Below are 54,352 nucleotides of genomic sequence, written 5' to 3'. Positions count from 1 at the left end.
TTGGTGATTCCACCGGGCACGAGGAGCGTGCCCGGACGACGGATCGGGAGGCCACCGCCGGCGGCGGGGGCGTCCTTGGCGGACTCGGCGACGTCCTCGGCGCGCTGCCAGCCGGCCTCGACCTCGGTCGACTGCCAGCCGGAGCCACCGTCGGAGGTGAGCCAGCTCGAGCGGAGCGACCCGAAGATCGAGCCGCTGTCCTCGGCGTCGTGCTCGACCTGGACGTCACCGTCGAGGGCCGTGCGCGAGCCGTTGCTTGCGGCCGCCGGGACGACGCGCTCCGCACGCAGCGGCTCCTGCGGGCCACCGCCGGACGCCTCGTAGCTGGCGCGGCGGGTGGCCGACGCCGGGCGGAAGCGGGTGAGGGACGACGCGCGTCCCACCTGCGGCCGGGCCGGCTCGGGTGCCGTGCGGGCCACCGGCGCCTCGGCGGGTGCCGGGGTGCCGGCGAGCTCGCGACGCTCGGTGAGCGACGTGACCTCCGCGGGACGGGTGCCGAGGCCACCGTCGCGGAAGGGGCGGTTGGCGTCGTCCTGGTCGGAGAGGGTGCCGCCACGCCGGCGGGTGGGCAGCGTGTCCAGCCCACCGCCCTGCGCGGCCAGGCCGCCGGAGACACCGGCGAGCGTCGCCGGGGCCGTCGGGGCGACGGGCGCCTCGATCGTGGAGTCCCGGAAGGGGCTGGTGGCCTCCTCCTGGTCGGAGAGCGTGCCACCGCGCCGGCGGGTCGGGAGGCCGGTGAGGCCACCCAGAGCGGAGCCCAGACCCGAGCCCAGGCCGCTGCCCTCGCCGTCGACCAGGGCGGCCGGGCTGTCGGGCGTCTCGACCTCGGGGGCCTCGGCTGCGGGAGCCTCGACCTCGGGCGTCTCGACCGCCGCGGGGGCGGTCTGCTCGGGGGCGGCCTGCTCGGAGACTGTCGGCTCCGGAGCGGACCCGCGGAACGGCTGGGTCGCGGCCTGCTGGTCGGAGAGGGTCCCGCCGCGCTGACGCGTGGGAAGTCCACCGGCCAGGCCGCCGGCGATTCCACCGGTCAGGCCACCCGTCAGGGCGGCCGGAGCAACCGTAGCGGCCGGGGCCTCGGAGACCTCGGGGGCCTCCGGGGAGTCCGTGGCCTCAGGGGCCGCGGGGGCCGCGGGAGCCGCGTCGCGGAACGGGCTGGTCGCCGCCTCCTGGTCCGACAGCGTGCCTCCACGCTGACGGGTCGGGAGACCACCGGCCAGTCCACCTGCCAGGCCACCCGCCAGGGCGGCCGGAGCAACCGGAGCAGTCGGGGCCTCGGAGACCTCGGGGGCCTCCGGGGAAGCAGTCGCCTCGGCGGCCGCGGGAGCGACCGGGGCAGCGTCACGGAACGGGCTGGTCGCCGCCTCCTGGTCCGACAGCGTGCCTCCACGCTGACGGGTGGGGAGGCCACCGAGTCCGCCGAGTCCAGCCAGCCCGCTGCGGCCGGCAGACGCAGCCGGGGCCTCGGGTGCCTCGTCGGCCTGCTCGTCGGTCGGCTCCTCGGGGAGCGGGTCGGTCAGCGGGTCGGAGAGCGGGTCGACGCTCCGGGGCCTGACGGGCGCCACGGTCGCGACGGACGGGAGCTCGGGGGCCTCGGCGACCGGCTCCTCGGCGACATCGGCCTCGGCCGTCTCGACCTCGGACGTCTCGGGCTCGGTCGTCTCGACCGCGACCGGCGCGTCGTCGTACGACGTCTCAGCAGCGGTGTCCTCGGCGGTTTCGGAGCTGGTGTCAGAGGTGGTGTCCTCGACCGCGACGTCGTCCGTGGCGGTGTCGGTCGTGGCCTCGTCGGCCGACGACCCCTCGTGGAGCGAGGTGACGGATGCGAGCTCGTCGGGCGTCTCGGCATTCTCGTCGGCGGTGACGTCGCTGAAGGCGGACCCGGCGGCCGGCACGGCCGGCGCCAGGGCGGCGGGGGCGTCGGCGGACGGACCGTCACCCAGCACCGTGCGGCGCGAGCGGAGCGGCATGGCGCCACGCTCGGGCTTGGGAGCGGCGGTGTTGCGGGCCGAGGGCGTGTCGGACGGGACGTCCGCACCGGTGGCCAGGCCACGCTGGGCCAGCGTGCTGCCGGGCTGCCGCGACGGCAGGCCGGTGCTCGCGTCGCCGGACGGGTAGCCGGTGACGGCCTCGCGGTCGCCCATCGACGAGCCGGGCTGGCGGGTCGGGAGACCGATGACGGTGGCCGTCGCGGCGGGCGCGGCGTCGTCCTCGGCCGGCTCGTCCTGGTCAGAGGCCCCGGACGTCTCGTCGGTCACGACCTCGGGCACGAAGGGTGCCTGCTCGGTCTCGACCGTCTCCTCGAGGACCTGCTCGGCGGGTGCGTCCGGCATCGCCGGGGCACCGTCGGGCAGGACCGTCTCGGGCACGAACACGGTGGCGGTGATGCCGGACGCCGGGTTGGTGGCGAGCGAGACCTGGATGCCGTGGCGCTGCGCGAGGCGGCTGACCACGAACAGGCCCATCCGGCGAGCGGTGTCGGGGGTGACGTCGGCACCCGACTCGAGAGTCTCGTTGATCTGGCGCAGCGACTCCTCGGGGATGCCGAGGCCGGAGTCGCTGACGTCGATCGTCAGGCCGCCGGGGGCGGGCGCCGTGGACAGCGTGACGTGCGTCGACGGCGAGGAGTAGGACAGCGCGTTGTCGACGAGCTCGGTCAGCAGGTGGATGAGGTCACCGGCGGCGGCCTCCTCGATCCGGCTGTCGAGGGTCGAGCTGATGCGCACGCGCTGGTAGTCCTGCACACCCGCGGTCGCGGCCTGGGTGGCCTCGGTGACGGTGAGGCTCTCCCAGCCGGCGGACCGGGTGGGGGCGTCGGCGAGGATCAGCAGCGAGTCGGCGGTACGACGCATGCGCGACGCGAGGTGGTCGAGGCGGAAGAGGCTCTCCAGTCGCTTGGGGTCCTCCTCGTCCTTCTCCAGCGCCTCGATGAGGTTGAGCTGCTGGTTGATGAGCGTGGTGTTGCGGCGCGAGAGCGTCACGAACATCTCGCCGACCTGCGTACGCAGCTGGGCCTCACCGGAGGCCAGGGTCACGGCCTGGCGGTGGAGGTCGTCCACGGCGCGGGCCAGCTGGCCGATCTCCTCGTGCGTGTCGACGTCGATCGGCACGAACTCGGCCGGCTCCTTGCCGGAGCGGATCCGCTCGACCGCGTCGGGCAGGTCCTCGTTGGCGACCTGCAGCGCGCCCTCACGGACCCGACGGATCGGGCCCAGGAGCGAGCGGGAGATCACCAGGGCCAGCGCGATGGCGGCGAGCAGGGCGAAGAGCGTGATGGCGGCGTCGAAGAGGGCACGCTCACGGGCGTTGGTCGCCGTGGCGGCGAGGCCCTGGTCGACCTGGAGGAGCAGGGACTCGGCCAGCTTGTCGTACTCGTCGTACGCGTCGGAGCCGCCGAGCACGGTGCTGGTGCCGGTGCGGACCGAGCGGGTCCGGGCACCGTTGTTGGTGCGCAGCGTGCGGACCGCGGCCTCGGCGTCGTCGATGGCGCCGGCGAGACGGTCGATGGCGGCGCTCTCGGCGCCGAGCTCGGAGAACAGGGCCTGCGAGACGCTGCGGCTGCGGTCGACGTCGGAGCCGAGGGCCTGCTGCATCGCGAGGGAGAAGCGGCCACCGAGCGTCTGGGCGAGGAGCTCGAGGCGGGGCTCGGGGGTGTCCTGCGCGCTGGTGATGGTGGTGATCAGCTTGGTGACACCCGACTGCAGCTGGCGCAGCTGGGCGATCCAGGTGTCGGGGCTCAGCGACCCGGTGTTGTCGTCACGGATCGAGCGGCTCAGGTCGAGCAGGCTGGCGACCTGGAGGCGCTGCTCGTAGGTCAGGTCGGCGGTCTCGGCGGTGTCCGTCAGCTCGTCGGCGGCCGCCTTGATGTCCTCGACCGCGTCGTCGAGCTCGGTCTGGCTGGCGCCGGTCGACGACTGGGCGGCGACCATGGCGCGCTCGGCAGACGTCAGGTAGTCCACGGCCGGACGCAGGATGGTGACCTGCGTGGCGCTGGACGAGGCGTTCGACGACTCCTCGAGGTCGGACTGCACGCGCAGTCCCCCGAGCGTCGCGGCGAGCAGCAACGGGATGGCCAGCGCGAGCGCGACCTTGCGACTCAGTGGCCAGCCGGAAATGGCGAGCGCCGAGGCTCGTCCTTCGTCGGACGGGCGCTGGTTGCTCATCGTGCCCCCTACTCGAGGTGTCAGCCGCCCTCGTGGCGACCGGCCCCACAACAGGGGGCGAGGACGAAGATAGGCAGTGACCGGGGCGCTTGTTCGGGTTTCACCAATACTGGGGCAGACAAGTTGAGAAATGCCCGAGTGTCCGCTTCCGCTGGGACGAGAAGTGGGGTAACGACCCCGTCGTCAGGAGGTCCGGCCGGCGGCCGTGAGCTCCCAGATCCCGGGCCGGGACTTGGCCATCAGGCCCTGCTGGATCAGCTGCTGGCGGGCCCGCCGCGCGGCGTACCGCCAGCGCAGCTCGCCCTCGGGCGTGAGCTGCCGGTCGCCCTCGAGGAGCTGATCCCCGATGCGCGACTCGACGGCCTCGAGCACGTCGTCGGCCGGGAGCTCGCCACCGGCCTCGTCGAGCACGGCCACGATCACCGGCGCGATGGCCTCGGGCTGGGTCCACCGGCGCGGGGCACGGCGGACGGGGGCTGCGGGGCTCGCGGCCGCGGACGCACGCGGGGTGCTCGCCTTGCGGACCGTCGCCCGGGTGGGCGCGGGCCGCGCCTCCGGCGGGGGCGCGGGGGGCATCCCGTGGATGCAGTGGGCCTTGGGCAGGTCACACAGGTCGCAGTACTCGTCAGCCATCAGGGACGAGGGTAACGGGCCGTCGCCGCAGACCGTCGCCACGGGCGACGCTCAGGCGCGCTCGACCTCGCTGGCCAGCTTGAGGACGACGGTCCCGTCCTCCTGCTCGATGACGTACGCCGGGTCGTCGGCGCTGCCGTTGCGGGTGACCTGCTGGCCCTTGGTCGTGCGGGTGACCTTGTCGCGGTGCACCTCGGTGACCGTGCCCTCGGCCTCGGAGGTGCCCCAGCTCCACGTCACGACCGTGCCGGTGCGGATGCTCATGTCACCAGCATGCCACCGGGGTTCACGCCCCGAGGCCGTCGAGGTACGCCGCGAAGCCGTGCGGGGCGCGGGCCTCGCGACGCCCGGACGTCACCGCCGCCACCCCGCCGGCGGCGATCCACGACACCCCCGAGGCGCGCAACGCCCGGACCAGCTCGACGTCCTCGTGGACGGGCAGGTGCGGGAACCCGCCGACCCGGCGGTAGGCCGCCAGCGTGAACCCGAGGTTGGCCCCGTGGACGTGCTCGTGCCCGTCACCCAGCACGTGCCGCTCGCGCCACAGCGCGTGCTCGTGGTCGGTGAGGTCCCGCGGGTCAGGCAGCACCGTGCCGACGACGAGGGCGTGGCCGTCGGCCGCGAGGGCGACCTGCGCCGTCAGCCAGTGCGGCGGCACGACGGTGTCGGCGTCGGTGCTGGCGACCCACGTGCGGGACGGATCGACGCCCCGCGCCCACTCGGCGGCAGCCTCGACCCCCGCGGCGCGGGCGGCCCCGACCCGGCCTGCCGCCACCGGCACCGCGGTGACGCCGCGCCGGCCGGCGACGATGTCGGCGGTGCCGTCGACACAGGAGTCGAGGACCACGAAGACGCGGCAGGCGATCGTCGGACGGGCATCGGTGAGTGACTGCACCGCGAACGCCAGGGAGTCGAGGCAGGCGGGCAGCAGCCGCTCCTCGTCACGGGCCGGGACGACGACGGCCAGCGCCGCCACCGAGGTCACGAGGCCCTGCCGAGCACATGGAGGACGAAGTCGGGGTCGTGGTGCTCGGCCAGCAACTGCGCGCCGTTCACGAGAAAGGCATCGTGGACCGCGGGGCCGTCGAGCGGCCAGCCGACCAGGTCGTGGCGCCAGTGGCACAGCAGCAGGTGGCCCTCGGGGGCCAGCGACTCCCACGCCCTCGACACCAGCTCGCCCAGCGCTCGCGGGGAGAGGAAGTAGCCGACCTCCGACACCGACACCAGGTCGAAGCGGCCCTCCGGCCACTGCGCCGGCACCTCGGCGCGGCGTACGACGACGTGGTCAGCGCCGGCCAGCCGGGTGCGGGCGGCCTCCACCGCGGCCTCGCTGGAGTCGAGGGCCAGCAGGTCGTCGCAGCGCGCCGCGAGGTCGACGGCCAGCGCGCCGACCGAGCAGCCGACCTCCAGGACGTGCCCGTAGCGCTCGCGCGGCAGGCTGGCCAGGGTGATCGCGCGCTTGCGCCGCTCGTACCACCCGTCCACGTCCCACGGGTCGTCCCGGTCGCGGTGCACCCGGTCCAGCGCGTCGTCCCCGGCGGGTGCCGCCGACTCGAGGACGAGCTCCACGTCGCGGTCGAAGTGCGCGAGCAGTGACGGCCCGAGCAGCACCTCGTCGCCGGGCTGGTCGGAGAGCGGGGCGACCTGGCTGGCGTGCGCGGCGACGGCCGCCCGCTTGGCCTCCCGTGCTCCTGCGTCGAGCCGCACCCCGCGGGCGTCGGGCCACGGCACGTCCTGCGCGGCGCCCCAGTGCCACATCCAGACGGGGTACTCCACCAGTCGTGCGTCCGTACGCCGCGCGGCGACGGCGGCGGCCCGGCCCACGGCCTCGTGGTCGGGGTGGCCGTCGTGGCGCCAGGGCGCGGCCAGCAGGGTGCGCTCCCCCGCGTCGCCGACGGCGTCGACGATCGCGGCGACCAGCGCCTCCTCGAGGTCGGCCAGCCCGCCGTCGGGGTGCCCGAGGCACACCACCTCGGCACGAGGGGCGAGCAGCGCGGCCGCCTGCTCCAGCTCGCCGCGGCGGCGGGTCGCGAGCGCACCCGGGTCGTGGGTCGGGGAGACGGGGTGGGACCCCTCGCCGGCCGTCGCCGAGACCACGAGCACGTCCCAGCCGACGCGCCCCGCGAGGTGCACCAGGCCCCCGGCGCCGAGCGTCTCGTCGTCGGGGTGGGCACCGACGACCACCAGCCGGCCGAGGCCCGCCGTGTCGAGGTCCGCCAGGTCGAGGTCGGGCATCGCGTGGTCGGCCAGGGCGCGCGACCACGCCGCGGCCGGGGTCCCCTCCTCGTCGTGCCGGAAGTGGGGTCCGGTCGCCGGACCGGTCGCAGGGCCGGTCGCCGGGCCGGTCGCCGGGCCGGTCGCAGCGACGGGGGCGGATGCGGGGTCGGTCACCATGCCGGGTCCGGGCCGTCGAGCAGCAGGCCGCCGAGGGCGGCCTGGTCGCGCTCGGCGTGCCACTGCCGCACGTAGAGCTCGAGGTCGACCACCCGGCGTACGTGCTCCTCCTCGGTGGCCAGCGGCCCCGGACCGAGCCCGTGGGCGGCCCGGGTGAGGACCTCCTCGGCCGCGGTGGCCACGACCTGCCGGACGCGCAGCGCGGCCCGGGCCCCCTCGACCCCGAGCAGTCGCCCGGCGTCGATGGCCGCGGCCGCGTCGGCGAGCGCACAGCGCGCCGCGTACAGCGCGGCGTCGACGGCACCGAGGTGCATGAGGGCGACCTGGTCGGGCGTCCGGCCACCGGTCGCACCCGACACCATCCGGCGCGCGACGCCGACCGCCCCGCCGTACCAGACGGCGGCCACGCCGATCCCGCCCCAGGCGAAGCCGGGCCGCTCGAGGTACCACCCGGCCTCCCCCACCGCGCCGGCCGGCACGGCGTCGAGGTCGACCGGACCGGAGTCGACGTCCGGCAGCCCGCGGGCGACCCAGGTGCCGGGCACGGGGCTCACCCCGGGCGCGCGCAGGTCCACCTCGAAGAGGCGTCGCTCCTCGCCGGCCCACGCGCTGATGAGCGCGCGGTCGACGTGCGCGGCCAGCGAGCACCAGTGCTTGCGGCCGGTCAGCGTCCACGACGCCCCGTCGGAGTGCGCCTGCAGCGGCGTGCCGGGCCCCTCGGCGGCGTACACGCCCCAGGCACCGGGGGCGACCGGGAGCCCGGCCTGGCCGAGGATCGCAAGGGCGTCGAGGTGCGGCTCCAGCACCCGCGCCACGGTGAGGTCGGCGGCGCCGAGGGTGGCGAGGGCCGACCAGACGTGCGCCGTCGACCCGGAGCCGGGCTGCGGCAGCGACGCCCCGGCCTCGGCGGCGAGGGCGATGGCAGCGGGCACGTCGGCGGCCGCGTCCCGCGCGCGTCCGGCGAGCGTCGCCAGCTCGTCGCGCTGGGCGGCGGTCGGCTCGGTCAGCAGGACCGGGCGGGCCGGCTGCTCGGGACGGCGTGGCTCGGCGGCCATGGAGCTCCTCGGGTGGGCGGACGCGCGGGGATACGTCCTGCCCTCGACGCTAGTGATCGTGTCGAGCGTCGGGACCATCCCGACGGGTGCCTGCGGTGTGACCTGTCGTGCACGAGGACGCTGTGGCTTCGCGGGCGTGACAGCATGGCGACGCCGGTCCGAGGGAGCAGCCGGCGCGACGTGAGAGGGAGGCGCGATGCGCATCGAGGCCAGCGGTCCGCGCCCCGCGGACGACGCCTGGGAGCAGTACACCCGCACCTCAGCGTGGCCGGAGTGGGCGCCCCAGATCCGCGGCGTCCGTGGCGTCACCGGGCGCATCGCCCCCGGCGACCGCGGCGTGGTGCACGGCCCGTTCCCCCTGCGCGTGCCTTTCACCATCGTCTCCGTCGACCCGACCGCCCGCCGGTGGACGTGGAAGGTCGGCGTCGGCCCGCTGTCGGTCGTCCTCGACCACGGCATCGACCGGCCCGTCGCCTTCGAGGGCTGCACCGCCTGGGCAGACGTCCACGCGCCCGCGTTGCTCGTCCGCGCCTACGCCCCGCTGGCCCGGCTGGCCCTGCGCCGGCTGGTGTCGGCATGACGGAGTCCGCGCCGGAGGCGGTGTCCGGCGCTGCGCCCGAGCGCAACGTCCTCGGCGGCGCCCTCGAGCCCTGCGGCACCGACCCGATGACCGGCTTCCACCGCGACGGCTCGTGCGTCGTCGGTCCCCGCGACGCGGGGCTGCACGCGGTGTGCGCGGTGATGACCGAGGAGTTCCTCGCCCACCAGAAGGCCGTGGGCAACGACCTCAGCACCCCGCGTCCCGAGTGGGGCTTCCCCGGCCTCGTACCCGGCGACCGCTGGTGCGTCGTCGCCGCGCGCTGGCTCCAGGCGTACGCCGCGGGCGTGCCCGCCCCGGTCGTCCTCGCGTCCACCTCGGAGCGCGCCCTCGAGGTCGTCGAGATCGAGATCCTGCGCGAGCACTCGGTCGACGTGCCTCCCGATCTGAGCGCCTGGGGCTGACCACCTCTTTGCCCGACCGTGTCCGGTTGAGTGGACGATCGTGCCGGGTTTTCCGTAGTCCTCTTTACCGTCGCGCCTGACCCGCTAGATTGACTCGCGTCCCACTGGCGTCGTACTGAAGGCAAGCGCATGTTCTCGGAGGATCGCCGTCAGGCCGTGCGTGACGCACCCCCCGGCGGGGTCGAGCGTCGACGTCGCTCCGATCGGGCCGACCTCCCTGCGGGCGTCGAGCGACGCCGGCAACGCGCGGTCGACAGCCTGGGCCTCAGCGCCCCGGTGCGTCAGCAGCGCGACGACCGGTTCGACCGCATCACCCGGCTCGCCGCCCGGGTGTTCGACGCCTCCTGGTCGTCGATCACCGTGCTCGACGGTGACCAGGCCTGGTTCCCCAGCGCGCAGGGCTTCGACATCCCTTTGATGCCCCGGCAGGACACCTTCTGCTCACGCACCACCCACAACGCCCGCCTGACGGTCGTCCCCGACGCGTCCCTCGACCCCGACTTCGCCGGCCTGCCGGCCGTGGTCAACGACGGGATCCGCTTCTACGCCGGCGTCCCGCTCACCGACCAGCTGGGCAACGTCGTCGGAGTCTTCTGCGTCTACGACCACGCCCCGCGGACCATGCCGGGCACGGACCTCGAGACCCTCGAGGACCTCGCCGCGTGGGCCCAGTCGGAGCTCGTCGGGTCCAGCGAGATGCTCCGCGCCGGCACGGTGCAGAAGGCCATGCTCCCGGCCGCCCCGATCCACCGCGACGACTGGCACGTCGACGGCATCTGCCTGCCCGCCCTCGCGGTCGGCGGGGACCTGTTCGACTTCGCGGTGACCAACGGCGTGGTGCACATCGGCCTCGGTGACGTGATGGGCAAGGGCACCGGAGCCGCGCTCGTCGGCGCCGGGGTGCGCGCCGCCGTGCGCAGCACCCACCCGGAGGTCGTCGGGGGCGCCGACCTCGGCAGCACGACGTACCGCGTCGCCCGCACCCTGCAGGAGGACCTGAACCGCGGCGAGTCCTTCGTGACGCTCTTCCAGTGCGCCATCGACGTCGCCGACGGGACGCTGCGGTACGTCGACGCCGGCGCCGGGCTGTGCGTCGTGGTCCGGACCGACGGCTCCGTCGAGCGGCTGCAGAGCAGCGACCGGCCGATCGGGATCCTGCCCGAGGACACCTGGACCGAGCACCGCGACCACCTCGCACCGGGCGACCGGATGCTCATCTTCAGCGACGGGCTGCTCGACCTCCTCGCGGACCAGGTCGAGTGGTGGCACGAGGTCGGTCGCCTGGTGGCAGCGCACGAGGAGCCGTCCGGCCTGCTGCTCGCCGTGCGCGAGCTGGCCACCGAGCAGGTCAGCCTCGACGACGTCACCGCCGTGGCGGTGTACCGCCGGTCCGAGGGCGACCGGTGAGCGACGCGCGTCGCTTCGTCGTCCGCATCGTCGCGCTCCTCACGGCGATCCTGGGCGTCAACTACGTCGCGTGGCGGTGGCTCTTCTCCGTCAACTGGGACGCCTGGTGGATCGCGGTCCCCCTCGTCCTCGCCGAGACCTACAGCCTCATCGACTCGTTGCTGTTCGGCATGACCGTGTGGAAGCTCAAGGGTCGCGGCGAGCCCCCCGTGCCGGAGCCGGACCTGACCGTCGACGTCTTCATCGCGACGTACAACGAGCCGCTCGAACTCGTCCTCGACACCGCTCGCGCCGCCCAGCGGATCACCTACCCGCACCGGACGTGGATCCTCGACGACGGCAACCGCGCCGAGCTGCGCGCTCGCGCCGAGGCGGAGGGGATCGGCTGGATCACCCGCTCGGCCGACTGGACCGACATGCCGCGGCACGCCAAGGCGGGCAACCTCAACAACGCCCTGCTGGCGACCGAGGGCGAGTTCCTCCTGATCCTCGACGCCGACATGGTCCCCAAGCCCGAGATCCTCGACCGCACCCTCGGCTACTTCCGCGACGAGCGGATGGGGCTCGTCCAGACGCCGCAGTACTTCGTCAACGTCCCCGACCACGACCCGCTCGGCAGCCAGGCCCCGCTGTTCTACGGCCCCATCCAGGAGGGCAAGGACGGCTGGAACGCCGCCTTCTTCTGCGGATCCAACGCCGTCATCCGGCGCGAGGCGCTCATGCAGCTCGGCGTCTCGCGGTACGCCGGGGAGGTCGAGGTCGGCGTGCACCGCGCGCTGCGCACGGCCCGCTCCGTCATCGGCCAGGCGCGCAAGGACCTGGCTCCCGACCAGGTCGAGGTGCGTCAGGCGCTCGACGAGATCGACTACGACATCGCCCGGGCCCGTCGTGACCTCGACCGGGGCGAGGCGCTCTTCGACGTGACCTACCGCTTCCAGAAGCGGGTGGCCGCGACCCGCCGCGAGCTGGTCGGCGCCGACCTGCGCTCCCTGAACGAGGACCTGGCCATCATCGCCGGCCTCGACCGGCTGGCCGACGACCCCGACCTCAGCCTGGCCACGATCGACGAGTCGGCGCTGCTCCAGCTCGCGGACCGCGAGTGGTCGCCCCTCGGGGCCGTCGAGACCGTCGAGGCCCTGGTCCGCTCGATCGACGTCGATCTGGGCGGCGAGGCCCAGCCGGTGATGCCGATGGCGACCATCTCGGTGACCGAGGACATGGCGACCTGCATGCGGCTGCACGGCCTCGGTTGGCGCTCGGCGTACCACGACGAGATCCTCGCCGAGGGGCTCGCGCCCGAGGACCTCCAGACCATGCTCACCCAGCGGCTGCGCTGGGCACAGGGCACGGTCCAGGTGATGTTCCGCGAGAACCCGCTCGTCCAGAAGGGGCTCACGCTGGCCCAGCGGCTCATGTACTTCGCGACCATGTGGACCTACCTCTCCGGCTTCGCCGCGCTCGTCTACATCGCCGCCCCGATCGCCTACCTCACTCTCGGCGTGCTGCCGGTGCAGGCGCTCAGCACCGACTTCTTCGTGCGGCTGGTGCCCTTCCTGCTGGTCAACCAGCTGCTGTTCTTCGTGGTCGCCGACGGGAGACCGACGTGGCGGGGCCAGCAGTACTCCCTGGCCCTCTTCCCCGTCTGGATCCGGTCCTTCACCTCGGCCTTCGGCAACGTCTTCCTCGGCCGCTCGCTGGACTTCGCGGTCACGCCCAAGGAGAAGCGCGAGGACACCGGACTGCGCTGGGACCTGGTCAAGCCGCAGCTGGTCGCGATGGGGCTGCTGGTCCTCGCTCTCGTCATCGGCGGGGTGCGCCTCGCGCTCGGCGAGGCCAGCCCGTTCGGCACGATCTTCAACATGGTGTGGGTCGTCTTCGACCTGGTGGTCTTCTCGGTGATCATCCAGGCCGTGCGCTACCGCGGCTTCGAGCCCGCCGCCTCCACCGGGACCACCTCCACCGGGACCACCTCCACCGGGACCACGACCGACGGGGCCGCGGTGGCCCGCCCGTCCGACGAAGGAGCAGCATGATCGAGTTCGACGTCCGCACCACCGACGACGGGATCGGCGTCGTCGTCCCCCGGGGCCGGCTCAACATGGTCGCGGCCCGCCAGCTGCGCGAGACCCTGACCGGCCTCGTCGAGGGTGGCACCTCCCGGATCGTGGTGGACCTCGCGGAGACCACCTTCCTCGACTCGTCCGCGCTCGGCGCGCTGGTCGCCGGGCTCAAGACCGCCCGGCAGGCGGGCGGGGACCTGCGCATCGCGCGTCCCACCGAGTCGGTGCTGACGGTCTTCAAGCTGACCAACATGGACAAGGTGCTGCGTCCGCGCGACGACGTCGAAGGCGCGTTCCATGGATGAGGCCCGCGAGGCGGTCGAGTCCTTCGAGGCTCCCGTCGAGCCGGAGAGCCTGGACCTCGTCCAGGACCGGCTGGAGACGTTCTGGGCCCACGACGAGTCCGTCTCGGCCGCCGACCGGATCCGCTTCGAGATGGCGCTCGTGGAGATCGTCGGCAACATCGTCGAGCACGCCTTCGAGCTCGACGCCGACGCCCGCGGCCGGCTGCTCACGGTGGCGCTGACGATGGGTCCCGACCGGATCGAGGCGGTGCTCTCCGACAACGGGCTGCCCGCCGCCATCGACCTCGGGGCGGTGACGATGCCCGACGAGGACGCCACGTCCGGGCGCGGGCTCGCGCTGGCGGTCGCCGCGGTCGACGAGGTCGGCTACGAGCGGGTCGAGGGTCGCAACCACTGGAGGCTCATGTGCCACCGGAACGCCGACTGACGGGGGTCGGTCGGCGCGCGCTCGCTGCCCTGCTGGGCACGGTGGTGCTGGGTGGTGCCGTGGTGACGGGTTCGCCCGCGCCTTCGAACGCCGAGGACACCGCCCCCTCCCCTGCCCCGGGTCGGCCGTGGTTCGGCCCCGGGCTGGACTGGGAGGAGGACCTGCCCGACGCGTACGCCGAGCGGCTCGGGGAGACCCCGTCGCTCTACGCCCAGCGGGTCCGCTACCCGCTGACACAGGACGACCGGGGCTACCTGGCCGGGTTCGCCGAGCAGGCCGCGACCCAGGGTGCCGTCGCCGTGCTCACCCTCGAGCCCCAGGTCTCCCTCACGTCCCTGACCCCCCGGGACGCCGAGGTGCTGGCCGAGGAGCTGGCCGACCTGCACCACCACTTCGACACCCACTTCCTGGTCCGCTTCGCGCCCGAGATGAACGGCTCCTGGGTCATCTGGGGCCAGCAGCCCGACCGCTACGTCGCCGCCTTCCGCACGGTCGCCGACGCGGTGCACGGCGCGGCGGACTCGGGCGCGGGCTCGGGCTCGGGCACGACGGGAACGGGACGGGCGGGGCACGCCGAGATGGTGTGGGCCCCGGCCTACGGTGCCGGCTACCCGTTCGGTCGCTCGTACGGCGCGGTCGACGCCGCCGGCCAGCGGATCGGCCAGGTCCTCGACACCGACGGCAACGGGACCGTCGACGACGGCGACGACCCGTACGCCCCCTACTTCCCCGGCGACCGCTACGTCGACTGGGTCGGGCTGTCGCTCTACCACTACGGCGACCGCCAGGACTTCGGCAACAACGCGGCGCCCGCCGCCGGTGAGTTCGAGGCGCGCCTCGACGACCGGTTCGGGTACGGCGTCCAGCAGCAGCGCCGGTCCTTCCACGACCGGTACGCGACACGAACGCGCCCGATGCTGGTCGAGACGTCGGCGCTCTTCAACACGGCGTACGACCGCGGCGACTCGGAGCGCCGGCTCAAGCAGGCGTGGTGGCGCCAGGTCCTGGCCGGTGCCGCCGACCACCCGGCCATCGGGGCGATCAGCTGGCTGGAGCTCGCCAGGCCCGAGGCAGAGATCGATGACGAGGTGGCGGACTGGCGAGCCACCCACACGCCCGGCCTGGCCCGAGCGCTGCGCGCGGATCTCGATGCCTCCGACGTCGCGCTCGGACCCGTGACCCGGGTCGTCGACCCGGGCGCGGGGTCCACCGACGGACCCTCCTCCGCCGCGGCCGGAGCCGATGACTCTGCCTCCGACGAGGACCCGGCCGGGGCCTCGGCGGGCTGGGTCCCGGTCGGACTCGCGCTGCTCGCGGTCGGCTACCTGGGCTACCGGCTCATCATCCGGCGGCGCTCCTCGTCCGAGGCCTGACGCCGCCCGGCCCAGCAGTCTGCGCAGGTGCGCAGCTCCGGGGGCCGCGCTCGCAACCTTCCCTGCGCACCCGCGCGGGAATGGGGACCCGGGTCGCGCTCGTCCCTGCGCACGTGCGCAGGCAAAAGGACCGATCCGCCCGTCGTAGCTGCGCACGTGCGCAGTCAAAGTGCGCAGTCCTCCCCTCAGAGCTGCGCACCCGCGCAGGTGACCGACCCGCCGCGGTCTCCAGAGCTGCGCACCCGCGCAAGCACCAGCACCCGCCCCCTTCTCGGGGTCAGGCCGCTGGCAACCCGCGCACGTACGCCACCTGCCCGAGGTGCTGGAGACAGTCGCCCTGGATGCTCACCAGTCGCACTCCGACGGTGACCGGCGGGTCCCAGTGCCGGTCGACGACCCGGTCCAGCTCGTCCTCGTCGACCCGGACGAGGTAGGCGTTCGTCGCTGCGGCGACGTCGCGGTGGTAGTCGATGAGGAGCGCCGGGTCCGCGATGCGCACCGCGTCGACCTGCGCGCTCGTGTGCCCGTAGCCGATGTCGTCGAGGCCCTGGCTCATCCCGAGGCGCGACTGCCACCGCTCCCAGGCCTGCGGCTCGCCGGACAGCCCGGCCACCTGGTGGTCCTGACCCCGCGCCACGTGCCACAGCAGCCAGCCGACCGAGTTGCCCGTGCCGCCCGGACGGTGGTGCAGGGTCTGGTCGTCGAGCCCGTCGGCGAGGTCGGCGTACAGCTCGGAGATGCGGCCGAAGCCGTCGGTCAGGAGTGCGCGGGCGTCCATGCTCCCGACCGTACGCCGCGCCCGACCGCCGCGGAACAGCCGCGGAACCGCCACCCAGCCCGGCACCAGGCCGACACCGAGCCGACACCAGGCCGGCACCGGGACCAACGGCGACCCCTCCCGTGACCGAGGTCCCTGCCACGGGCCCCGACGCAGCAGCACGATGGGGACGAGGGCACAGCGCGTGCCCCGAGGGAGGGACACGTCATGGCCTCGTCGCAGAGCGCGGTGAGCCGGCCCGGCAGTCCCGTCCGGTCCGTGACCCGCGCCCAGGTCATGCTCGGCGCGAGCTACGTCGTCGCGATCTGCATCCTGGCCGCCTCGGCGTACGGCCTGCTCGCCGACGAGCCCTACCGCGACCTGCCCGAGGCCACCGTCTTCGCCGCCCAGGGGCAGGACGTCGTCAGCCTCCTGGTCGCCGGGGGCCTGGTCTTCCTCGCGCTCCCGGCCCGGTTGACGCCCACGCGCCTCCTGGCCTGGCTGGGACTGCTCGCCTACGTCGTCTACAGCTACGCGATCTACCTCATCGGTGTCCCGATGAACCAGGTCTTCCTCGTCTACGTCGTCCTCGAGTCGGTCGCCGGGGCCGCCCTCCTCGCCGGGCTGTGGCGCCTGGCCTCGATGTGCTGGCCGACCACCGCCTCGACCCGCCTGAGCCGCGGGACGGGCTGGATGCTGATCGTCGTCGCCGTCCTCTTCGCCGGGTTGTGGCTGTCGACGCTGCTGCCGTACGCGTTCGGTGGGAGCCCGCCGGAGCCCGAGGGCGTCGGTGGCGCGCCGTACCCCGTCTTCGTCCTCGACCTCGTCGTCGTGCTCCCCGCCATCGCCGCCGTCGGCGTGATGCTGCTGCGCGGCCACCGGCTCGGGCCGCCGCTGGCCGTGGTCGCGCTCATCAAGATCGTCACGCTGTTCGTCGCGCTGTGGGCCGGGCCGGCGTACGCCCTGGCCACCGACGGCCCCGTCGACCTCGGACCGGACGCCGGTCCCACCCTGCTGCTGCTCGTCGTGAGCAGCTGGCTCGTCACCCGCTGGTGGCGCGCCCTCACGAAGGAGTCCTCATGAACACCCTGGTCGTCTACGAGTCGATGTGGGGCAACACCCGGGTGGTGGCGGAGGCCGTCGCCGAGCGCCTCGGCGAGCAGGTGACGCTGGTCGACGTGGCCGACGCACCCGAGCGGTTGCCCGCCGACCTCGACCTCCTCGTCGTGGGCGGGCCGACGCACGCCTTCTCCATGAGTCGCGCCTCCACCCGGCGCGACGCCGTCGGCAAGGGCGCCGACTCCCACGACGTCGAGCGCGGGATCCGGGAGTGGCTGGGCGACGTCGTGGCGTCCGACCCCGTCGACATCGCCACCTTCGACACCCGCGTCGGTTCGGTCAAGCACCTACCGGGCTCGGCGGCCAAGGCCGCCGGCAGAGACGTACGCCGCCACCACCTCGGGCGCCTGGTCGCGACGGCCAGCTTCTTCGTCGACGACATGGCCGGACCGCTGTCCGACGGCGAGCTCGACCGGGCCCGTGCGTGGGGCGCGTCCCTGGCCGAGTCGACGGCCGCGCACGACTGACCGCGGGCTCCCCGCGGGTGTGGCGGGCCCTCCCGAGCCGTGTGATGCTCGAGGGCGTGACCCACGACGAACCCGCCCCCGAGCACCGCCGCCCCGAGGGCGTCACCGACGCCACCGTCGAGGCCCTCGGCAAGCTGTCCGCCGCCCTCGACCACGTCGAGGACGCCCGCGGTCATCTCTACGCCTTCCACCGCCTGATGGGCAGCGCCGAGAGCACCCTGGAGGAGGCGACCGCGATGGTCCGCGACGCCGGCCACGACGACATCGCCGATGCCCTGGACCGCGGCGTGCTCGGTCGCAACCCGCTGCCGGGCATGTGGTCCTTCCAGATGGTGGAGGCCTTCGACGACGGCTTCTACGCCGAGGCCAAGGGCATCCAGCAGCGCGCCATCGACGAACTGATGGACGGACGGCGCCACGTCTTCGAGGCCGAGATGAAGGAGCTGCGCCGCACCCGCGGACGCGAGGGACACGAGGCGACGCCGGACGACGCCGACGGCACCGTCTGACGCCCTCGCGTCCGGCCCTCAGTGCCCGGCCGGGAGGACGTGCGCGTCGGCGCCCGGGAAGACGAGGCCCTCGTGCCCGTCGCCCCACCGCACGACGTACGGCGGCGCGCCGTCCTCGCCCCGCACCTCGAGGATCTCGCCCTGCCGACGCGGCGCGTCGACCTTGTTGCTCTCGGCGACCAGGCTGTCGCCCACCTGAGCGTGCATCACACCCACCTGCCTCTTGTCTGCCTCGCGGGCAGCCCCGAGCGGGCGTCCGCCTCCTCCCACGATGCTCCGCCGGGGACGCCACCACAAGGGTCCTTCAGCCCGGTTCCGCCAACGCCGCGCGGACGTCCTCCCCCGGGCCTACTCTCAGGCATGGCGTTCAGGCAACGGCGCGACGGACGGTACGTCGACGACCTGCCTGCGCTCCGGCGGATCGTGCCCTACCTGATGCGCACGCGCATCGGGTCACAGGTCTTCTTCCCGCAGCGGATCGAGGTCGACGGGCTGCTCGCGTGGCTCGAGGAGACCAATGCCGGGCGCCCCCACGAGGAGCGGGTCACCCTCTTCCACGTCTTCCTGGCCGCCATCGCCCGGACCCTGCGGCTGCGGCCGGAGATGAACCGCTTCGTCGCCGGCCGGCGCACCTACGAGCACACCGACATCAGCATCTCCTTCGTCGTCAAGCAGGGGATGCGGGACGACGCCCCGGAGTCCGAGGCCCGGCTGGTCTTCACCGGTCGCGAGAGCGTCGACGACGTACGCCGCCTCGTCGACGCCGGTGTGCACGGCAAGCGCGAGCACGAGCGTGGCGGGGACGACCGGCTGGTCGACTTCTTCGCGTCGTGGCCGCGTCCGGTCCTCAACGGCATCGCCGGGTCGATCCGCTGGCTCGACTACCACAACCTGATGCCCGCGGCCCTGACCGGCGCGATCCCGCTCTACACCAGCGTGTACGTCGTCAACACCGGCTCGATCGGGGTGGCTCCGCCCTTCCACCACCTCTACGAGCCCGGCTCGGCGAGCATCTTCGTCGCCATCGGCCGGGTCGCCCCGCAGCCGGTCGTCGACGACGGCGGGCAGGTCGTCGCGCGCACCTGCGTCGACCTCGTCTACACCCTCGACGAGCGGGCCTCGGACGGCTTCTACTTCGCCCGGACGGCCGAGGTGTTCCGCCGGCTCGTCTCGGAGCCTGCACTCCTGGCGGACCCCGACCTCACCGTCGACGACCTCGTCCCGGTATGGCCACCTCCTCGCTGAGTGGACCGTCCTCGCTGCTGCTGACCCGCGGCCCCGGGCTGGTCGGGCTGCTCGTCGAGATCGGCATCGTCGCGGTCGCGCTGGTCGCGAACCTGGCCGTCCGCTGGCTGACCCTCGACGACCTGGCGCTCGCGGTGTCGCACGCCCACGACCTGCTGGCCCTCGAGGAGGCGTGGGGCCTGGACTGGGAGCACGCCGCCCAGGACGCGGTCCGCGCCGTGCCGTGGCTGGGCACGTTCGGCGCGTGGTTCTACGTGTGGGGCTACCTGCCGGTCGTGGCGCTGGCCCTGGTCGTGCTCTACGTCCGGCACCCCCCGGCGTACGCGCGCCTGCGCAACGCCCTGCTCGCCGGCGGGCTGGTCGGGCTCGCCGTCTACCTCCTCTACCCGCTGGCACCGCCGCGGCTGACGGACCTGGGGTACGCCGACCCGATCGCGTCCAGCCTCGTCGAGCCGTCCGCGCGGCCGGTGGGCATCGCCAACGAGATCGCGGCGATGCCGAGCTTCCACGTGGGCTACCTCGTCGTGGTGTCGGTCGTGGTCCTCGGCGTGACCGACTCGGCGCTCGTGCGTGCCTGGTGCGTCCTGCACCCGCTGCTGATGGCCTGGGTCGTGGTCGCCACCGGCAACCACTGGGTGCTCGACCTCCCGGCGGGGGTGGCGGTCGCCGTCCTCGGCCTGTGGGTGGCCGACCGGATCGCACGCACCGGTGACGAACCGCCCGCCGGCCGCTAGCGTGCGAGGCATGCGTCGAGCACTCTTCGTGCGGGTCAACCGGGTTGCCAACTGGGTCGTACGCCGCATCGGCCTGCGTCGCTTCCGCGGCGGCGACCTGCTCTACCTGACGACCACCGGGCGCAAGAGCGGGCAACAGCGGACGACGCCGGCGCTCTACCTGCGCGACGAGGGCCGCTGGATCGTGGTCGCGTCCAACGGCGGCGCCGACTGGGAGCCCGGCTGGTGGCTCAACCTGCGCTCCGGCTCCCCCGCGTCCGTCGAGGTGGACGGGCTGACCACCGCCGTCACCGGCGTCGAGGTGGACGGCCCCGAGCGCGAGCGCCTGTGGGCGCGGCTCAACGAGATGTTCGACTTCGACGCCTACCAGGCCAAGGTCTCGCGGCGGATCGCCGTCGTGGCGCTCACGCCCGCCGACTGACTGGCATCACGGCGCCCGGTTACCTCGCGCGTCCTCCTGCGCGACGAGCTCCTCGAGGTCCTTCAACCGGTCCAGCCCGTTGACCGCCCTCGCCATCCGGTGGTTGCCGGCGAAATCCTCGCGGTGCCGGTCGAGGAACCACCAGTAGCCCGCCGTGAACGGGCAGGCGTCGTCGCCCACCCGCACCTTGGGGTTGAAGCGGCACGACCCGCAGTGGTCGCTCATCGTGTTGATGTAGGCGCCACCGGACGTGTAGGGCTTGGTCGCCATCACCCCGCCGTCCGCGTGCTGCGACATCCCGACCACGTTGGGCACCATCACCCAGTCGTAGCCGTCGACGAACGCCCGGTGGAACCAGTCGGTCACCTGCGTCGGCGCCCACCCGCGCTGGAGGGCGTAGGAGCCGAGCACCATCAGCCGCGGGATGTGGTGGACCCAGCCGTGCTCGGCGACCTGGTCGAGGGTGTGGGACAGGCAGCGGGCGTCGGTCGCCTTGCCATCGAGATCGGCGAACCACTGCGGCATCTTCTGCTGCGCGCGCAGCGCGTTCTGCCGGCGGTAGTCGTCACCCTGGTGCCAGTAGAGGTGCCAGACGTAGTCGCGCCACCCGATGACCTGCCGCACGAAGCCCTCGACGCTCGCGATCGGCGCCGCCCCGCTGCGGTATGCCGCCTCCGCGCGCTCGGCGACCTCGAGCGGGTCGAGGAGCCCGAGGTTCATCGGGGCGCTGACGAGGCTGTGCGCCATCCAGGGGTCGCCCTCGAGGATCGCGTCCTCGTGCGCACCGAAGTCGGGCAACCGGTGCTCGACGAAGTGGTCCAGCGCGGCCAGCGCCTCCCGCCGCGTCGCGGCGAAGCGTCGTACGCCGTCGCGGCCGATGAACGCCACGTCGCCGTCGCGCTCCCACCGGTCCAGGTCCTCGCGCACCTCCGCGTCGATGTCGTCCTCGGTCGGCCACCACGGCTCGGTGACGCCGAGGGTGGTCGCGCCCTTGGGCGGCGGCTGGCGGTTGTCGTGGTCGAAGTTCCACTGGCCGCCGGCCGGCTCGCCGCCGTCCATGAGGACCCCGTGGGCCTGCCGGGCCCGCCGGTAGAAGTCCTCCATGAGCAGCCGCTTGGCCCCCCGGCCGGCGGCCCACCGCTGGAAGTCCGCGCGTGGGGTCGCGAAGCCGCGCGGCTCCAGGACGGTGGCGCCCAGCCGCTCGACCAGGCCCAGCGCGGCGTACGACGTGGGGTGCACGACCTCCACGTCGTCGTGCTGCAGGACCGCCTCGGCGTACGTGTCGGCGCGGACGTAGGTGAGCCGGTCGCCGAAGTCGGCCGCGCGGTGCCGCATCGCGCTGAGCACGAAGTGTGCCTTGGCGCGGTGGAAGCGCCGCCGCTGGAAGACGGCCTTGGACTCCACCATCAGCAGCGGGCCGCGGTGGTCGTCGGTGAAGTGCGGCCCGAGCTGGTCGCCGAAGAGCCACCGCGTCGTCATGGCGCCACCCTAGGCACGCCCTCCTCGACGGCTGAGGTGCGAACGAGGGGCCAGCCTCAGCCGAGGTCCCCCATGTCGAGCGTGAAGCGGTACCGCACGTCCCCCGCTGCGAGCCGAGCAAGAGCCGTGCCGACCTGGGCCGACGGGAGCACCTCGACGGCGGCCACGATCCCGTGCTCGCCGCAGAAGTCGAGCAGCTCCTGCGTCCGCGCGAGGCTTCCGCTGCCGGTCGACGCGAGGCGGCGGCGGGCACGGAGCAGGTCCATAGCGTCGACGCTCGCGGCGCCGAGGTAGCCGAGCGTGACGAGCGTGCCGTCGAGGTCGAGGGTCCTCAGGTAGGGCCCGAGGTCGTGCTGGGCCGGCGCGCAGTCGAGGACCAGGTCGAGGCTGTCGCCCGCCGCGGCCATGTCCGCCTCGTCCTTCGACACGACAACCCGGTGGGCGCCGAGCGCACGGGCGTCGTCCGCCTTGTCGGCGGTCCGCGTGAAGACGGTGACCTCGGCACCGAGCGCGACGGCGAGCTTGACCGCCAGGTGGCCGAGGCCCCCGAGCCCGACCACGCCGACCCGCGTGCCGGCCCCGACGTTCCAGCTCCGCAGCGGCTCCCACACCGTGATGCCGGCGCACATCAGCGGAGCGACGGCGGCGGGGTCGAGCCCGGCCGGGCGGTGGTAGACGAAGCTCTCGCGGACGACGTACGACGACGACCACCCGCCCAGCGTGGGCGTGCCGTCGATCCGGTCACGACCGCCATACGTGAGCGTCGGGAAGTCGACGCACATGTTCTCGTGGCCGGCCAGGCACATGCGGCACTCCCCGCAGGAGTCGACGATGTTGCCGACCGCGACCGGGTCACCGACCACGAAGCGCGTCACGTCCGGGCCGATGGCCGCGACCTCGCCGACGAACTCGTGGCCCGGCACGAGGGGCACGTCTCCGCGACCCTCCGCGGACCCGCCCAGCGCGTGCAGGTCGGTGTGGCAGACGCCGCAGTGCGTGATCCGGACCTCGACGTCGTCGGGTCGCAGCGCGCGGCGCTCGAAGTCGAAGCGCTCGACCTGCCCGGGGGTGGTCGTCGCGCGGTAGCCGGTGGCAAGGGTCATGGCCCCAGACGTACCACCACGTCCGAAACTGCTCTCGCCGATCCGCGCCAGAATCTTGCGGGAACCATTTCGGCCCCCCGGTGCGACAGTCGTGTCATGGAGGCCAACGGGGCACCGGAGGAGCGGGACGACACCGTCCTGCTCGCGATGGTGGCCCAGGGCGACACGGCGGCGCTCGAGGAGCTCTACCGTCGCCACTCGGCGTGGCTCTTCGCGCGACTGATGCGTCGCTGCAACGACTCCGACGTGGTCGTCGACGTCGTGCAGGACACCTTTGTCACCGTCTGGAAGGACGCTCGCCGGTACCGCGGCGCCGGGGAGGTCGCGGCCTGGCTGTGGGGGATCGCGTTCCGCCGGATGGTGTCGAGGCTGCGGTCGCGCAAGGACGTCGTGCTCCTCCCCGAGTGGGACACCTCAGGACTCGGCGGTCGCTCACCCGCTGCCGAGGACGAGGTCCTGCTCGGGGTGGAGTACGGCGACCTGGCCGGGGCCCTGCGCCGGCTCTCGCCCGAGTTCCGCTTGGTCGTCCAGGCGGTCGTCCTGGACGGGTTGACCACCAAGGAGGCCGGCCGGCTGCTCGGCGTCCGCGAGGGCACCGTCAAGACCCGGCTCCACCGGGCCCGCGCACAGCTGCGCGGCGCCCTCACCGACCCGCAGGAGGGATGGCGATGACGACCCACGTGTGGCACGCCGACGGCGACCTGCTCACGGCGTACGTCGACGGCGGCCTGGACGCGATCGAGGGCGCGTCGGTCGAGCAGCACCTCGCGCGGTGCGCCGACTGCCGGACGGCCATCACCCCGCTCGTCGACCCACCCCTGCTGGAGCTCGCCTGGGCGGGGGTCCGCGACGCCGTCGAGAGCCCGCCCCTGCCCCTCCCGATCCGGCTCGCGCGTCGGTGCGGGTTGTCCGAGCCGACGTCCGTCGTCCTCGCGGCGACCGCGTCGCTGCGTACGTCCTGGCTGGTCGGCGCGTTCGTCGCGCTGGCCTTCGCGACCCTCGCGGTCGGCGTCGCCGGCGACAACCTGCTGGCGCCGTTCCTCCTCGTCGCACCACTCGTCCCGGTACTCGGGGTCGCGGCCGCCTACGGCCCGCAGGAGGACCCGCTCGAGACGCTGGTCGTCACCGCGCCCTACGGCCGGACCCGGCTGATCCTCGTCCGCGCGCTCGCCGTGCTGGTCTCGGTGCTGCCGATCGCGGCCCTGTTGGGCCTGCTGCTCCCGGGACCCCCGTGGGTCGCGATCGCGTGGCTCGGTCCCGCGCTCGCGCTCGTGCCGGTCCTGCTCGCCCTCTCGAGCTACACCGGACCGCGCACCGGGGCCGCGCTCGTCACCCTCGCGTGGAGCGGCGTCGTCGTGGCGTCACTGCGGGGGCTCCCGTCAACCTGGCCGGTGGAGGCCACCCAGCAGGTCGTCTACCTCGTCCTGGCGGTCGTCTCGGTCGCCGTCCTCGTCGTCCGGTCGCGCCACGACCGACAGATCGGAGCGGTGCTGTGAACGCCGTCGTGCTCAACAACGTCACCAAGACCTACGGCCGCACCCGCGCGCTGGACGGGGTCGACCTCGCGTTCGGCCGAGGAGTCACGGGGCTCCTCGGTCCGAACGGGGCCGGCAAGACCACCCTGCTGCGGATCGTGGCCACCTCGATCGCCGCCGACAGCGGCGGGGTGCGGCTGGCCGGGCGTGACCCGCACGGCTCCCACCACGAGCTCACCGCGATCCGGCGCGAGCTGGGCTACCTGCCCCAGGAGCTGGGCTATCCCAGCGACATGACGGCCTTCGGCTTCGTGGAGTACGTCGCGGTCCTCAAGGAGTGGAACGACCGCTCGCGCCGGCACACGGAGGTACGTCGAGTGCTCGACCTCGTCGGCCTCGGCGACCTGTCCACCAAGCGGGTCGCCCGGCTCTCCGGCGGACAGCGTCGACGGGTGGCGCTGGCCCAGGCCTTGCTCGGGGAGCCACGGATCCTCGTGCTCGACGAGCCGACCACCGGGCTTGACCCGACCCAGCGTGCCGACCTGCGTCGTACCCTCTCGGTCATCGCCGGCCAGTGCGCCGTGCTGCTCTCCACCCACCAGACCGAGGACGTCGCCGCCCTGTGCGAGCGGGTCGTGGTCCTGGCCGGCGGCACCGTCCGCTTCGACGGGACCGTCACCGACCTGGTCGCCACCGCGGCCGGGCGGGTCTGGCTCTGCGACGGGCCGGGCCCCGACGCTCTGGTCAGCTGGCGCACCGGCACCGGACGCCACCACGTCGTCGGAGGGACGCCGCCGCCCGGCGCGATGCCCACCGAGCCGACCCTCGAGGACGCCTACCTGCTGATGCTCGGCCCGGAAGCGCACTCCGTGCGCGCCCCGGCCTAGGCCGACCCACCACACCCGGGAGCCACCATGATCGACACCGACACCACGCCCGACAGCTCCACCAGCCTCGTCGCCATGGCCGGCATCGAGACGCGCCGACTGGCGCGCAGCCCGATCTTCATCGGTGGCGTCGTCCTCGCCTTCGGCGTGCTGGCCCTGATGGTGGTCCTCAACGAGCACCCGGTCTACACCGACCTGCTGCCCACTCCGCTCATCGCGGCGTTCTTCATCGGGATGAGCAGCCTCATCGCGACGGCCCGGATCGTCCGGTCGACGGAGGCCGCGGTGGAGGCCGTCGGCACGACACCGGGCACCGAGGCCCAGCGCACGGCTGCCGTGGCCCTGGCCTGCCTGCTCCCCTTCACCGCCGGCCTGGTGTTCGTGCTCACCGTGGTCGCCGTCGGCCGCGCCGCCGGGGTCGCTCCGCAGGAGTGGTGGTTCGGCACGTTGCCCGACTGGCAGGTGTGGAGCATCCTGCTCGCGACCGGGCCGGTCGCGTGCCTCGGCGGCGGGTTGCTGGGCGTGCTGACCGGTAGGTGGCTGCACTTCCCGGGCGCCGCGTCCGTGGTCGTGGTCGCGGTGGTCCTGGTGAGCTTCGCCGGCTCGGTGCCGATCGCCCAGGGCGAGCACTCCGAGCTGCGCCTGTGGGTGCCGTGGCCGATGTGGCACTCGGGGACGCTGCTCGACGGGACGCAGTCGCTGTACGCCGGGAACCCGCTCGCCCACCTCGGCTACGCACTCTGCCTGTGCGCCGCCGCAGCGCTGGTCGCGATCTGGCACGACCGGACCGCGCGCACGACCGGCCTGCGGATCGCCATCGGTGCCGTTGTGGTCGTCGGGCTCGCCTGCCTGGTGCTGGGCATGACGACCGGCAACGCCGACAACCTCGTCTCCGACCCGATCCCGTTCCGCATCGGCTGATGGCCGCCCGCTGGTGGTACCTCCGCCGCGGCGTCGCCTGGCCCGCCCTCCTGGGCTGCTGCGCCGTCGCTCTGGTGCTCGCCGGGCTGCTGGGCCGGTGGCCGTCGTCGGTGCTGGTGCTGCTCCCGGCCGTGCTGGCCTGCTGCGCCGCGGCGGCGGGGTTCGTCTTCGACGAGGCGGCCGGCGCGGTCGTCGCGGTCACTCCGCGCGGTGCCGGCTGGCGGCGTACGACGCGGCTCGCGGTCGTGCTCGTCCCGCTGGTGGCATGGGTCGTCGTCGTGGTGGTCCGGCCCGGTGACCTGCCGCTCGACCGCGCCGGGTGGTGGCTGGTCGGGGGTGCGGCCATCGTGCTGAGCTCGGGGGTCGCCGCGTGGGGGTCGCGGCGAGCGGTCGACTCCCCCGGTCCGGCGCTGGCATCGGTGGTCGCGCTGGTCGTCCTGAGCCCCGTCGTGGTGACCGGGTTCGTCGGCTGGGACTCGGTCTACCCGCTGTCCGGGTTCAGCGCCGGGACGTGGGCCTTCTGGTTGGTGGTGGGCTCGGGCGGGATGGTCGCCTGGTGGGCCGCAGCCCGTCCCGGGATCCGGGCCTGAGTCCGATGGTCGGCCGGAATGGGTGGAAGAACCCATCCCCGCGCCGGACGAGATGGGTATCTCGCCCGACGCGGCCAAGGGCCGGCGCGACCTAGCGTCGCCACATGGACACCACGGACCGCACCACGGACATCGACACGGTCGTCATCGGCGCCGGCCAGGCCGGCCTGTCGACCGGTTACCACCTGCAACGGCGCGGGATCCCCTTCGTCATCCTCGACGCGGGCACCCGGGTCGGCGACAACTGGCGCCGGCAGTGGGACAGCCTCAAGCTCTACTCGCCGGCCCACGTCGACGGCCTCCCGGGCCTGCCGTTCCCCGCGCCCCGGTGGACCTTCCCGGGCAAGGATGCCGTGGGCGACTACCTCGAGACCTACGCCCGCACGTTCGACCTTCCGGTGCGGCTCGGGACGCGGGTCTACGCCCTCGACCGCGACGGTGACGGATACCTCGTCACGACCGACCGGGGCCGCTTCACCTGTCGCAACGTCGTCGTCGCGACCGGCACGTTCGGCAGGACCCCGCTCGTCCCGGACGTTGCGACGGAGCTCGACCCGGCCGTCCTGCAGCTGCACTCGAGCGAGTACCGGCGGCCCAGCCAGATCGGCGACGGCCCGGTGCTCGTGGTCGGCGCGAGCCACTCCGGCACCGACATCGCCTACGAGCTGGCGGAGACGCACCCGACGATCCTGGCCGGCCGCGACTGCGGCGAGATCCCTCCCCGGATCGGGTCCCGGCCGTTCCGGGCGGTCTTCCCCGTCCTGCTCTTCGTCTGGAAGCACGTCCTCACCCGACGGAGCCCGATGCGCAACAAGCTGAAGGAAGAGCTGCGCGGCCACGGCGGCCCGATGATCCGCGTCAAGCGACGGGACCTGCTCGCGCGCGGGGTCGAGCGGGTCACCAGCCGGGTCGAGGAGGTCCACGGCGGCCTGCCCGTGGTCGACGGGACCCCACGCGAAGTGAGCACCGTCGTGTGGGCGACCGGCTTCCGCCAGGTCTTCGACTGGATCCACCTGCCGATCCTCGGCGAGGACGGGTACCCGCGGGAGATCCGCGGCGTGGTCGCCGACGCACCCGGGCTGTTCTTCTGCGGCCTGTGCTTCCAGTACGCGTTCAGCTCGATGTTGCTGCCCGGCGCCGGCCGTGACGCCGCGTACGTCGCCGACCGGATCGCCGCCCGCTCCCGCAGGCTGGGGAAGCCCGCCGCGGGCCTGCCCACGGCCGCCTGAACCGCCGTACCCTCGACGTCGTGGATCAGGCCGCTGACCACTTCGCGCGCGGCGACTGGAAGGCCGCGTACGACGCGTGGTCCCGCAGCGGGCTGGACGGCCTCGGCGCCGCCGAGCTCGACCACTTCAGCACGGCCGCCGGACTCGTCGGCCACCACGACGAGCTGGTCCGGGCCCTGCAGCGGGCGTTCCTCGCCTTCCGGGACGAGGGCGACCTCCGCGGGGCGGCCCGGTGCGCCTTCCACCTGTCGATGAACACCGGCGACCACGGTGAGCACGCGCTGGCTGCCGGCTGGGCGGCAAGGGCGGCGGAGCTGGTCGACGAGATCGGCGAGGACTGCGTCGAGCGCGGCTGGATCGCCTTCCTGCGGATGTTCCGCGCCATCGGCGAGGGCGACTTCACGCGGGCGCAGACGCTGGCCGACGAGGCCAACGCCACGGGGCGCCGGTTCCACGACCCCGACCTGGTCGCGATGAGCACGTGCGCGCAGGGGCGCGTGGCCATCTACACGGGGCACTTCACCGAGGGGTTGGGTCACCTCGACGACTCGATGGTCCGGGTGGTCTCCGGCGAGCTCTCGTCCTTCATCGCCGGCCACGTCTACTGCACCGCCATCGAGGGCTGCCAGGAGATCGGCGAGTTCGGCCGCGTCGCCGAGTGGACGGCCGCCCTCGAGCGCTGGTGCGACACCCAGCCGGGGCTGCTCGCCTTCACCGGCCAGTGCGCCGTCCACCGCGGCCAGCTGCTGCGGCTGCGGGGTGCGTGGGACGACGCGCTGCGCGAGTACTCCCTGGCCGCCGAGCGCTACCTCGAGCTCGGCACGACCGGCGCCATCGGCCTCACCGCCGTCGAGACGGGCGACGTGCTCCGACTGCGCGGGGACCTCGACGGCGCCGACGCGGCGTACCAGCGGGCCGCCGACCTCGGTGTCGACCCACAGCCGGGCCTGGCCCTGCTCTGGCTGGCCAGCGGCCGGGGCACCGCCGCGCTCGGGGCAGTCAACCGACTGCTCGCCGAGCCCGGCGGACCGGTCCAGCGGTGCCACCTGCTGCCGGCTGCCGTCGACGTGCTGCTCGACGTCGGTGAGGTCGACCGCGCCCGACCGCTGGCCGTCGAGCTGTCGTCGTTGGCGACCTCGATCGGCTCCCTGACCCTCACCGCGGCCGCCGCGACGGCTCTCGGTGCGGTGGAGCTCGACTCGGGTGACGCCGCCGGCGCCCTCCCCTACCTGCGCCGGGCCCACCAGCAGTGGACGCAGGCGTCCTCGCCGTACGACGCCGCGGTCGCGCGGCTGCTGTCCGGCCGCTGCCTGCTGGCGCTGGCGGACCCGTCCTCGGCCGACCGTGAGCTGACCGCTGCCCGCGCGACCTTCCGCCGACTGGGAGCCGTCCCGATGGCCGAGCTCGCCTCATCCCTCCTCGCCCCCGCGTCACCACCCGGCGGCCTCACCGCCCGCGAGGTCGAGGTGTTGCGGCTCGTGGCGACAGGACGCAGCAACCCCCAGGTCGCGGCGGAGCTGGTGCTGAGCGAGAAGACGGTCGCGCGACACCTGTCCAACATCTTCGGAAAGCTCGACGTCGGATCGCGGACCGCGGCCGCGGCGTACGCCTTCGAGCACGGGTTGGTCTGAGCAGAGCTCTGGCCACCGGGCCGTTACGGGTGTAGGCAGGGACGGTGAGGGCCGCAGCCCCCACGTCCGCCCGTGGAGGAGATGGATCATGGCTGCACTCGAAACCGACCAGCTGCTCAAGGAGCTCGAGCCTGTCGTCGCCGACAACCTCGACCGGCACATGGCCATCGCGGACGAGTGGATGCCACACGAGTACGTGCCGTGGAGCCTCGGGCGGGACTTCGCCGACCTCGGTGGCGACCCGTGGGAGGTCGCGCAGTCGCAGCTCTCCCCCGTCGCCCGGACGGCGCTCGAGGTCAACCTGCTGACCGAGGACAACCTGCCGAGCTACCACCGGGAGATCGACCGGGCCTTCGGCAGTGACAGCGCCTGGGGCACGTGGGTCAACCGGTGGACGGCCGAGGAGGGGCGGCACGCGTTCTGCATCCGCGACTACCTGCTCGTCACGCGCGGTGTCGATCCCGTCGAGCTCGAGCGGGCCCGGATGGAGACGATGGAGACGGGCTACGAGGCGACGGAGAAGTCCGTGCTCAACGTCTGCGCCTACGTGTCGTTCCAGGAGCTGGCCACCCGGGTCTCGCACCGCAACACCGGGCGCTACACCGAGGAGCCGATCGCGGAGAAGCTTCTCGCGCGGGTCGCCAAGGACGAGAACCTGCACATGATCTTCTACCGCAACATCGTCACCGCGGCGCTGGAGATGGCACCCAGCCAGACAATGCGCGCGATCACCGAGGAGGTCGTCGGCTTCGAGATGCCCGGCAGCATCATCCCGGGCTTCTCCCGCAAGGCGGTGGCGATGGCCAAGGCCGGCATATACGACCTGCGCATCCACCACGACGACATCGTGTCCCCGTTGCTGCGGCAGTGGGGCGTCTGGGACATCGAGGGCCTCGACGAGGACGGGGAGAAGGCGCGCGACGAGCTCGCCGCCGCGGTCTCCGCGCTCGACGGGGAGGCCACTCGCTTCGTCGAGCGGCGGGCCGAGGCCGCGGCCAAGAAGGCAGCCCGCCTGGCCTGACCTACCTCGCCGGATCCGCCGGTAGAGCCCTCGGTGGTTGAGGTGTGAGCGAAGCGAGCCTCGAAACCCCACCCCCTCCTTCGTCGCCGTGCGCACCCGAGGACGATGGAGTGAAGCGCGACTGCCGTGGCGCGCACCCGACTCGGAGGAGCCTTCATGGACGGCACGTACGACGCGCAGGCAGGGACCAGGTTCCCGACGACGAAGTGGCGCGAGGGGTACGACGTCGCGTCGGTCGACGAGTTCGTGGCTCGTGCCGAGCGGGCGGTGAGCTTCCGCGACGGGTCGGTGCGCTCCGAGGACGTGGAGCAGGTCCGGTTCGCACCGGTGCGGTGGCGTACGGGTTACGACATGGACGCCGTCGACACCCACCTGGAGCAGCTCGCGAGCCAGCTGAAGGGCATCGAGTCCTAGGTCTGGCCGGGAGCAGGACCTACGTCAGCGAACGCCCTGCGAGCGCCAGTAGGCGTTGAGGGCCCCGTTGGTCTTGACGAACCAGACGATCAGGCCGACGCCGAAGAACCACCCGAGCAGCAGCACCCACAGCCCAGTCGCCCCACTGACAGGTGCGCGCATCCCGCGACGCTCGTAGAGCCCGCCGACCTCGCTCGACGAGATGAACGGCATCACGATGCCGACGAAGATCGCGAGCACCAGGGCGAGCCCGCCGCCCAGTCCGGTGTTGGTGTGGCGCTTCATCTCCTCGTGGGTCTTGAAGTACCAGATCCAGGAGTAGATCCCGAGCGTCACGATCGTGAGGGCGATGCAGGCACCGGTGCTGCGGACCTGTCCGAGCGGGGCACCGTGGATCGGCATGCCGTACGCCGCGGGCGCCTGCGCGCCGTACGGGACCGGGGCCGTGGCCTGGGTCTGGGCCTGCTGCGGGAGCCACTGCTGACCGTCGGCGGTCTCGGTGCGCGGCTCGTTGTTCTCGATCATGGATCCCCCGTGGGTGCGTGACTGGTGGTGATGGCTGGCGCAACGTACCCGCCGTCCACCCGCTGCGTCCCGGGTTCGGTCAGGTCCGCCCTGACGGCCGCACCCGGTTGTCCACAGATCCGGATTGCCGGGTTTCGCAGCCGGCTCCCGACGGGAAGAGTCGACCCCAGTCGTACTCGTCCGGCTGACGCCGGCTCCATCTCGGGAGACACGATGAACATCAGGCTCGACCCTGCCCAGCTGTCGATCGGCGCCGACGCCGTCGAGGCGCGGGCAGCCGACATGGCGACCCGTCGCGCCCGGATCGAGGCCTCGGTCGACGCCCTCCTCGCGTCCTGGCACGGCGACGCCGCCGACCGGTTCGCCGGGCTGTGGGCGGAGTGGCGCACGGGCGCGGACGGCGTGATCGCCGGCCTGGCAGCGAGTGCCGTCGCGTTGCGCGCCGCCCGGGACGACGTCTCGTTGGCGGACGCCTCGTCGTCGGAGACCCACGACCGCCTCGCGGGGAGGCTCGGATGACGGCGTACGACGTGGACGTCGACGAGCTGGCGGCCGTCATCGCTGCGATGGACTCGTGCGGGCGCGAGCTCGCCGACCTGGCGGCGGACGTCGAGTCTGCGCACGTGGGCATGCACGCGGACTGGACGGGCCTGGCCAGCGACTCGCACTCGACCTCTCACGCCTTGTGGCGCACGTCGTTCACCGAGATGGAGACCACGCTCGCGGGCCTCCGCTCGGTGGGAGACACGGCGCGTGCGAACTACTCGGCCGCGGTGGAGGCCAACCTCTCGATGTGGGAGCGGGTCCGATGAGGATCGCCGTCGAAACCGGCGGCTTCACCTCGGCCGCCGACGCGTGTCGCACCGGCAACCAGATCTCCGCGCTGCAGTGCGAGTCGCTGGCCGGCAAGCTCGGCGGGTACGCCGGGATGGCCGGCGACGACGCGACCAGCGCCGACTTCGCGGCGTCGTACGACGAGGGCGCGCGGCAGGCGCTCGACACCCTGGCAGAGCTGACCCACGCCTACATCGGCCTCGGGCGACTGCTGACCGCAACCGGGACGAACCACCGCGACGCCGAGGCCGCCTCCGCGGCGGTGTCCGCCTACAGCGGCGGCTCGCTCGACGAGGACGACTACGTCCGCGTCTCCCCCGCCTCGCCGCCGTCGTGCCTCGGTGCCAATCCGGTGTCCCTCGGCACCGTCGAGACGTTCATCCTCGACCACATCGAGGGCTTCGTCTGGCCGGGAGCCGACACAGACCTCCTGCTCGACGCGGCCGCCACGTGGCGACGGGCCGGCGCGGGCGTGGCCGACCTCGAGTCGCACTGCGACATCGCTGCCGGGTTCCTCGAGCACCAGGTCTCCCCCGAGATCCCCCTCGCCCTCTCCGCGCTCGCCGAGCTGCGGTCGCTGATCGGCGACACCGCCGACGCACTGGTCTCCGTGGGCACGTCCTGCGAGGAGTACGCCGATGCAGTGCGCGACACGCACGACCGCACCCGTGCGCTGCTCACCGAGATCGGCCAGATGGTCGTCGAAGGAGCCGTCATCTCCGCCATCGTCGGCGGGATCACCGGCGGCCTCGGCGCCGGCGCCGCCGGGTCGGCGGCACTGGCGAGGATCGGTGCCCAGGCGCCGCGGTTCCACGCGCTGCTCGTCGGGCTGCGGGCCACCGGCACCGCCACGGCCGGGCGGCTGCGGACCGCTGGTGACGGGCTGCGGACCGTCCGGACTCGGGTGGAGAAGTTCGCGCGCGTGCCCGCGCGTGGCGAGCGCGGGTCCATGAAGGTGCCGGGCGGTTGGGGTGGCGCTCGAGGCATTCCTGCTCGCCCCCGACCAGACGTGACAGACGAGAAGTTGAACAACTACGTCAGCAACCTGTTCAAGGGGACCAAGAACGACAGCCGCGTCGGTGACGGGACCACCATGGACGCGATACGCGCTGAGTCAGCAACCGGCGAAGCCACGCACGGTCGGATGCACGCGATCAAAGGACGCGAGACCTTGCGAGGATTGGAACGCTGGCTACGTCAGAATCCCGATGCATCCGGGCCCGACCGACAGGTGGCCGAGTCGCTCATCAACGAACTCAAGGACGTGTTGACCCCATGACCCCCTCTGAATCGCTCATGCACGATCTCGTGTCCGCCTTTCCTGAGCTCCGCCCACTGCTCGTTGAGCACTTGGAGGAGCAGGAGGACGAGCTACTGCCCTACCTGCTCATGGCTGACATCGAGAGGTGGGCTGAGGGTGAGTCGAAGACGGACCCGGAACACGTGGCAAAACTGACGACCTGGCTTGAGGCACGGTTCAACTCCGGTGACGACACCCTCAAGGACCTGATCGGCGTCGGCTTCGTGGAAATGGTTCCGCACACACCGACCGGAGATCCCATCTTGGGTCGACTGGGCCCCTCCCTTCGCCAGGTCGCGAATGACATGGGCCTGTTCCAACCCGCAAGCGAAGTTTGACCGCGCCTCGACGCGTCGTGATGACTTCAGGAGAAGGACCCGTTGGGCCTGTGGCAGATATGGACAACCTCAAGCACCTCATCAGCGCCTACTTCTACGAGCTCTGGAACGAGCACGAGTACTCGTCCTGGCAAGACGCGGTTGACGACTTCGTCCGACGCTCTCCGGAACGAGCAGCGATCGTCCCCAGCGAGATAACGAACTTCCTGGCTGGAGACCGCAGCGACGAAGACCTCGCAGAGCAGCTCGCCCGATGGGGTTTAGACGCTCAGACACCGGACGGCGAACGCGCATGGCTGTCAGGCGTGCGCGACCGCATCACCAGTGACCTGGCGTCGGAGCCGGCTTAGAGCCCCAACCGCCGCGCCACGTCGTCGCCACCGACCCGGCGCACGGTGTCCGGGTCACCCACGACCACGAGCACGTCCGTGGCCCGCGACATCCCGACGTACAACCGCTCCCGTGCGCGGTCGCGCGCACCGTCCTCGTTGAGGCACAGCACGACGGCACGCCTCTCGAGGCCCTTGCAGCCGAGGACGTGACCGTAGAAGACGTCGTCGTCCCAGTACGTGCCCCAGTAGCCCTCCTGGTCGTGGAAGGCCGTGCGCTCCACCTGGATCGGGTGGCGGTGGCCCGTGGTGAGCAGGGCGATGTTGCGCGGCTCCCAGCCCTGGTCGAGCAGCGCTTCCACCTCGTCATCGGCGGCACCAACGGAGACGTCCAGGGTGGACTCCACGAACCGGACGGCAGGTCCGTCGCCTCCCCGCGAGTACATGCGGCTCGGAGCCAGCGGGCCGAATGACTCGTGGATCTGCTTGGTGTTGCGGAGGTTGTGGTCGAGGACCAGCGGGACGAGCGCGACGGGAGGACGTCCGAAGCGCGCGAAGATCCGCTGGTTCTCGTCGGAGTAGACGAAGAGCCCACCCTCCTCCTCGTCGCGAAGCGACCGGAGCACCGGGGTCCACCACGAGTCGGCGAAGTCCTGCGCCTCGTCGACGATCACGGCGTCGTACTTCTTGCCGTCGGGGAGCGCGGCGGCCAGCTCCGCCATCTCCGCGGGGAGCCGCTCCTCCCAGAACTCGCTGTCCGAGCGGTCTCCGTCGGCGGCACCCCACTGCTTGCCGAACGCATGGAACGTCCCGACGAAGGCCGGTCGGTGGCGACGGTCCCACGTGGCGACCTGTCGCTTGAGGTGCTCGGCCAGCCCGATCGAGTAGCAGAGCAGCGCGACCCGCTGCGCCGACCGCCCCTGCCCACCGCGGGTGAGCTCCTTGGCCTGCTGGAGAGCGAGCACGGTCTTGCCGCTGCCGGCACCGCCGCGCACCTCGACCCGGGGCAGCAGACGCGTGACCCGCAGGATCGTGGCCTGCTCCATCGTCAACCGGTCGAACGTGGCCGCACGGTCGTCGGACTCGGCGTTCACGTCGTACGGCGCCGCGAAGCGCCCCGTGAGGATGTCGGCGATGACCTCGACGTCGTCGTGGGTCGGGGGCCGCTGACCGTGGAGCATGCCCCACGCGTTGTCGCGGACCCGCTCCCCGAACGCCGCGAGGTCGTCCTTGTCGTGCAGGGCCCAGCGCGGCAGCTCGGGCACCGTGAAGTCCCCGGCGAATCCGGCGTACGGCGTGACGAGCCCGTGGCCCCATCCGACGCGACGTGCTGCCCCACCGTCCGGGTGCTGCTCGACGTACCTCCTGAGCGCGTGCTTGGCGTCGCGGACCTGGTCGACCGGTCGGATCTGCTTGTGCACGCCCTGGCGCTGGATCCACCACGTGTGCCCCTCGGCATCGTCGGGCTTCACGTGGGTGCTGCCGCCCTTGACCTCGAGGACGAGGATCCCGACGTCGGGCATCAGGACCACCAGGTCGGCCTCGAAATCTTTGTCCGCATCCGTGAGCCGGAGGTTGGCGAGCAGCACGTCGTCGGGGCCGAGGGTGTCGCGCAGCCTCTCCCAGGCCAGCTCCTCGGACGTCGTCTGGAAGGTCGGCGACTCAGGGATCAGGCGAGGCATGGGCACACCCTCACATCCGTCCGGCGTCCGCGGGAGCGAATCGACCGGGTCACCGTCCGGAGCCGCACTCGTCCTCCTCGAAGAGCGCCAACTGGTCGAGCTGCACCTTGCGGACGGGCGCGTCCACGAGGAGACGCAGCGCGGCGCGCATGCGCGAGGTGAGCTCGCGGAGGTACTCCTGCCGCGCCCGTGCCACCTGCTCGGCACGGCCGCGCCCCTCGTCGCGGGCGGCGCGCGCCTTGGCGCGCGTCTCCCGCCGACGTTGCTCGTTGATGCGCACCGCCTTGAGCAGCAGACCGGTGTCGTTGTCGAAGATGCGGGCCATCGTGGCCGGTCCGACGGAGCCTCGCTGCCCGCGCTCCAGCTCGACCATCACGCCGTACGCCGTCGCGAAGCGGCCCGTGGGCGGTCGGCGGCCCGTCGTGTCGGCGGGCTGGCGGGTCGACTGCTCGTCCATGCAGCGTCCGCCGACGCGGGTCACCAGGTCGCTGGCCCACCGGTCCACCTGCGTGGTGAGCCGCTCGATCTCGAGACGCAGCTGCGCGGGGACGACCACGGACGCATCCAGCTCGCGGTAGACGCTGATCTGGCCGTCACGCAGCGAGAAGGACAGCCCGAGCTCGCGCTGGTTGAGGAGGTTGACCTCTACGAGCGCGCGGGTCTCGTCGACGACGTCGCCGACCAGAGGTGCGTGCACGAGGATCCGCGGCAGGTGTGCACCGACGGTCACCCAGACAACGCCGCGCACGGTGTCGAGCGGGAGGTCCCCGTCGTCGTCCCACTGCGGTCGATCTTCCTGCAATCCGCGCACCGCCAGGTCGACGACGGCCCGGACATCGTCTGGGCCGTCGGGGTGGACGGCATCGTCGCGGTGGTCTGAGTCGCCGGCCCGCGGCTTCGGCAGGATGACGCGCGGCTGGACCTCGGCGGCCTCAGGCTCGTCGAGCAGTCCGTCGGCGGACAGGTACGTCGGGTGCAGCACGGCGTACACCTCGCGCAGGGCCCGGACGATCATCACGGCCGCGCGATCGGCGTCGCGCTGCTCGAGGTCGATCCAGTAGTTGCTCGACTCGTCCGCGCTCTCCTGCGGATCGTCGTACGACGGAGCGTCGAACCCGATGGCCACCACGGCCTCGTGCTGGTGCTCGTCCAGCAGGTACGCGTCGGCCAGGTACACGTTGCTCGCGGCCTCGACTCGCATCCAGCCGGCGCCAGCCAGTGCCTGACAGTAGGGGGCCGTCCCGAGCTCGACCTCGTCCGGCACCTCGATGAGGAACGGCTCGTCGTCCCCCAGCCCGGCCAGCCGATCAGCCAGCCTCTGGCGGAACTTCCGCCAGGCCGTCTCCACCGCGTCGTCCCAGCGACGCTCCAGCTCTCCACTCATCTCGACCCCGATCCGGGCCGCCCCCGCGACCCTGCCCTGCCGAATCTAGGGACGACCACCGACGCCGCACGGCGGTCGGTCTAGACCGAGGCGCGTGCACTCACGATCAGCTCAGAGGCTGCGCAAGCGTGCACCCCCGCTCTTACTCGCAGCGGACCGCGCTCGGTCGCGATCGATGACCTCCTCATAAGGCAGCGGCGGATAGTCGAGGTACCGGGGATCCGCCGGGCGCAGGACTTCCTGAGTGATCACGTTGTCGTTCACCCGGATCGTGAACAGCTGCTTGTTGTCCCGCCGACACCCGATGACGAGTCCCTCCAGGTGGTGGTCGAACGTGAAGTCCTTGAAGACCTCCTCCTCTGACATGGACGCTTCGGCACCCGGCACCAGAAAGTGGTGGATGAGGTGGTCCAGCCATCGCACGGGGTCGTAGATCTTCTCCTCGCCGTCCAGCGACAGGCAGCAGCCGTCCCAGCAGGAAACCCACCGGCACCACAGTCCCGGCTGGCCCGCGGGTGGCGTCGAGTAGTCGCGCGTGCTGCGCGCCGGCTCGTCGACGTACGGGTTCGACGGGACGTAGTAGGGACCCTTGCCCCGGTCGTACCGCCGCGTGAGGCTGAAGGCGGACAGGTAGGCGCGCTCGGCCTCGTTGAGGCCCGGGTCGATGTCGATGTGTCCGAGGAAGTCGGTCGTGTATCCCATCCCCACAGAGAAGGCGGAGAGCTCAAAGCCCGCCACACACCTCGCCGTACCTGTGGACACCGTGCGCCCTGGACCGCCCTGTGCGCGAACGGTGGCCCACCAGAGCCCTGTGGATGACGAGATGCGAGGCCTGCCCGGCCCTCGCATCCTGAGGGCATGGACATCGACGCCTACTTCGCCAGTCACGAGCTGCGGGACCCGCAGGCACTCCTCGATCAGATCGCAGCCACGCATCCCCTCACCGAGGGACGGGTGCTCCTCGCCCTGGTGCACCAGCCCGCCCGTCAGCAGAGGCTGCTCGCCGTCGACGAGCTCTCACCGCTGCCCCCCGACATCGACGAGGAGCATCGCGGGCGTTCCGACCTCCTCTACGAGAGGGTCTGGCGTCTCCCCATCCCGCCTCGCTCGGACACGTCGGCCTCCATCCTCGTGACCGTGATCGTGCGATCGGGCACGAACGGGTGGGGCGAGGAGGAAATCCGTTGGGCGACGGGGTGGCGCTACAGCAACCACAACTCCGACGCCCTCGACCGAGACCTCATCGTCGTCACCCCGCACGGCTGGTCGTCGTTGTGGTCGAAGTCCGGCGGACACGAGCCGACCATGGTGGCCGCGTGAGCATCCTCCTTGGCGGACCCAGAGCGGGAGGGCACCATGGTGGACATGACCGTCCTTCCGCAGAGTCGGCCGCTGACCGCGGATGACCTCGCCACGGTGCCCGACGACGGGCATCGCTACGAGCTGGTCGACGGGACCCTCATCGTGACGCCCGCACCGTCGACGCGGCACCAACGCGCGGTGGCCCGGCTGCTGAAGGCCCTGCTGGACGCGGCTCCCGAGCACCTGGAAGTGCTGACCGCGCCGTACGACGTCCGGCTGGCCGACGACACGGTGCTGCAGCCGGACGTGCTGGTGTGCAGGCGTGCCGACCTGACGGAGAGCAACCTGCCGACCGCCCCGCTGCTTGCCGTGGAGGTGCTGTCGCCCTCCACCCGACTGGTGGACCTCACCCTCAAGCACGGTCGGTACGAAGCTGCCGGCTGCCCGTCCTACTGGGTGGTGGACCCCGACGAGCCTTCCCTGCGGGCATGGGAGCTGCGCGACGGTGCCTACGTGGGGACCGCCACAGCCATCGGCAGCGAGGAGTTCTCGGCGACACTCCCCTGCCTGGTGTCGCTCGTTCCGGACGATCTCGTGCGCTGACCGCCCGCTATCCGCCCTGACGCTGCTGCCGCTTCCGCTGCTTCTCCTCTGTTGACGCAGGCTGCTCGGTCGGCGCCGGATCGGCCGGGGCCATCTGCTCCACCAACTGCTCGCTCATCCAGACGCCGGCCTTCTGGAAACCGCCGCCCGCCAGCACCCCGACGAACACCACGCCGGCGAGCAGGGTCGTGAGCAACCGTGCGACCCCCCGCCTGCGACGCGGACGCGTCGTGGATCCCGACCCGCCCGAGGAGGACAGCGACCGAGTCGACCCCGCCTGCCGCACAGCACCCCTGCGCACCGCGTCGACGCAGCGCTGCACATCCTCGGCATCGAGCATGTGTTGCCGCGAGGTCAGCATCTCGCCCACGTTGGCCGTCGAGCAGACCATCACGTCGCGCGCCCACCCCGTCAGCGGCTCGTCGCGGACGAAGCACAGGACACCCATGCAGAGGTTCGGCACCGGCATCAGCGCCTGCACCGCGATCGCTGCCTCGGCGGCCGAGGCGACGGTCGGCTCTCGACGTCGCCCGTTCTGCATGAGCACCTGGTCGCGGACCTCGAGCCGTCCCGACCAGTTCTTGGCGTCGACGACGAACACACCACCCGGCCCTATGACGACGTGGTCCAGGTTGGCCCGCGGCCGTCCCGGCCACGCGAGATCGTGCAGCACGACCCAGCCGTCGGGTAGGGACTCGAGTGCGCGCGCGACCTCGACCTCACCCTGGGCGCCCCGCTCCCACAGCTCCGCCGACCGCTCGAGCCGAGCAGCCTTCTCCCGCTGCCGTCGCGCGACGTCGTACGCCGACTCCCCCGCCGCCATGTGCCTCACCCCCGGCCGTGAAGGCTAGACAACGACGGCGCTGCGCGCGGCAGAATCGGCCACGCGCCCGGGATGATGCGCGTCGTGCGCATCGGAACCTGGAACCTCGCTGGTCGCTGGTCCGACCACCACGGCGCCCTGCTCGAGGAGGCCGCGTGCGACGTCTGGCTGCTGACCGAGGTGAGCGAGCGCGTAGCCCTCGAGGGCTACCGACTGCATGCTTCACAGGCACCCATGACGACACGCCGCGACTGGGCCGCGGTCGTCAGCCGCCAGCCGCCAGCCGCCAGCCGATGAGCCCGCTGCCCGATCCACACCCGGCGAGCGCGGCCGCGCGCATCGGGACCACGACGTACGTCAGCTCGATCCTGCCGTGGAGAGGATGCGGCTCCGGCGCGCCCTGGGTCGGCGGGAACCATGCGTCCAGGACCGAGAACGCAGTCAGTGAGCTCGTGTCCAACGTCGCGGGCGCGCGGCCGCTGGTCTGGGGCGGGGACTGGAACCACGCCCTGACCGGGCGGGAGTACGCCGGCTCGCAGGGCGGGCGTCGCGCCGTCCTGGCAGCGCTCGACACCCTCGGGCTCGAGGCTCCGACCGCGACGCTGCCGCACGCCATCGAGGACCTGCTCAGCATCGACCACGTCGCGGTGCCGCTCGGAATCGAGGCGACCGCGTCGAGGGTCTCGGCCCAGTGCGACGGCAAGCGCCTGTCCGACCACGACGCCTACGTGCTCGACGTCGAGGTCTGACTCTCCGTCCTCAGTCAGCAGGGACCTCGTCGCCGACCTCCAGCGAGATCAACGTGGCGCCGATGTCCCGCAACCCCGACAGCACGCCGTACAGCTGCGCCTGATCGACCAGGCAGCCGGTCAGGACGGTCGTCCCGTCGGCACGACGAGTGATCGCGAGACCGCCGAGCCGCCCCGACCAGTGGTCGTCGAGATGGCCCGCGACCCGGATCGCGTACGTGCTCATGCCGCCGCGCCCTCGACGACGAGTGATCGCGCCGTACGACGACGCGCCGGCCGCCGGATCGCCCACTCCGCGACGGCGAGGTTGATGACCCACCCAGCCGCCTTCAGCAGGTCACCCCGGACCTCACCCGGGCCGAAGACAGCCTCACCGAAGCCCTGGGTGAACACCTGCGTGCCGGCCGCCACGGCGATCGCGTAGGCCCGGATCATCCAGGCCCGGTGGGCAGCGAAGTCTCGGCGCCGAGCGGAGGCGACCCCGACGACGAGGCACCCGATCATCGCCGCCCCGACGACGAGGCGCAGGACGAGGAGCAGTGGCCCGGTGCCGGGCTGCGGGTCGTAGAGGAGCGTCAGCCACAGGGCGGAGCCGGCGACGAGCAGGCCGGCCACCGCCAGCACCCGGCCCGCCCGCCGGTGCCAGCCGGGATGTGTACGACGGATCCGCGGCACGAACTGGAACGCGCCGACAAGCGCGAAGACCGCCGCTCCGACGATGTGCACCACCAGCGCCACCGGGAAGCCGGCCCACCGGTCGTCGGCCGGGATCACCTCGGGCCCTCCGGCCAGCTGCACCAGCCGCAGCGTTCCCGCGGCGAGAGGCACGGAGCAGAGCACGAGGAGCGCGACGGGCATCCGCCAGCCGGCAGCGGACTGGCTCATGACGCTGCGGGCTCGAGGACCGCACCGGCCGGCTCGGTCACGACGGAGTCACCGGAGTTGCGCCACAGGGAGACGCCGAGCCCGATCAGGGCGATGCCCTCGGGGACGGCGAAGGGGCGGTTGAACGCGTCCGGCAGCACGGCGAGCGCCGCCGTGGCGGTCGTACTGACGGCGAGCAGGACCGACGCCCAGCGGGCCAGGATGCGGGTGCGGAACAGCGCGATCCCGAAGATCAGCCCGCCGAGGATGTAGCCCGCACCGCTGACGTTGAGGACCACCTGCAGGCCACCGATGTCGCCGCTGGGGGTGCCGCCGGTGGCCGCCACCAGCACGTCCTGGACGTAGCCGGGGTCGGTGTCGAGCAGCGCCGGTAGGACCGTCGCGGCGATGACCTCGACGGCGAGGATCGTCAGGTAGCCGACGGCGAACACGCCGTACCCGACGAGTCCGAGGACCCCGGCCTGCCGGTGCTGACGCAGGTAGATGCCGGTGATGCCCGCGAGCGCGAGGACCGCCATCAGGATCTTGGCGCACGAGCGCAGGACCCATTCGGTGGTCTCGGTGTCGAAGGCCGTGATCGCGGGGTGGTTGACCTGGACGGCGATGAAGATTGCTCCGGCGGTCGCCGCGGCGGCGCCGGAGGCCTTGACGAGGCCGTTGCTGGTGACATTCATGATCGGCTCCTGGACTGGGGCCGGGCGGGGTGTCCGGCGATGTCCAGGACGCTAGGCAGCGACGTGGTGACCCCACATCACATGGCGATGTGACCCGCGTGGTGATCCGTCAGAGGAGGTGGCGCTCGGCCGCGCGGCGTACGGCGGCACGTCGGGTGTTGACGTCCAGCTTGGTGAAGATGTGCTTGGTGTGGGTGCGAAGCGTGTTGAGCGAGACGTAGAGCCGCTGCGCGATCTCCGGCCCGGTCAGCTCCGTCGCGAGCAGGCGGAGCACCTCCAGCTCGCGCTCGCTCAGTCCGTCGCTCGAAGCAGCGGGCACGGGTGGTTCGTCCCGCGCGTCCGACGCCAGCACCGTCGAGGCGAGGTCGTCCTCGGCAGAGGCGGCCCGCAGCAGCTCGACCATCGGCGCCCCCTCGTCGAGGAACAGCCGCCGCCACCCCGCCGGTACGGCGATCGCGAGGGCCTCGCGCAACGCATCGCGCGCCGCGTCGTGGTCATCCTGCGCATGCTGCGCGAGAGCCCGTACGACGAGCGCTTCCGCGACGCTGCCGACTCGCCCGTGCACCTCGCCCGCCGCCACGATGCGCGCCGTCAGGGCGACGACGTCGTCGAGGTCGGTCCACTCGGCGATGCGCAGGCGTGCGAGCGTCAGCTGGTTGTATTCGTCCAGGTACTCCCCCGCCCCCAGCCCGACACCGCGCTCGGACGCCCAATGAGCAGCGTCGGCCAGCCGCCCCTGGGCGATGTGGACACGGGCGCGCTGCCCGGGGATCGGCCGGACGTCGGGGAAGTAGCCCGGCAGGAAGAGCGGCTCCGCCTCGTCGAGCACCGCCACGGCGCCGTCGAGGTCACCCCGTGCCCGCAGCAGCGCGGCCCGGGCGACGTGGGCGCGGTGCCGGTTCTCGATCAGCGAACCGCGCTCGCCGAGGTCCGCGGCTGCCCGCAGGTGTGCTTCGGCCGTCGCCAGCTCGCCCTGCTCCACCAGCACCTCGGCGAGCCCCACGTGCAGGTCGCCGGTCGTCGACAGCGGCGGGCCCGGGACCGCCTCCGCCGCCTCGAGGGCGCGCTCGTAGAGGCGTCGCGCCTCGTCGGGTCCGCTGCGCGCGAGCGCAATGCTCGCCAGCACGACGGTCATCCCGAGACCGTCCGCGACGTTGCCCGCCGCTCGGATGTGGCGCTGGGCCGTACTGAATGTCTCGGCGGCCGTGGCCAGGTCACCGGCGGCCCAGGCCGCGAGCCCCAGGAAGCCCGACGCCGCCCCCAGCGGGAAGTGGTCCTCGGGCCGAGCGAGGTCCCGCGCCCGGGTCGCGTGGTCGACCGTGCCGGCGACATCGCCGCTCGCCTGGGCGACGGTGGCTCGGTAGACCTCGATCATCGCGGGCAGTGCCGCCAGCTCCCGTCCGCGAGCCTGGCGCGCCTCGGGAGTGCCCCGCGTTCCGTGGTCTGCCGCCGGCCCGAGGACCGCCTCGGCGGCGTCCAGCCAGTGCCCGATCCCGTCGAGGTCCCCCTCGCTCAACCGCGTCCACGCGAGGTGCATCGCCAGCAGCGGCCGGCGGCGTACGACGTCCTCCGGCAGCGCCTGCAGCCACGCGCGCATCGTCCGGTCCTCGCGCCGCTGACGCAGCCCGGTCACCACCAGCTCGACCAGCTCGGCCGCCTGCTCGACGTCGTCGCCGGCCAGGGCATGGGGCACGGCGTCCTCCAGACGGCCGTGCTCGGCGTACCAATCAGCGGCAGTCCGGTGCAGCCGCGCCACCCGCTCCGGCGGAGTCATCGGTGGTTGAGGTGGGAGCGCAGCGAGCCTCGAAACCCCGGGTCCCTCGGTGTCCAGCCGCGCACGCAGCGCCTCGGCGAAGAGGTGGTGGTAGCGCCACCACTGCCGCTCCTCGTCGAGCGCGACCACGAAGAGGTTCGCCCGCTCGAGCGCCTCCAGCTGCTGCTGTCCGTCGGTGCGACCGGTGACCGCGTCGCACAGCGGGCCGGAGAGGTCCTCGAGGACGGACGTGTCGAGCAGGAACGACCGGACGTCCTCGGGCTGCCCGCCGAGCACCTCGTCGACGAGGTAGTCCAGGACGAAGCGGTGGCTCCCGGCGAACGCCTCGACGAACCCGTCCGGATCGCTCGCGCTCGCCGCGGAGAGCGCCGCGAGCTGCAGCCCGGTCGCCCAGCCCTCGGTCCGCGCCTCGAGCGCAGCGACGTGACGCGGCTCGAGACCCAGCCCCATCACCTCGTTGAGGAACGCCGTCGCCTCCGTCTGCGTGAACCGCAGGTCCGCCGCCCGGACCTCGAGCAGCTCCCCCCGCGCGCGCAGCCGTGACAGCGGCAGCGGCGGGTCGGCTCGCGTCGTCATCGCAAGCATGACCTGCGGCGGCAGGTTGTCGAGCAGGAACGTGACCGCCTCGTGCACCTCGGCCGCGTCCACCACGTGGTAGTCGTCGAGGGCGATCACCGTCGCCCCGGGCAGCGCGTCGAGGTCGTTGACCAGACCGGCCAGCACGTCCTCGGCACGGAAGGCGCGATCGCCCTCGAGCAGTGCCAGCGCCTCGGCGCCCACCTCCGTGGCGCTGACCTGGACGGCCGCGACAAGGTGGGTGAGGAACCGGCGCAGGTCCGCGTCACCGCCATCGAGCGAGAGCCACGCGACCCGTGCACCGGAGTGAGACAGCCACTGGGTCAGCAGCGTCGTCTTGCCGAAGCCGGCCGGCGCGGCGACGAGCACCAGCCGTGGCATCGACCCCGGCTCGGTCGGGAACCGGTCGGTCAGACGGGTCCGTACGACGAGCCGGCGGCGGGACTGCGGGACGCGCAGCTTGGTGCCCGGGACAGGCATGCCGTCAGGCTAGTGGCGCGCGGGCACCACCGGGTCCTCGTCCGCCCCGTCGTCACGACTGCCGTGACTACGCTCGCCGCATGAGCGCACCCGTGCCCACCTCGCTGCCCGCGTTGGTGGACAGGGCGGAGGCCCTCCTGGACCGGTCCGACCGGGTGGTGCTCGGCATTACCGGGGCACCGGGCGCCGGCAAGTCCACCCTGGGGGAGCTGCTCCTCCCCCGCCTGCGCGACTCACTCGGACCAGAGGCAGTCGGCCACCTGCCCATGGACGGCTTCCACCTCGCCGACGTCCAGCTCGACCGGCTCGGACGGCGTGACCGGAAGGGCGCTCCGGACACGTTCGACGTCGACGGCTACGTGGCGGCGCTGCGGCGCCTGTACGACCCGGACCGCACGCTGTACGCTCCCGGTTTCGAGCGTGATCTCGAGCAACCTCTCGCCGCTGCCATCGCGATCCCACCGTCCGCGCGGCTCGTCGTCACCGAGGGCAACTACCTGCTCCTGCCCGGCGACGGGTGGAAGCACGTCCGCCCCCTCCTGACCGAGGTCTGGTTCGCCGAGGTCGACGACGAGGTCCGCCGCGCCCGCCTGGTCCAGCGGCACGAGCAGTTCGGCAAGTCGCCCGAGGCCGCTCGCGCCTGGGTCGAGCAGGTCGACGAGCCCAACGCACGGCTGGTGGCCGCGACCCGCACCTCGTCCGACCTCATCGTGCCGCTCGCACCCCTCGGGGTTTGAGAAGCGTAGAAGGATGCGTGCCATGCCTGCTCCTCGGTTCCTCGCGCTCGCGCTGACGCTCTGCCTCGGCGCATGCGCCGGGGGCGAGGCGAGCGACGACGGGACCGCCCTGCTCCTCAACGAGACGGGGCGCGACGACCTCCGCGTCGTCGTGCTGGACGACGCCGGCCGTCCGTTCAGGGACGCGGCACTGGACCCCGCCTTCCGGTTCGACACCCAGTTCACCGATCGCGAGCGGCAGTGCCTGGTGGCCGGGGACGGCTCGTTCGAGGTGCGTGACTCCGACGGCGCGGTGGTGGTCGAGCACGACTTCGCCGTGCGGCCCGTGTGCGAGCGCGACGTGCTCGGGCTCATCGGCGACGGTGACCTCGTGTGGCTCGACGAGCGCTAGCCCTAGCGCCGGCCAGCGCCTGACAGCACGGCGTCGCACCACCCTCGCCCTCGGCCACCGGCTCCACGAGCACGACCTCTCGCACCAGGGACGACCGTTCAGACGGTTGAACGCAGCGTTCAGGCCTTTGAACGCGCCAACCCCTTACCTCACGCCGACCGCCGATCGACCCTTGCGTGGGGGCTGCCCGCAAGGGGTCGGCCGGCAACGTGGGGAAGGCAGAACATGAGGCGAACGCAGGTGCGGACCGGATGGTCCACCAGGGTGTCGAGGAGGTCGCGCCGGGCACTGGCCCTGGTCAGCGCGAGCGCGCTCGTGGTGCTCGCGGTCCCGACCGCGGCGCACGCGGACATCGTGTCGAACACGGTGGTCGCGGGCGGCAGCCCGAGCGTGGTCGCGGGCGCCACGACAACAATCGGCTACACGATCACCAACCAGAACCTCGTCCACGGGGACACGCAGAACAGCTGCAACCCCGCGGATGGCACGGGCGCAACCCTGACGGTCAACAAGCCGTCGGCGGTCGCCGTCACCCCCGCCTCCCGATTGTTCACGGGCTGCACCACGCAGTACTTCGACTTCTCCTCCACTACGCCCGGGACGTACACGATCTCGGTGGCCGTGGCCGACGCGGGCACCGGCACGTATCTCACGAGTGGCGCCACATTCACCCTGACCGTCACCAAGCCCGTCGTGGTCAACACGCCCCCGACCGTCACGGTGGGCAAGGTCGTCAACGGCGCCTCCTACGAGCTCGGCAACGTCCCGGTGGCCACCTGCTCCGTGACCGACAAGGAGGACGGCAACAGCACCTTCGACGCCAGCCTGGGTGCGATCACCGGTTCCCGCGCCGCCGAGGGCCTGGGCAGCCAGACCGCCTCGTGCGACTACACCGACGCCGGTGGCCTCAATGCGAAGGCATCGGCCACCTACTCGATCGTCGACACCAGCAAGCCGCTGGTGAGCGTCACTGCTCCGACAACGACCGAGGCCACGGGCCCGTCCACCCCGGTCGTCTTCGCCGCCACCGCGTACGACGCCGTCGACGGCAGCCGTCCGGTGACTTGCACGACCGCCAGCGGTACGACGTACGCCTCCGGTGACGGCTTCCCGGTGCGGACGACGACGCTGACGTGCTCGGCGACCGACAAGGCCGGCAACACCGGCACCAGCGATCCCTTCGACGTGGTCGTCGAGGACAGCACCGATCCCGAGGTGACCACCTCGGCCAACGTCGTCGTCGGCAACGACGCCGCCACGGTGACGTACGACGACGCCTCCGCCACCGACCTGGTGGACGGCCCCGTCACCGCGAGCTGCACGCCCGCGTCCGGCACGACCTTCGCCCTCGGCACCACCACCGTGACCTGCACGGCCACGGACAAGGCCGGCAACACGGGCAGCGGCTCCTTCACGGTGGAGGTGCAGGACAAGACCAAGCCGGTCGTCACCGTCCCGGCCGCCATCACCGAGGAGGCGACCGGCGCCGCCGGTGCCACCGCCACCTGGGCCGCGGCCTCCGCGGAGGACGACGTCGACGCGAGTGTGGCCGTCACCTGCGACGCGACATCCGGTGACGTCTTCCCGATCGGCACCACCACCGTGACCTGCAAGGCCAAGGACAAGGCGGGCAACACCGGCGACAGCTCGTTCACCGTCACCGTCGAGGACACCACCGCTCCGAAGGTGAGCGTCCCCGCCGGCATCACGGAGGAAGCCACCTTCGCTGCCGGCGCGACCGCGACGTTCAGCGCCTCGGCGCACGACGTGGTCGATGGTTCGGTTGCGACCGAGTGCACGCCGGCCTCCGGGTCGACGTTCGGCCTGGGTCAGACCACCGTCATCTGCACGGCGACCGACGACGCCGCCAACACCGGCACCGGCTCCTTCACCGTGACGGTCCGCGACACCACCGCACCGAAGGTGACCGTCCCGGCCGACCTGGTCGTCGAGGCCACGGGGGCCACCGGCGCCAAGGTCGCGTACGGCGACGTGTCGGCCATCGACACCGTCGACGGCCCGATGAACCCGAGCTGCAACAAGGCCTCGGACACCCTCTTCGGGCTCGGCGCCACCACGGTCACGTGCTCGGCGACCGACGCGGCGGGCAACATCGGCAGCGACTCGTTCACCGTCGAGGTCGTCGACACCACCGCGCCCGCGGTGACGACCCCCGCCAACCTGGTGGTCGGCAACGACTCGCCGTCCGGGGCGACGGTCGTCTACTCCGGCGCCAGCGCCGATGACGTGGTCGACGGCGACCTCCCGGTCACCTGCACCCCGGCGTCGGGGGGCGCGTTCCCGCTCGGGATCACGACGGTCACCTGCACGGCGAAGGACAAGGCCGGCAACATCGGCGAGGGCACCTTCACCGTCGAGGTGCAGGACCAGACCAAGCCGGTCGTCAGCGTGCCGGCCGACATCGTCAAGGAGGCGACCGGGCCGAACGGCGCGACCGTCACCTACATGGGCGTCACCGCCTCCGACGACGTCGACGGGCCGCTGACCGCGTCCTGCGACAAGGCGTCTGGAACGGTGTTCCCGCTCGGCACGACCACGATCACCTGCTCCGCCGAGGACAGGGCGGGCAACCTCGGTGACAACACCTTCACGGTGAAGGTCGTGGACACCACGGCGCCCAACCTGACGCTGCCGACCTCCCGGACGGCCGTGGCGACCTCCGTCGACGGCGCGGTCGTCACCTACCCGGTGGCCACCGCCAGCGATCTCGTGGACGGCAGCCTCACCGCGTCCTGCAGCGTGCCGTCGGGCAGCAGGTTCCCGCTGGGCGCCACCACGGTGACCTGCACCGCGACCGACAAGGCCGGCAACACGGGGTCCGAGACGTTCACCGTCACGGTCACCGCGGCCTGGTCCGGGGTGCTGCAGCCGGTCAACGCCGACGGCAGCTCGATCTTCAAGCTCGGCAGCACCGTCCCGGTGAAGTTCCAGCTCACCGGCGCCAGCGGGGGGATCACCAACCTGCAGGCGCGGCTCTACCTGCAGCGGCTCGGTTCGGGCACCACCGGTACCAGCCCCGAGGCCATCTCCACCTCGGGTGCCACGACCGGCAACCTGTTCCGGTACGACGCCACCAGCGGCCAGTACGTCTTCAACCTCAACACGAAGACGCTGTCCGTCGGCACCTACCAGCTCAGGATCGACCTGGGCGACGGTCTGGCTCGCACGGTGAACGTCTCGCTCAAGTAGTCCTCTCCCCGGAGGCCCTGCCCCCGGTCCACCACATGGACCGGGGGCAGCTGGGCATCGAGGACCAGCCGGATCGGCACAGCAGGAGGAGGACCCGGATGAGCAACGTGCCGTCATCGCGCCGACTGTCGACATGCCCGTCCTGGTGCGCGCTCGACCACGGCCGCCACGCCGGGGAGGACGACATCGTGCACGTCAGTGGCGCGCTGATGGTGCGTCGTACCGTGCTGCGGCTCTGCATGACGCACGATCCGACCACCGGCACGCGGGAGGGGCCGTACGTGCTCGTCGGCGCCGAGGAGTTCTCGCTCCACGAGGCCGACGCCCTGATCGACGCCCTGACGCAGCTGGTCGACCTCGGGGCAGAGGTCAGTCCTCGCGCAGGAGCTTGAAGGCGCTTGCGCGGTCCTTGACCCGGAGCTTGCGCAGGACGCTCGACACGTGCACCCGGACGGTCGTCGGGGACACGAAGAGCCGCTTCGCCACCTCGTCGGTGGTCAGGCCCTCGCCGAGGAGCTCCATCACCTCCCACTCGCGAGCGCTCAGCCTGGCCGAGGCGCGGGACCGGCGCACGAAGCGGGGCGTCGCGGGCGAGCGGAACTCCTCCATGATCCGGCCGACCAGCCGCCGCGACATCGCCGCCTCTCCGTCGAGCGCGCTGCGCAGCTCGTCGACGAGCACGGCAGGATCGGTGTCCTTGAGGAGGTAGCCGGACGCACCGGCGCGCAGGGAGTCGAAGAGGTCGGCATCCTCCGCGGAGGCCGTGAGCATGACCACTGCGGTGGCGGGCAGGCTGCGGGCGATCTCTCGCGCCGCGGTGATGCCGTTGCCGGGCATGTGGATGTCGAGGAGGGCGACGTCGGGCCGGTGCTCGAGAGCCAGGGCGATCGCGTCCGCGGCCGACGCCCCCTCACCGACGACGACACAGCCGCCGACCTCCAGCGCATCCCGGATCCGCGTGCGCATCCGGACGTGGTCGTCGGCCATCACGACGCGGATCGGCTGGTCGCTCACCAGACCACCTCGATCGTCGTTCCGCTGCCCTGCGTCGACGTCACGAAGCAGGCGCCAGGCAGCCGCTGGGCGCGCTCGCGCATGCTGGTCAGCCCGTAGCCGTTTCCGTACGCCGCCGCCTCGACGTCGAAGCCGCGTCCGTCGTCCTGGACGACCAGGCGGGCCCCGGTCGTCGTCGCCTCGAGCGTGATGCGGACGCAGTCCGCGCCACCGTGTCGCAGGGCGTTGCCGACGGCCTCCCGGACGATGCGGGTCAGCGCGTGCCGCTGGTGCTGGTCAGCCAGCACCGCGTCGTCGAGCTCGACCACGACCCGCGCGTCGTGACGCTCGGCCACGTCGCGGGCCGAGCGGTGCAGGGCGTAGCCCAGCGGCTCGTCGGTGTCCCGACCGAGCGCATCGACCGCGGCCCGCGCCTCGTCCAGCGCCCGGTCGCTGGCGTCGAGGATCGACTTGACGGTGGCGCCGCCCTCCACCCCGCGGGAGAGGACCCGCGCCTCGGACTTGATCCAGCTCAGCTCCTGCACCACCCCGTCGTGCAGCTCGCGCGCGAGCCGGCGCCGGTCCTCGACGACCGCGACGTCGGCCTGCCTGGCCCAGTAGCCCGTGATCTCTCGGGCGGCACCCACCAGGAGGCAGGCATAGCCGGCCGTGCGCAGCAGGTCGCCGGTGTACAACCAGCCGGAGTACAGCGACGGGAAGAGCAGGTAGTTGACCCGCGCGAAGCCGAGCAGCGCGCACCCCGGGCCCAGCCACCGCAGCAGCACGTCCTCCCCCCGCTCGCCCGACTGCCTCGCGAACCGCAAGGAGGCGTAGAGGAGGCAGGCCGCGCTCAGCGCCTGGGCGGCGAGGAACGCGGGGTGGCCGTCGATGACCACGCGCTGTGCCGACGCCGGAGGGGTGGCGGTGACGGCGACCGGAAGAATGTCCTTGGCCAGCCAGAGCAGGGCGAGCCCCCCGAGCGCTGCAGCCGCGACCGTCACGGCGCCCCGGCGGATCTGCCTCCCGGTCAGCTTCCTGCCCGGCACGACGGCGGCCACGGCGATGAGCAGTGAGGCGAGGGTCCTGAGGGTGACGGGCAGCCAGACGCCGAGCGTCTGTTGGGTGGGCTCCGCCAACCGGTGCAACGAGAGCGCCACCCCGAGTCCTACCAGGGCGAGCAGCGACAGGCCCACGACCAACAGCAGGTCCTGCAGCTGCTGGGTCCGCCGCAGCCGCCCGACGAGCAGGTAGGCCAGCAGCGTCGCGATGCAGGCGTCCACCGAGTCGAGGACCAGGTGCAGCTCAGGACTGTGGTAGCCGAAGCGCAGGTAGGGGGTGCCGAGGATCGTGGCGGTGCAGGCCGCACCGACGGCCCAACCCACAGCCGTCAGCGCCGGCGCTCCTCGCTGCGCCACACGTTTGGTCTCGCCCCCCACAGGCATGGGCGAACAGTAGGGCCGAACGATCCGGGGCCGGCTCGCCTTTACCTGCCCTGAACCCGCATGTGGACGTCCCGTGGCAATAGGACCCCCGTGAGGGTGGTCGCAGACGGCATCTCGTGCCCACGACACCCCGGCCCGGCACACGCATCACCGTGCCGAGCCGCGACTCGTGGCCCCCTCTACCCAGGGCCACGAGTCGCGGAGGTCAGGCCAGCACGCCGCCGATCGTCATCACGCCGTCCGGGTCGTAGGTCCGGATGGCCCGACGCAGCCGCGCGAGGGTCACCTCGTCGTACGCGTCGACGTACTCCTCCGGCGTGAACGTGAAGTTCGGCAGCCGGTGACCACCCACCCACGGCGCCAGCGCGTCGAGGATCGCGGCGGCGTGGTCCTCCACGCCCGGGATCTCCGAGATGCCGACGATGAGCAGCGAGTACGCCGCGGCGCGCGAGGCGAAGGCGCTCGGGTGCTCCCCCGGCCGGGCGAAGGCACCGCCCAGCTGGCGCACCTCGACCAGGATCTGCGGGGAGGCCACTCCCGGCCCGGTCAGCGCGAGCAGCGCGTCCACCGCCTCCGCGGGGAAGTCGGTGAGCACCTCGCCCGCCTCGTAGGCCGGGGTCGGGTCGAGAGGGTCCGTGTGGACCGAGTCGATCGCGGCGTACGGCTTGTCGGCCACGTCGTCGAGGATGACGGGAGCCGCGGCACGCATCGCGGCGAACTGGCGCTCGCCCTCCTCGGCCGACCCCGTCCACACGAAGCGCACCGACAGCGTCAGTCGCCCGGCGAGCATGGGCGGCACTCCTTCCATGTCGGGGAGCTGGAACAGGGCGATCGACGTCGTGCCCAGCTCGGGCAGGTCGTCGGACCAGTGCAGCCAGCGCTCGATGACGGTCGCCGCGTCGTCCCCGTCGAACCACAGCGAGCCGCCGTAGAACCTCGGCTGCCGGACCAGGTCGAACTCGATGGCCGTGACGATGCCGAGCATCCCCTTGCCGCCACGCAGGGCGAAGAAGAGGTCCGGGTGCTCGGTGGGCGTCACCCGCCGGAGCTCGCCGTCGCCGGTGACGACCTCGATGGCGCGCACCTTGTCGCTGGCCAGCCCGTAGGTGCGGGCCATCGGCCCGAGCCCGCCGCCGGTGGTGTAGCCGACGATGCCGACGTCGGTGATCGAGCCGGACAGGGGCGCCAAGCCGTACGGCGCTGCGGCCTCCACGACCTTGAGCCACTTCACGCCGGCGCCCACGCGCGCCCAGCCCTCCGGGTGGATGACGACCTCGTCGAGCTCCTTGGTGGTGACGAGCAGCTCGGTGGTGAGGTCGGCCATGGGTCCGTGGCCGGTGGCCTGCGGGGTGACGCGGATGCCGTGCCGGGCCGCGAAGCGCACGGCCTCGACGACGTCCTGGGCGTCGTGCGCCGCGAGGACGGCCGCGGGCCGGACCGGGATGGCGAGGTTCCACGGCGAGACGAGTGCGTCGTACCTCGTCTGGCCGGGCACTGCGACGGTGCCGATGGTGAGTGCGTCCAGCTCCCCGAACGGTGCGGCGTACGCGGTGCTGGTCTGTGCGATGGTCATTGTTCCTCCGTGTGGTGTCGTCGTTGACCCGACGAAGGTGCACCCACACGGTTGAGGAGGACTTGCGTCCGACTTGAGTCCTTGTGCGGAATCAGTCGTCCGACGGCCGTTGCGGCGCGAGAAACAGCCCGTTCGGGTCGGCAGCGCGACGGATCCGGTGGAGACGCTCGTACGCCGCGGGCGACCACCCGCGGCGGGCTGCAGCCTCGTAGGCCATCGAGAGGTACGACGCCCGCGACGTCCAGGGGGCCAGCGAGTCCAGGACCCGCGTGGCATCCTCGCGCACGGCGCTCCAGCCTGTGCCCACGTCGAGCCCGACGCCCAGCACGAGGAAGGAGCCGTCGAGGTGGTCGAGCGCACCACCTCGCGGGGCGGGCCGCGCCAGTGCGCCACCGAGCTGGCGCAGCTCGACGAAGAGCAGCTGGCTGCCGGAGCCGGGCCCCGCCGTCGCGATGAGGGCGTCCACCGCGTCCGGCGGCAGGCCGTGGACCAGGACGCTGTTGGCGTAGACCGCGGTGGGTTCCTGGGGGTCGAGCTGGAGGTGCGCGATGTCGGCCGCGGGCACCTCCGCGAAGGTGTCGGTCTCGGGCCCCAGGGCACGCAGCGGAGCAAGGGCGCGGGCAGCCGCCTCGGCGTCGCCCACCGCCACCGCGTCGAGCATGACGAGCCGCCGGCCGCGGATGTCGGGGGGCATCCACTCCTCGTCAGGGACCTGGAAGATCCGGGCGACGCTGGTCACCGACTCGGGTGCGTCCGCGGTCCACTCGCCCCACGCGGTGAGGACGCGCTGCGCGTGCCGCCAGTCCCAGGCCAGCATCCCGGCGTACACGGTGCGGATCGGCAGCAGGTCGAACTCCAGTGCCGTGACCACCCCGAAGCCACCGTGGCCACCGCGGGCCGCCCACAGCCGGTCGGGGTCCTGGTCCTCGG

Annotated in this window: 58 protein-coding genes (2 of these 58 cut by a window edge); 35 read left to right on the top strand and 23 right to left on the bottom strand. The window is 72.6% G+C overall.

Annotation, left to right across the window (positions count from 1 at the left end):
* The 6 genes from ASG88_RS24065 to ASG88_RS12825 all read right to left on the bottom strand — a co-directional run.
* On the bottom strand, window positions 1–4,160 hold the 5' portion of the coding sequence (locus tag ASG88_RS24065) for an ATP-binding protein (RefSeq protein WP_056887794.1). 121 nt of this gene lie to the left of the window's left edge; only the first 4,160 of its 4,281 coding nucleotides appear in the window; the start codon lies at window positions 4,158–4,160; the stop codon falls past the left edge of the window.
* A 183-nt stretch (window positions 4,161–4,343) separates the two neighbouring features.
* Window positions 4,344–4,793: a winged helix-turn-helix domain-containing protein gene (locus ASG88_RS12845; protein WP_235534834.1), complete on the bottom strand. Its 450-nt coding sequence runs from the start codon at window positions 4,791–4,793 to the stop codon at window positions 4,344–4,346.
* 51 nt (window positions 4,794–4,844) lie between these two features.
* Complete coding sequence (locus ASG88_RS12840; RefSeq protein ID WP_056887793.1) at window positions 4,845–5,057, bottom strand: DUF2945 domain-containing protein; 213 nt, start codon at window positions 5,055–5,057, stop codon at window positions 4,845–4,847.
* A 22-nt stretch (window positions 5,058–5,079) separates the two neighbouring features.
* Window positions 5,080–5,778 (bottom strand): glycosyltransferase, encoded by a 699-nt coding sequence (locus ASG88_RS12835; protein WP_200956428.1) that lies wholly within the window; start codon window positions 5,776–5,778, stop codon window positions 5,080–5,082.
* Window positions 5,775–7,187 carry a bifunctional PIG-L family deacetylase/class I SAM-dependent methyltransferase gene (locus tag ASG88_RS12830; protein ID WP_056887792.1) on the bottom strand — a complete coding sequence of 471 codons (1,413 nt, stop codon included), beginning with the start codon at window positions 7,185–7,187 and terminating at the stop codon, window positions 5,775–5,777. Before ASG88_RS12830 ends, ASG88_RS12835 begins: the two co-directional genes overlap by 4 nt.
* Window positions 7,181–8,242, bottom strand: a complete 1,062-nt coding sequence (locus ASG88_RS12825) for an acyl-CoA dehydrogenase (RefSeq protein ID WP_056887791.1) — start codon at window positions 8,240–8,242, stop codon at window positions 7,181–7,183. The genes ASG88_RS12830 and ASG88_RS12825 overlap by 7 nt, the downstream gene beginning before the upstream one ends.
* Before the next feature lie 196 nt (window positions 8,243–8,438).
* Here ASG88_RS12825 and ASG88_RS12820 point away from each other — a divergent pair, with 196 nt between their 5' ends.
* From ASG88_RS12820 to ASG88_RS12790, 7 genes are all read left to right on the top strand, one after another.
* Window positions 8,439–8,822 carry an SRPBCC family protein gene (locus ASG88_RS12820; protein ID WP_056887790.1) on the top strand — a complete coding sequence of 128 codons (384 nt, stop codon included), beginning with the start codon at window positions 8,439–8,441 and terminating at the stop codon, window positions 8,820–8,822.
* Window positions 8,819–9,244 (top strand): DUF2237 family protein, encoded by a 426-nt coding sequence (locus ASG88_RS12815; protein ID WP_056887789.1) that lies wholly within the window; start codon window positions 8,819–8,821, stop codon window positions 9,242–9,244. The genes ASG88_RS12820 and ASG88_RS12815 overlap by 4 nt, the downstream gene beginning before the upstream one ends.
* 156 nt (window positions 9,245–9,400) lie before the next feature.
* Window positions 9,401–10,651 carry a PP2C family protein-serine/threonine phosphatase gene (locus ASG88_RS12810; RefSeq protein ID WP_162259844.1) on the top strand — a complete coding sequence of 417 codons (1,251 nt, stop codon included), beginning with the start codon at window positions 9,401–9,403 and terminating at the stop codon, window positions 10,649–10,651.
* The gene (locus tag ASG88_RS12805) at window positions 10,648–12,684 is read left to right on the top strand and encodes a glycosyltransferase family 2 protein (protein WP_056887787.1); all 2,037 of its coding nucleotides are present in this window, start codon (window positions 10,648–10,650) and stop codon (window positions 12,682–12,684) included. Before ASG88_RS12810 ends, ASG88_RS12805 begins: the two co-directional genes overlap by 4 nt.
* Window positions 12,681–13,016 carry an STAS domain-containing protein gene (locus tag ASG88_RS12800; protein ID WP_056887786.1) on the top strand — a complete coding sequence of 112 codons (336 nt, stop codon included), beginning with the start codon at window positions 12,681–12,683 and terminating at the stop codon, window positions 13,014–13,016. Before ASG88_RS12805 ends, ASG88_RS12800 begins: the two co-directional genes overlap by 4 nt.
* Window positions 13,009–13,443 carry an ATP-binding protein gene (locus ASG88_RS12795; RefSeq protein ID WP_056887785.1) on the top strand — a complete coding sequence of 145 codons (435 nt, stop codon included), beginning with the start codon at window positions 13,009–13,011 and terminating at the stop codon, window positions 13,441–13,443. The genes ASG88_RS12800 and ASG88_RS12795 overlap by 8 nt, the downstream gene beginning before the upstream one ends.
* Entirely contained in the window at window positions 13,422–14,816 is a 1,395-nt protein-coding gene (locus ASG88_RS12790) for a hypothetical protein (RefSeq protein ID WP_056887784.1), read from the top strand. Before ASG88_RS12795 ends, ASG88_RS12790 begins: the two co-directional genes overlap by 22 nt.
* Window positions 14,817–15,093: 277 nt before the next feature.
* On the opposite strand, the gene ASG88_RS12785 is transcribed toward ASG88_RS12790, so the two are convergent.
* On the bottom strand, window positions 15,094–15,594 hold the full coding sequence (locus ASG88_RS12785) for a mycothiol transferase (RefSeq protein ID WP_056887875.1): 501 nt from the start codon (window positions 15,592–15,594) through the stop codon (window positions 15,094–15,096).
* A 207-nt stretch (window positions 15,595–15,801) separates the two neighbouring features.
* On the opposite strand from ASG88_RS12785, the gene ASG88_RS12780 reads away from it, so the two are divergent.
* Genes ASG88_RS12780 through ASG88_RS12770 form a run of 3 tightly spaced genes read left to right on the top strand, consistent with a single transcriptional unit; the run spans window position 15,802 to window position 17,668 of the window.
* Window positions 15,802–16,656, top strand: coding sequence for a hypothetical protein (locus ASG88_RS12780; RefSeq protein ID WP_056887783.1), 855 nt, complete (start codon window positions 15,802–15,804; stop codon window positions 16,654–16,656).
* The gene (locus ASG88_RS12775; RefSeq protein ID WP_056887782.1) at window positions 16,653–17,159 is read left to right on the top strand and encodes a flavodoxin family protein; all 507 of its coding nucleotides are present in this window, start codon (window positions 16,653–16,655) and stop codon (window positions 17,157–17,159) included. Before ASG88_RS12780 ends, ASG88_RS12775 begins: the two co-directional genes overlap by 4 nt.
* A 56-nt stretch (window positions 17,160–17,215) precedes the next feature.
* Complete coding sequence (locus tag ASG88_RS12770) at window positions 17,216–17,668, top strand: hypothetical protein (protein ID WP_234410807.1); 453 nt, start codon at window positions 17,216–17,218, stop codon at window positions 17,666–17,668.
* 18 nt (window positions 17,669–17,686) lie between these two features.
* Here ASG88_RS12770 and ASG88_RS12765 read toward each other — a convergent pair whose 3' ends face one another.
* Window positions 17,687–17,875: a DUF1918 domain-containing protein gene (locus tag ASG88_RS12765; protein WP_056887780.1), complete on the bottom strand. Its 189-nt coding sequence runs from the start codon at window positions 17,873–17,875 to the stop codon at window positions 17,687–17,689.
* A gap of 153 nt (window positions 17,876–18,028) precedes the next feature.
* Between ASG88_RS12765 and ASG88_RS12760 the strand changes: the two genes are divergently transcribed.
* Genes ASG88_RS12760 through ASG88_RS12750 form a run of 3 tightly spaced genes read left to right on the top strand, consistent with a single transcriptional unit; the run spans window position 18,029 to window position 20,068 of the window.
* Window positions 18,029–18,913 (top strand): 2-oxo acid dehydrogenase subunit E2, encoded by an 885-nt coding sequence (locus ASG88_RS12760; RefSeq protein WP_056887779.1) that lies wholly within the window; start codon window positions 18,029–18,031, stop codon window positions 18,911–18,913.
* A complete protein-coding gene (locus ASG88_RS12755) occupies window positions 18,895–19,647 on the top strand; it encodes a phosphatase PAP2 family protein (RefSeq protein ID WP_056887778.1) in 753 nt (250 codons plus the stop codon). Before ASG88_RS12760 ends, ASG88_RS12755 begins: the two co-directional genes overlap by 19 nt.
* A gap of 10 nt (window positions 19,648–19,657) precedes the next feature.
* On the top strand, window positions 19,658–20,068 hold the full coding sequence (locus ASG88_RS12750; protein WP_056887777.1) for a nitroreductase/quinone reductase family protein: 411 nt from the start codon (window positions 19,658–19,660) through the stop codon (window positions 20,066–20,068).
* Window positions 20,069–20,074: 6 nt separating this feature from the next.
* Here the strand turns inward: ASG88_RS12750 and ASG88_RS12745 are convergent, their stop codons facing one another.
* On the bottom strand, window positions 20,075–21,547 hold the full coding sequence (locus tag ASG88_RS12745) for a cryptochrome/photolyase family protein (protein WP_056887776.1): 1,473 nt from the start codon (window positions 21,545–21,547) through the stop codon (window positions 20,075–20,077).
* A 56-nt stretch (window positions 21,548–21,603) separates the two neighbouring features.
* On the bottom strand, window positions 21,604–22,650 hold the full coding sequence (locus ASG88_RS12740; RefSeq protein WP_056887775.1) for an NAD(P)-dependent alcohol dehydrogenase: 1,047 nt from the start codon (window positions 22,648–22,650) through the stop codon (window positions 21,604–21,606).
* 96 nt (window positions 22,651–22,746) lie between these two features.
* On the opposite strand from ASG88_RS12740, the gene ASG88_RS12735 reads away from it, so the two are divergent.
* From ASG88_RS12735 to ASG88_RS12695, 9 genes are all read left to right on the top strand, one after another.
* Entirely contained in the window at window positions 22,747–23,322 is a 576-nt protein-coding gene (locus ASG88_RS12735; RefSeq protein ID WP_056887774.1) for an RNA polymerase sigma factor, read from the top strand.
* On the top strand, window positions 23,319–24,146 hold the full coding sequence (locus tag ASG88_RS12730; RefSeq protein WP_162259843.1) for a zf-HC2 domain-containing protein: 828 nt from the start codon (window positions 23,319–23,321) through the stop codon (window positions 24,144–24,146). The genes ASG88_RS12735 and ASG88_RS12730 overlap by 4 nt, the downstream gene beginning before the upstream one ends.
* Window positions 24,143–25,012: an ATP-binding cassette domain-containing protein gene (locus ASG88_RS12725; RefSeq protein WP_056887772.1), complete on the top strand. Its 870-nt coding sequence runs from the start codon at window positions 24,143–24,145 to the stop codon at window positions 25,010–25,012. Before ASG88_RS12730 ends, ASG88_RS12725 begins: the two co-directional genes overlap by 4 nt.
* 27 nt (window positions 25,013–25,039) lie before the next feature.
* Complete coding sequence (locus ASG88_RS12720) at window positions 25,040–25,933, top strand: hypothetical protein (RefSeq protein ID WP_056887771.1); 894 nt, start codon at window positions 25,040–25,042, stop codon at window positions 25,931–25,933.
* Window positions 25,933–26,523, top strand: coding sequence for a hypothetical protein (locus ASG88_RS12715; RefSeq protein WP_056887770.1), 591 nt, complete (start codon window positions 25,933–25,935; stop codon window positions 26,521–26,523). Before ASG88_RS12720 ends, ASG88_RS12715 begins: the two co-directional genes overlap by 1 nt.
* Window positions 26,524–26,627: 104 nt before the next feature.
* Window positions 26,628–27,752 (top strand): flavin-containing monooxygenase, encoded by a 1,125-nt coding sequence (locus tag ASG88_RS12710; protein WP_056887769.1) that lies wholly within the window; start codon window positions 26,628–26,630, stop codon window positions 27,750–27,752.
* A 20-nt stretch (window positions 27,753–27,772) separates the two neighbouring features.
* Window positions 27,773–29,383 carry a helix-turn-helix transcriptional regulator gene (locus tag ASG88_RS23830; RefSeq protein WP_235534833.1) on the top strand — a complete coding sequence of 537 codons (1,611 nt, stop codon included), beginning with the start codon at window positions 27,773–27,775 and terminating at the stop codon, window positions 29,381–29,383.
* An 88-nt stretch (window positions 29,384–29,471) separates the two neighbouring features.
* Window positions 29,472–30,404 carry an acyl-ACP desaturase gene (locus tag ASG88_RS12700; protein WP_056887767.1) on the top strand — a complete coding sequence of 311 codons (933 nt, stop codon included), beginning with the start codon at window positions 29,472–29,474 and terminating at the stop codon, window positions 30,402–30,404.
* 156 nt (window positions 30,405–30,560) lie between these two features.
* A complete protein-coding gene (locus ASG88_RS12695; protein ID WP_056887766.1) occupies window positions 30,561–30,818 on the top strand; it encodes a DivIVA domain-containing protein in 258 nt (85 codons plus the stop codon).
* A gap of 24 nt (window positions 30,819–30,842) precedes the next feature.
* Here the strand turns inward: ASG88_RS12695 and ASG88_RS12690 are convergent, their stop codons facing one another.
* Entirely contained in the window at window positions 30,843–31,343 is a 501-nt protein-coding gene (locus ASG88_RS12690) for a DUF4234 domain-containing protein (RefSeq protein ID WP_200956427.1), read from the bottom strand.
* A 213-nt stretch (window positions 31,344–31,556) separates the two neighbouring features.
* On the opposite strand from ASG88_RS12690, the gene ASG88_RS23340 reads away from it, so the two are divergent.
* The 5 genes from ASG88_RS23340 to ASG88_RS12665 are packed head-to-tail and all read left to right on the top strand — an operon-like array spanning window position 31,557 to window position 34,165.
* Window positions 31,557–31,862 carry a WXG100 family type VII secretion target gene (locus ASG88_RS23340; RefSeq protein WP_056887765.1) on the top strand — a complete coding sequence of 102 codons (306 nt, stop codon included), beginning with the start codon at window positions 31,557–31,559 and terminating at the stop codon, window positions 31,860–31,862.
* The gene (locus tag ASG88_RS12680) at window positions 31,859–32,155 is read left to right on the top strand and encodes a WXG100 family type VII secretion target (protein WP_056887764.1); all 297 of its coding nucleotides are present in this window, start codon (window positions 31,859–31,861) and stop codon (window positions 32,153–32,155) included. The genes ASG88_RS23340 and ASG88_RS12680 overlap by 4 nt, the downstream gene beginning before the upstream one ends.
* Window positions 32,152–33,456 (top strand): hypothetical protein, encoded by a 1,305-nt coding sequence (locus ASG88_RS12675; protein ID WP_056887763.1) that lies wholly within the window; start codon window positions 32,152–32,154, stop codon window positions 33,454–33,456. Before ASG88_RS12680 ends, ASG88_RS12675 begins: the two co-directional genes overlap by 4 nt.
* Entirely contained in the window at window positions 33,453–33,815 is a 363-nt protein-coding gene (locus ASG88_RS12670) for a hypothetical protein (RefSeq protein WP_056887762.1), read from the top strand. The genes ASG88_RS12675 and ASG88_RS12670 overlap by 4 nt, the downstream gene beginning before the upstream one ends.
* A 59-nt stretch (window positions 33,816–33,874) precedes the next feature.
* The gene (locus tag ASG88_RS12665; protein WP_056887761.1) at window positions 33,875–34,165 is read left to right on the top strand and encodes a contact-dependent growth inhibition system immunity protein; all 291 of its coding nucleotides are present in this window, start codon (window positions 33,875–33,877) and stop codon (window positions 34,163–34,165) included.
* Here the strand turns inward: ASG88_RS12665 and ASG88_RS12660 are convergent.
* From ASG88_RS12660 to ASG88_RS12650, 3 genes are all read right to left on the bottom strand, one after another.
* Entirely contained in the window at window positions 34,162–35,826 is a 1,665-nt protein-coding gene (locus tag ASG88_RS12660) for a nuclease-related domain-containing DEAD/DEAH box helicase (RefSeq protein ID WP_056887760.1), read from the bottom strand. The genes ASG88_RS12665 and ASG88_RS12660 overlap by 4 nt on opposite strands.
* A 49-nt stretch (window positions 35,827–35,875) precedes the next feature.
* Window positions 35,876–37,210, bottom strand: a complete 1,335-nt coding sequence (locus ASG88_RS12655; protein WP_056887759.1) for a TY-Chap domain-containing protein — start codon at window positions 37,208–37,210, stop codon at window positions 35,876–35,878.
* A 111-nt stretch (window positions 37,211–37,321) separates the two neighbouring features.
* Window positions 37,322–37,948 (bottom strand): hypothetical protein, encoded by a 627-nt coding sequence (locus ASG88_RS12650; protein ID WP_235534832.1) that lies wholly within the window; start codon window positions 37,946–37,948, stop codon window positions 37,322–37,324.
* A 120-nt stretch (window positions 37,949–38,068) separates the two neighbouring features.
* Between ASG88_RS12650 and ASG88_RS12645 the strand changes: the two genes are divergently transcribed.
* Window positions 38,069–38,530: a hypothetical protein gene (locus ASG88_RS12645; protein WP_056887757.1), complete on the top strand. Its 462-nt coding sequence runs from the start codon at window positions 38,069–38,071 to the stop codon at window positions 38,528–38,530.
* A 36-nt stretch (window positions 38,531–38,566) separates the two neighbouring features.
* Window positions 38,567–39,115, top strand: a complete 549-nt coding sequence (locus ASG88_RS12640; RefSeq protein WP_056887756.1) for a Uma2 family endonuclease — start codon at window positions 38,567–38,569, stop codon at window positions 39,113–39,115.
* A 7-nt stretch (window positions 39,116–39,122) separates the two neighbouring features.
* Here the strand turns inward: ASG88_RS12640 and ASG88_RS12635 are convergent, their stop codons facing one another.
* Window positions 39,123–39,938 carry a nuclease-related domain-containing protein gene (locus ASG88_RS12635; protein WP_056887755.1) on the bottom strand — a complete coding sequence of 272 codons (816 nt, stop codon included), beginning with the start codon at window positions 39,936–39,938 and terminating at the stop codon, window positions 39,123–39,125.
* A gap of 84 nt (window positions 39,939–40,022) precedes the next feature.
* Here ASG88_RS12635 and ASG88_RS12630 point away from each other — a divergent pair, with 84 nt between their 5' ends.
* Together ASG88_RS12630 and ASG88_RS12625 are read left to right on the top strand one after the other, a co-directional pair.
* A complete protein-coding gene (locus ASG88_RS12630) occupies window positions 40,023–40,235 on the top strand; it encodes a hypothetical protein (RefSeq protein WP_157559710.1) in 213 nt (70 codons plus the stop codon).
* Window positions 40,232–40,687 carry an endonuclease/exonuclease/phosphatase family protein gene (locus ASG88_RS12625; RefSeq protein ID WP_157559709.1) on the top strand — a complete coding sequence of 152 codons (456 nt, stop codon included), beginning with the start codon at window positions 40,232–40,234 and terminating at the stop codon, window positions 40,685–40,687. Before ASG88_RS12630 ends, ASG88_RS12625 begins: the two co-directional genes overlap by 4 nt.
* Window positions 40,688–40,697: 10 nt before the next feature.
* On the opposite strand, the gene ASG88_RS12620 is transcribed toward ASG88_RS12625, so the two are convergent.
* From ASG88_RS12620 to ASG88_RS12605, 4 genes are all read right to left on the bottom strand, one after another.
* On the bottom strand, window positions 40,698–40,913 hold the full coding sequence (locus ASG88_RS12620) for a hypothetical protein (protein ID WP_056887752.1): 216 nt from the start codon (window positions 40,911–40,913) through the stop codon (window positions 40,698–40,700).
* Window positions 40,910–41,572: a DUF2306 domain-containing protein gene (locus ASG88_RS12615; protein WP_056887751.1), complete on the bottom strand. Its 663-nt coding sequence runs from the start codon at window positions 41,570–41,572 to the stop codon at window positions 40,910–40,912. The genes ASG88_RS12620 and ASG88_RS12615 overlap by 4 nt, the downstream gene beginning before the upstream one ends.
* Window positions 41,569–42,246, bottom strand: coding sequence for a hypothetical protein (locus tag ASG88_RS12610; RefSeq protein WP_056887750.1), 678 nt, complete (start codon window positions 42,244–42,246; stop codon window positions 41,569–41,571). The genes ASG88_RS12615 and ASG88_RS12610 overlap by 4 nt, the downstream gene beginning before the upstream one ends.
* 109 nt (window positions 42,247–42,355) lie before the next feature.
* On the bottom strand, window positions 42,356–45,076 hold the full coding sequence (locus ASG88_RS12605) for a tetratricopeptide repeat protein (RefSeq protein ID WP_056887749.1): 2,721 nt from the start codon (window positions 45,074–45,076) through the stop codon (window positions 42,356–42,358).
* An 80-nt stretch (window positions 45,077–45,156) separates the two neighbouring features.
* Between ASG88_RS12605 and ASG88_RS12600 the strand changes: the two genes are divergently transcribed.
* The 4 genes from ASG88_RS12600 (at window position 45,157) to ASG88_RS12575 (ending at window position 49,806) form a co-directional block, all read left to right on the top strand.
* Entirely contained in the window at window positions 45,157–45,813 is a 657-nt protein-coding gene (locus tag ASG88_RS12600; RefSeq protein WP_157559708.1) for a nucleoside/nucleotide kinase family protein, read from the top strand.
* 22 nt (window positions 45,814–45,835) lie between these two features.
* Window positions 45,836–46,204 (top strand): hypothetical protein, encoded by a 369-nt coding sequence (locus tag ASG88_RS12595; RefSeq protein ID WP_056887748.1) that lies wholly within the window; start codon window positions 45,836–45,838, stop codon window positions 46,202–46,204.
* A gap of 264 nt (window positions 46,205–46,468) precedes the next feature.
* Complete coding sequence (locus ASG88_RS12580) at window positions 46,469–49,414, top strand: HYR domain-containing protein (protein WP_162259842.1); 2,946 nt, start codon at window positions 46,469–46,471, stop codon at window positions 49,412–49,414.
* Between the two features lie 98 nt (window positions 49,415–49,512).
* Window positions 49,513–49,806: a DUF6907 domain-containing protein gene (locus ASG88_RS12575; RefSeq protein ID WP_056887744.1), complete on the top strand. Its 294-nt coding sequence runs from the start codon at window positions 49,513–49,515 to the stop codon at window positions 49,804–49,806.
* Here ASG88_RS12575 and ASG88_RS12570 read toward each other — a convergent pair.
* The 4 genes from ASG88_RS12570 to ASG88_RS12555 all read right to left on the bottom strand — a co-directional run.
* Complete coding sequence (locus ASG88_RS12570) at window positions 49,784–50,428, bottom strand: response regulator (RefSeq protein ID WP_200956425.1); 645 nt, start codon at window positions 50,426–50,428, stop codon at window positions 49,784–49,786. The two genes, ASG88_RS12575 and ASG88_RS12570, sit on opposite strands and share 23 nt — an antisense overlap.
* Entirely contained in the window at window positions 50,425–51,849 is a 1,425-nt protein-coding gene (locus ASG88_RS12565) for a sensor histidine kinase (RefSeq protein ID WP_157559707.1), read from the bottom strand. Before ASG88_RS12565 ends, ASG88_RS12570 begins: the two co-directional genes overlap by 4 nt.
* Before the next feature lie 205 nt (window positions 51,850–52,054).
* The gene (locus ASG88_RS12560; protein WP_056887741.1) at window positions 52,055–53,422 is read right to left on the bottom strand and encodes an FAD-binding oxidoreductase; all 1,368 of its coding nucleotides are present in this window, start codon (window positions 53,420–53,422) and stop codon (window positions 52,055–52,057) included.
* A gap of 91 nt (window positions 53,423–53,513) precedes the next feature.
* Window positions 53,514–54,352 carry the 3' portion of an FAD-binding oxidoreductase gene (locus ASG88_RS12555; RefSeq protein WP_200956424.1) on the bottom strand. It continues 544 nt past the right edge of the window, so 839 of the gene's 1,383 nt are visible here — the last part of the coding sequence; the start codon falls outside the window, past its right edge; it ends in the stop codon at window positions 53,514–53,516.

This window comes from Nocardioides sp. Soil777 (assembly GCF_001428425.1).
Taxonomy (GTDB): domain Bacteria; phylum Actinomycetota; class Actinomycetes; order Propionibacteriales; family Nocardioidaceae; genus Nocardioides; species Nocardioides terrigena.
This window is presented reverse-complemented; position numbering and strand designations above follow the sequence as displayed.

What these genes read in the sequence shown, in the direction of transcription:
- ASG88_RS12595 (WP_056887748.1), top strand. Translation starts at nt 45,836, where the DNA reads ATGCCTGCTCCTCGGTTCCTCGCGCTCGCGCTGACGCTCTGCCTCGGC.
- ASG88_RS12665 (WP_056887761.1), top strand. Translation starts at nt 33,875, where the DNA reads ATGGACAACCTCAAGCACCTCATCAGCGCCTACTTCTACGAGCTCTGG.
- ASG88_RS12730 (WP_162259843.1), top strand. Translation starts at nt 23,319, where the DNA reads ATGACGACCCACGTGTGGCACGCCGACGGCGACCTGCTCACGGCGTAC.
- ASG88_RS12780 (WP_056887783.1), top strand. Translation starts at nt 15,802, where the DNA reads ATGGCCTCGTCGCAGAGCGCGGTGAGCCGGCCCGGCAGTCCCGTCCGG.
- ASG88_RS12775 (WP_056887782.1), top strand. Translation starts at nt 16,653, where the DNA reads ATGAACACCCTGGTCGTCTACGAGTCGATGTGGGGCAACACCCGGGTG.
- ASG88_RS12830 (WP_056887792.1), bottom strand. Translation starts at nt 7,187, where the DNA reads ATGGTGACCGACCCCGCATCCGCCCCCGTCGCTGCGACCGGCCCGGCG.
- ASG88_RS12710 (WP_056887769.1), top strand. Translation starts at nt 26,628, where the DNA reads ATGGACACCACGGACCGCACCACGGACATCGACACGGTCGTCATCGGC.
- ASG88_RS12690 (WP_200956427.1), bottom strand. Translation starts at nt 31,343, where the DNA reads ATGATCGAGAACAACGAGCCGCGCACCGAGACCGCCGACGGTCAGCAG.
- ASG88_RS12645 (WP_056887757.1), top strand. Translation starts at nt 38,069, where the DNA reads ATGGACATCGACGCCTACTTCGCCAGTCACGAGCTGCGGGACCCGCAG.
- ASG88_RS12815 (WP_056887789.1), top strand. Translation starts at nt 8,819, where the DNA reads ATGACGGAGTCCGCGCCGGAGGCGGTGTCCGGCGCTGCGCCCGAGCGC.
- ASG88_RS12745 (WP_056887776.1), bottom strand. Translation starts at nt 21,547, where the DNA reads ATGACGACGCGGTGGCTCTTCGGCGACCAGCTCGGGCCGCACTTCACC.
- ASG88_RS12615 (WP_056887751.1), bottom strand. Translation starts at nt 41,572, where the DNA reads ATGAGCCAGTCCGCTGCCGGCTGGCGGATGCCCGTCGCGCTCCTCGTG.
- ASG88_RS12610 (WP_056887750.1), bottom strand. Translation starts at nt 42,246, where the DNA reads ATGAATGTCACCAGCAACGGCCTCGTCAAGGCCTCCGGCGCCGCCGCG.
- ASG88_RS12785 (WP_056887875.1), bottom strand. Translation starts at nt 15,594, where the DNA reads ATGGACGCCCGCGCACTCCTGACCGACGGCTTCGGCCGCATCTCCGAG.
- ASG88_RS12720 (WP_056887771.1), top strand. Translation starts at nt 25,040, where the DNA reads ATGATCGACACCGACACCACGCCCGACAGCTCCACCAGCCTCGTCGCC.
- ASG88_RS12740 (WP_056887775.1), bottom strand. Translation starts at nt 22,650, where the DNA reads ATGACCCTTGCCACCGGCTACCGCGCGACGACCACCCCCGGGCAGGTC.
- ASG88_RS12695 (WP_056887766.1), top strand. Translation starts at nt 30,561, where the DNA reads ATGGACGGCACGTACGACGCGCAGGCAGGGACCAGGTTCCCGACGACG.
- ASG88_RS12760 (WP_056887779.1), top strand. Translation starts at nt 18,029, where the DNA reads ATGGCGTTCAGGCAACGGCGCGACGGACGGTACGTCGACGACCTGCCT.
- ASG88_RS12670 (WP_056887762.1), top strand. Translation starts at nt 33,453, where the DNA reads ATGACCCCCTCTGAATCGCTCATGCACGATCTCGTGTCCGCCTTTCCT.
- ASG88_RS12565 (WP_157559707.1), bottom strand. Translation starts at nt 51,849, where the DNA reads ATGCCTGTGGGGGGCGAGACCAAACGTGTGGCGCAGCGAGGAGCGCCG.
- ASG88_RS12575 (WP_056887744.1), top strand. Translation starts at nt 49,513, where the DNA reads ATGAGCAACGTGCCGTCATCGCGCCGACTGTCGACATGCCCGTCCTGG.
- ASG88_RS12660 (WP_056887760.1), bottom strand. Translation starts at nt 35,826, where the DNA reads ATGCCTCGCCTGATCCCTGAGTCGCCGACCTTCCAGACGACGTCCGAG.
- ASG88_RS23340 (WP_056887765.1), top strand. Translation starts at nt 31,557, where the DNA reads ATGAACATCAGGCTCGACCCTGCCCAGCTGTCGATCGGCGCCGACGCC.
- ASG88_RS12675 (WP_056887763.1), top strand. Translation starts at nt 32,152, where the DNA reads ATGAGGATCGCCGTCGAAACCGGCGGCTTCACCTCGGCCGCCGACGCG.
- ASG88_RS12840 (WP_056887793.1), bottom strand. Translation starts at nt 5,057, where the DNA reads ATGAGCATCCGCACCGGCACGGTCGTGACGTGGAGCTGGGGCACCTCC.
- ASG88_RS12800 (WP_056887786.1), top strand. Translation starts at nt 12,681, where the DNA reads ATGATCGAGTTCGACGTCCGCACCACCGACGACGGGATCGGCGTCGTC.
- ASG88_RS12820 (WP_056887790.1), top strand. Translation starts at nt 8,439, where the DNA reads ATGCGCATCGAGGCCAGCGGTCCGCGCCCCGCGGACGACGCCTGGGAG.
- ASG88_RS12655 (WP_056887759.1), bottom strand. Translation starts at nt 37,210, where the DNA reads ATGAGTGGAGAGCTGGAGCGTCGCTGGGACGACGCGGTGGAGACGGCC.
- ASG88_RS12640 (WP_056887756.1), top strand. Translation starts at nt 38,567, where the DNA reads ATGGTGGACATGACCGTCCTTCCGCAGAGTCGGCCGCTGACCGCGGAT.
- ASG88_RS12560 (WP_056887741.1), bottom strand. Translation starts at nt 53,422, where the DNA reads ATGACCATCGCACAGACCAGCACCGCGTACGCCGCACCGTTCGGGGAG.
- ASG88_RS12750 (WP_056887777.1), top strand. Translation starts at nt 19,658, where the DNA reads ATGCGTCGAGCACTCTTCGTGCGGGTCAACCGGGTTGCCAACTGGGTC.
- ASG88_RS12605 (WP_056887749.1), bottom strand. Translation starts at nt 45,076, where the DNA reads ATGCCTGTCCCGGGCACCAAGCTGCGCGTCCCGCAGTCCCGCCGCCGG.
- ASG88_RS12600 (WP_157559708.1), top strand. Translation starts at nt 45,157, where the DNA reads ATGAGCGCACCCGTGCCCACCTCGCTGCCCGCGTTGGTGGACAGGGCG.
- ASG88_RS12825 (WP_056887791.1), bottom strand. Translation starts at nt 8,242, where the DNA reads ATGGCCGCCGAGCCACGCCGTCCCGAGCAGCCGGCCCGCCCGGTCCTG.
- ASG88_RS12700 (WP_056887767.1), top strand. Translation starts at nt 29,472, where the DNA reads ATGGCTGCACTCGAAACCGACCAGCTGCTCAAGGAGCTCGAGCCTGTC.
- ASG88_RS12795 (WP_056887785.1), top strand. Translation starts at nt 13,009, where the DNA reads ATGGATGAGGCCCGCGAGGCGGTCGAGTCCTTCGAGGCTCCCGTCGAG.
- ASG88_RS12680 (WP_056887764.1), top strand. Translation starts at nt 31,859, where the DNA reads ATGACGGCGTACGACGTGGACGTCGACGAGCTGGCGGCCGTCATCGCT.
- ASG88_RS12635 (WP_056887755.1), bottom strand. Translation starts at nt 39,938, where the DNA reads ATGGCGGCGGGGGAGTCGGCGTACGACGTCGCGCGACGGCAGCGGGAG.
- ASG88_RS12735 (WP_056887774.1), top strand. Translation starts at nt 22,747, where the DNA reads ATGGAGGCCAACGGGGCACCGGAGGAGCGGGACGACACCGTCCTGCTC.
- ASG88_RS12625 (WP_157559709.1), top strand. Translation starts at nt 40,232, where the DNA reads ATGAGCCCGCTGCCCGATCCACACCCGGCGAGCGCGGCCGCGCGCATC.
- ASG88_RS12755 (WP_056887778.1), top strand. Translation starts at nt 18,895, where the DNA reads ATGGCCACCTCCTCGCTGAGTGGACCGTCCTCGCTGCTGCTGACCCGC.
- ASG88_RS12715 (WP_056887770.1), top strand. Translation starts at nt 25,933, where the DNA reads ATGGCCGCCCGCTGGTGGTACCTCCGCCGCGGCGTCGCCTGGCCCGCC.
- ASG88_RS12620 (WP_056887752.1), bottom strand. Translation starts at nt 40,913, where the DNA reads ATGAGCACGTACGCGATCCGGGTCGCGGGCCATCTCGACGACCACTGG.
- ASG88_RS12765 (WP_056887780.1), bottom strand. Translation starts at nt 17,875, where the DNA reads ATGCACGCTCAGGTGGGCGACAGCCTGGTCGCCGAGAGCAACAAGGTC.
- ASG88_RS12845 (WP_235534834.1), bottom strand. Translation starts at nt 4,793, where the DNA reads ATGGCTGACGAGTACTGCGACCTGTGTGACCTGCCCAAGGCCCACTGC.